This window comes from Afipia dichlorophenoxyacetatis, assembly GCF_055386385.1.
In genome coordinates, this window is sequence record NZ_AP029250.1 from 5,282,790 (window position 1) to 5,337,990 (window position 55,201).

A 55,201-nucleotide genomic window follows, 5' to 3' on the forward strand; every position below is an offset into this window, starting at 1 on the left:
GCAGCATCTGGCCCGGCAAACTGATCATCAAGGGCATTCTCGATGTCGCCGACGCCAAGGAAGCCGTGAAGACCGGCGCGCAGGCAATGGTGGTTTCAAATCACGGCGGCCGTCAGCTTGACGGCGCGCCATCGTCCATCTCGGTGCTGCCCGACATTGTTCAGGAGGTCGGAGGACAGACGGAAATCTTGTTCGATGGCGGCATTCGTTCCGGTCAGGACGTGATGCGTGCGCTGGCGCTCGGCGCGAAGTCCTGCATGATCGGCCGCGCTTATGTTCATGGCCTCGGCGCTGGCGGTCAGGACGGCGTGGCTACAGCCATCGACGTGATCAGCAAGGAGTTGAGCACGACGATGGGTCTGTGCGGTATCAACCGTATTGAAGACATCGACCGTCGCGTTCTGACTGATTACCTGAACACGAACGCCATCAGCAGCCCACGCAGCTGAGAGCGAGTTCAGTCTCGAGCAAAATCCCGCCGCGTTTATCCGCGGCGGGATTTTTCGTTTTTGTCCAGGAAATGACGCTGTGCGCTTACATGGGCGGCGCGACGCCATCGCGGCCAACGCTGAGGCGTGCAACTTCGAGCGATCCGTCAGGCTTTTTAGTTGCGATTGCAAACACCGGAGTCCCCGGCTTGATGTCAGCGCGTGTCGCCGGAACGTAAGTAACCACCTGCGTTTCCGGCGTGATCGTCACTTTCTTCTCGCCATCCTTGTATTTCACAGTGAGCGTATGCCCGTCATTGCCGGCCACTGTTCTGCTGTCGACAGCGCCGTTGGTCATGCTGCTATTGGGCTTCAGATCCCATGGCCGCGAACCTTCGCCCGTGCCGCGCATGTCCTCCGGAAACACGTGGACTTCGACGGCCTTCTGAGTGCCATCGGAGTCGGGCACCGTGGTGACACCGATATAAGAGCCGACCTTGACGTCGGAGAGAGCCATCTTGGCAACACCGGCGATACGCGCGCTTGCCGGCATTTGCACCGAGACCTCAGTGCCTTCACGCGATTTAATGTGAAGCGTTTCCCCATCCAAGCTCTCGATCGTGCCGCGAACCCGCGTCGTGGGCGCTTGCTGGGCAATTGCATAGACAGACGACGATAGAACGAGCGCAGAAACTGCAATGGCTCGGAACGAAACAAGACGGTTGAACGGCATGATTTGATCTCCAAGGAACCCCAACTCTATCTACGCTTTACGAGCGACATTATTTCGCCCTTCACGCATGTGTGACTGAATATGATTCTAGTGTCCCGAATCCAAAGTTCGCTACGAAGCGCGCCGCATGGTGAGGCGAACTTCGGAATCGGGACACCAGTCCGCGTGAAGAAAACGCGTCAAAACAAAGATCTATTGCCGAACTAGGTCAGCTTCGACAAGCGCACGCAATTCCGGCGTGACTTGTGGGCGCTTGCCGAACCAAAGCTCGAAGCCACGCACGGCCTGATGGAGCAGCATGCCAAGGCCATCTGCGGTCTTGAGGCCGCTCGCGCGTGCAGCGACCAGCAATTCGGTCTCAAGGGGAACGTAAACCAGATCCGCGACGGTCGCGCTCGCGGGAAGCAATGCGATGTCCACGTCGAGCGCCGGCTGTCCCTTCATGCCAAGAGAGGTCGTGTTCACCAGCAGCCCCGCGCGCGACAGTACACTATCAATCTGCTCCCAAGCCAACGGATGAACAGAGGAGCCAAATTGGCTTGCGAGAGCATCCGCACGTGACGCCGTGCGATTGGCAAGGTGCACGCGCTTGATGCCGCGCTCGATCAATCCAAAGATCACAGCACGTGCCGATCCGCCTGCACCAAGCACCAGCACATCCTCCGCCGTATCCCAGCCCGGTGCACTGGCATCGAGATTACCGATAAAACCTTCCACGTCGGTATTGGTCGACCGCAACATCCCGCCGTCAAAATAGAGCGTGTTTGCGGCTCCCACGGCCTGCGCACGAGCATCGGGAGAAGATAATGCCAGTGCCTGCTCCTTATGCGGAATGGTCACGTTGGCACCGCGGTATCCACGAGCAGCAAGGTTTTTGATGAAATCGGCAAAAGCCGCCGGCTCAACCGCCTCGATGCGGTAGTCGCCATCGATTCCAAATGTCTTCAACCAAAATTTATGAATAAGCGGGGAACGCGAATGTGCGGCCGGCCATCCAATCAAGCACGCGGCAGGGGCAAGACTCATCAGCATAGGCTCCGTGGATGTCTGCTCAAATCACGCAATTGCTGATGCTGTCAATGCAGAGCATGACTATGCGGAAAGCATTAGACAGAATCTACTTCCTTGCGTGCCATGAGAGCCACTCCGGCACTCAGCGCGAACGCCACCAAGGCGCCAAACCAGATGGCATGCAGGTTGTAGGAGCGATAAGCAACGGCGCCAAGTACCGAACCGCTCACGAGTGACGACCACTGCAGCAGATTTGGCAACCAACCAAAGGGATCACCGCCGCGCAACGCCAATGCGATGAGCTGACCAACTTTGACAAGCGCCCCCGTAATATACGTCAAGCCAATGCCGCCGGCGCCACTCGTGAAAAAGGCCGCGTTTTCCAGGCCCATGGCAAACACGATGAGAACAACGGTCACCTGGGAATAGCCGAAGCTGAACGCGCCCGCTGCCAGCGCCAGCAGCACGCCTTCCGTCAACAGCACGCAGGTTTGCCGATGCGCTTTCAAACCAAGTACAATGAGATTGCCGACACCCGCACCAATAACGAACAGCGAAATCAGTCCCGCCGTTTCTGCTGCCTCGTGCCAGCGGCCTTCTTCGATGAAAACTCCGAGCCGCGTCGAGTTACCGCTCATGAAGGACACGAACAGTCCCCCAAGATGAATGAAGCCGATCGCGTCGACGAAACCCGCCAGACAACTCAAGATACAAGCCAGCACAATATTCCGACGTGAATCCAGCATTCCTGATCCTTCGCCCATTGTGTGCCATTCTGAACAATTCGGGCGAGTCGGGAAATCCCGATATCCAAATAGTCAGGCAAGACCTCGCTCAGCGTGGCCTCGCGATTCACAAAGAAAAACCCGCTCGCGCGGGTTTCTCTGTATGCCTCGAAAGGCTTCTTATGCCGCAGCGCGATTAGCCGCGATGATCTGGTCGGCTGCGCGGCCTATCACCTCCGCCATATGATCGAACTGACGGGTAAAACTGCCCGCTCCTGCTGTCGCCGAGCGCAACTCGACAATAAGGTCACCTATTTCGGCTTCAGGCATCATGGCCCGAACCACATCCCACCCTGGCCAGTCTTCCCGGGAATCAAAACCAAGGATCTGCCCTCGCCGCCCCGACAGAATTGAATTGATCCTCGCCGTGGCATCGGACGGACAGACGACTTCAACGATATGGATCGGCTCCAGCAGCACCGGCGCACACTGCGGCAATGCTTCGCTGATTCCGACGCGCGCAGCGGTGCGAAACGCCTGATCGGAGGAATCGACGCTATGATAGGAGCCGTCCACCAGCGTCACGTCGATATCAATGACCGGGAATCCCAGCGGCCCACGCGTCAAGCCGTCACCGACCCCCTCCTCGACGGCCCCGATATAATTTTTCGGGACCGCCCCGCCGACGATCTTCTCGTGAAACGCCGTGCCGCTGCCGCGCGGCAGAGGCTTCACCTCCAGAACCACATCGCCAAACTGGCCATGACCGCCGGATTGTTTCTTGTGCCGTCCACGCTGCGTGATGGTCTTGCGGATCGACTCCTGATAGCCGACCGGAGGCGCATGCTGTTTGATGGTCACACCGAAACGATCCTGCAGACGTTCGACTGCCACCCGCAGATGCATCTCGCCCTGCCCCCACAGCACCATCTGATGATTCAGCGGATTGTGCACGATGCTGAGAGACGGATCTTCCTCGTTCAGTTTGGCTAGCGCCTGACCTAGTTTAACATCATCCTTGCGCTCTTCTGCCGCGACCGCCGTGGCCAGCACCGGAGGATTGGGAGCAACGCTTAACAGCACCTCCGGCGCAGTCTTTGCCGTTGTCAGGGTCTCCCCTGTCTTGACGGGATCGAGCTTGCCGAGGGCGACGGTGTCACCGGCTGCTGCTGACGACCGTTTGGCGTCACTGCCGCCATTCGGCGTCGATATTCCGGAGATGCGCGAAACACCACCTCCAGAGGCTTGGATCGTGTCGCCATCGGCGATATGTCCACGCAGAATGCGTGCCAGTGACAGCTTGCCACCATGCTGCAGGTGGTTGGTTTTCATCACATAGGCCAGCGCGGTCTTGTCATCGGATATGCCAAGACGTTTTGCCGTCGCGGCGATGCCGGGCGCCTCATGACGGAGTGCCTTCAACAGCCGCAGAACACCGTTCTCGCGTGTTGCACAGCCAAGCAGCACCGGACATATCTGCCCTTCGCGAAGTTCAGAAGCTAAATCGTCAAATACCGCATCACGCGGCGGAGGAATATCTTCGAGAAGTTGTTCGAGCAGCCGGTCATCGTGATCGGCAAGCTTTTCCAGCATCGTCAGCCGCGCTTCCTTCTCGCGGTCGAGATCGCCGCCTTCGAGCCCGATGACCTCGGACGGCATATGCTCGCGGTACACGAAGGCGCGCTCCAGCGCGAGATCAACGAAACCCGCAATGATGTCGCCCTTCCAGATCGGAATTTGGCGCAGCACAAGCGGCGTGCGGGATGCCGGCTGCAATATCGCCAGAGTTTCGCGGATGCGCTTGCTCGCCTTGTCGATCTTGTTCAGAAACAGGAAACGAGGAACGCGAAGCTCTTCAAGTTCGCGTAGCACGATCTGCAGCTGCGGCAATTTGCGCTCGTCGGCTTCACAAACGACGACTGCGGCATCAACGGCGGGAAGCCCCGCGCGCATGTCGTGCATAAATTCCACCGACCCGGGACAATCGATGAACGTGTAGCTATCGCCCATGAAGGTCGTGGTTGCGGCCGTCAGGCCGGTGCTCATGCGGTGGCGGCGAGCTTCAGCCGATGCGTCACCGACAGTGGTACCCTGTTCCACTGTGCCTGATTTTTGGATTGCCGCTGTGCGTGAGAGGATCGCTTCAAGAAGGGTCGTTTTGCCACTTTGGAATGGGCCCACCAGCGCGATGCACCGGGGACCGCGGGGACTTCTCAGGTCTTGTCCCATTGCCGTCTCCTGTTTGGAGCTCGGCCCGCCTCGAACTACTTCCGGCGAAGTGGATTCCGGTTCGCCGGAAATGCCTTAACTTCAACTGTTGCGCGCATTCCACTCATACCGGTTCCCACTTTTGCAGAATGCGCTCATGCGGGTCGGCAAATGGATCGTCTCAGGGCCATGCGACGAAGGCAAGCGAGAAACATTCCGCTCCGCAACATGAATGACTCGGCAAAAATTCCAGTTTCTGAAATGATCAAACAAAAGGCCCGCCGTTTCCGGCGGGCCTCGCAAAAATATATCGGATGACGACTTACCGCCCGATGCGGCCAGGGCGCAATTCCATGCTCTGGACACCTCCGGCGACGCTGAGACCGGTCTGCCCCTGCACGCTCAACGGCTGAAGCGCGAAGGAATTTTGCGAACCGCCGATCATCGCGTTGGCTCCGAGACCAACACCGACCGCAGCGCTGGCCGCGACGCCGGCGTAGTTGCCCGACAAGTCGCCCATGCCAAGCTGGACGGTGGGTGCAAAGACGGCCCAGGACAATACGGTTTGCTCTGTAATGCCGAGATCGAGACCAAGCTTAGTGATCTGCGCTGTATAGAGATCGTCCGGACGGCCCTGAGCCCTGAACACGCAACCAAGATTGGTGACTGAACCGACGACCATCCCGATATTTGGACCGCCGCGGCATTCAAGCACACCGACCTGTGTGCGGCCCGACTGCGCGAAAGAAGAACCGATCGAAGCTGCGAGCACAACTGTAGCAAGACCCAGAAAGGATGAAAGGCGGCGCATGAGATGACCTCCGGCTGAATGGCGCGAACTGAACTTGCAATTAAAAGAGTTGAATCCGTCGCAAAACGAAAGACGGGGCATCTAGTCATACCGCACGGGATTGTTCAATCAACACCGCTCGGCATGCTTGAGAATCCAATAAAAAAAGGCCCGCTCGCGCGGGCCTTTTTCAATCCATCACTGCACTTAGTGGTGATGATGATGGCGGCGATGATGCCGGACATGACGCTGAGGCGCAATGCTAACCGGCTCGAGGTTGAGGCCGACGACGCCGCCGGTGACGTTCACGCCGGTCTGGCCCTGCAGGCTGAGAGGCTGCAGCGCGAAGGAGTTCGCCGAGCCGCCGATCAGCAGGTTGCCGCCGCCACCGACGCCGAACGAAACGTTACCGCCGACGCCACCGTAGCTTCCGGCGAGGTCGCCATGGCCAACACGCTGGGTCGGTGCGTGCACGGCCCAGGCGAGGCTGGTTTCAGCGGTGATGCCGAGGTCCACACCGAAGCGGGTCACATGCGCAAGATAAGGCTCTGGACGACGGCCGTTAGCGTTGAAGACGCACTCAAGGGTCGTTGCGGAAGCGACAACCATACCGACGTTCTGACCGCCGTGGCACTCGAGAACGCCGATCTGAACGCGTCCCTCCTGAGCCTGAGCGGAAGCGAAAGACGCGATAAGCGCCGCAACGGCGGCGCCAACTACTTTAGAAAGACGCATGGGATTTAAACTCCGGGTAGTGTTTTGGGTCGTGTTTTCATTGGACGGGCCGGACAGAAGGGAAGCGCCGTGTCCAAAACATGGCGCTTTCCCTCAATTTCTCTCGACCTGAGACTTTTTTTAGTCAGTGTTGCGGCGAAGCCTATCGCAGGTTTCCGCAAAACCGCTGGATGCGCTTGCAGGCCTCTTCAAGGTCCGACGTCTTTGTGGCGTAAGAGATTCGGAAGGCTGGGCCAAGCCCGAACGCGGAGCCTTGCACCACCGCAACGCCCTCTGTTTCGAGAAGTTCAGTCACGAAATCTTCATCGGTCGTGAGCTTCTTCCCGGACGGTGCGGTCTTGCCGATGGTGCCCGCGCAGGACGGGTAAACATAGAACGCACCTTCCGGCCGGGGGCAATCAATGCCGGTGGCCTGGTTCAGCATGGCCACCACGAGATCGCGGCGCTCCTTAAACACGGCGTTGTTGGCAGGAATGAACTCTTGCGGCCCGTTCAGCGCCTCGACCGCCGCCCATTGCGCAATCGAAGACGGATTCGACGTCGACTGCGACTGAATGGTCGCCATCGCAGAGATAAGCTGCTGCGGACCGCCGGCATAGCCAATGCGCCAGCCGGTCATGCAATAGGCCTTGGAGACACCGTTCACGGTCAGCGTGCGATCGAACAGTTTGGGCTCAATCTGCGCCGGGGTGGTGAAATCGAAGTCGTCGTAAACGAGGTGCTCATACATGTCGTCGGTCATGATCCAGACATGCGGATGCTTGACCAGCACGTCCGTCAGGGCCTTCAACTCGGCGCGCGTGTAGGCCGCTCCGGTCGGGTTGGACGGCGAATTCAGAATGATCCACTTGGTCTTCGGCGTAATGGCACGTTCCAGTGCGTCCGGCTGCAGCTTGAAACCGAATTCGGCCGTGCAGACGACCGGCACCGACTCGCCACCGGCAAGCGCAACCATCTCCGGATAGCTGACCCAATATGGTGCCGGGATAATGACCTCATCGCCCGGATTAATGGTCGCCATCAGGGCGTTATAAAGCACCTGCTTGCCACCGGTGCCGACGGTGATCTGGTTCGGCTTGTAGACCAGCCCGTTCTCCCGCTGGAACTTGGCAATAATCGCTTCCTTCAGCTCAGGGATACCGTCCACCGCGGTGTACTTGGTCTTGCCGGCCTCGATAGCATGGATAGCAGCGAGCTTGATGTTGGCGGGGGTGTCGAAATCGGGCTCTCCGGCACCGAGGCCAATGACGTTGCGGCCCGCGGCTTTGAGCTGCCGTGCTTTATCCGTGACCGCGATGGTCGCGGACGGCTTCACACGGTCGAGCGCAGCGGACAGAAACGGCATGGTTGTCTCCTGTTGGGGGGCGAAATAGTGCAATTTTGCGAGTCGTTTCGCATTGCGGGGCGCACACTAAGGGGAGCGCCGCTGCATCGCAAGAACCTTGATTTACAGCTTGGAAATCGCTGTCCCTGCTAAAGGAAGCCTTAAAAGCGAGGTTTTAGATTGGAGCAGGCTCCAAAATAGAATTGCGAGAATGGCTCTGTCCTGGCCTCTGCTGAAAACACAGCTAAAAACCGGCGAATGGCTGACCATCGAGCGGTTACGCAGCTACAGCCTGATCATGCTGGCACTATGCACAATTGCGTGTGTGGCATGGATTGCGCTGTCCCATGGAGTGATAGATCCCTCCGGCAGGCCTATCGGAACAGATTTCTCGAGCTTTTACGCGGCCGGCTCGCTGGTGCTCGATGGCCGTGCGGCTGACGTCTATGACATGGCCATCCACCATGCCCGGGAACAGCAGATTTTCGGCGCCGAGACGTCCTATTATGCTTGGTTCTATCCGCCGATCTTTCTCCTTATCGCGGCGCCGCTGGCTGTGTTGCCATATTCCATAGCACTCGCCGTCTGGCAGGGCAGTACATTGCTGCTCTACCTGTTCGTTATCGGCACCATCGTGCGCGTTGAGCGCAACCGCCACATCATGAGTGGCTATGGCTGGATTTTGATCGCGCTCGCCTTCCCCGCCGTGTTCGTCAATCTCGGACATGGCCAGAATGGGTTTCTCACATCCGCTCTTCTGGGCGGGGCACTGATCGCGATGCCGAGACATCAAGTCCTGTCGGGCATCTTGTTTGGTCTGCTTGCCTACAAGCCGCAATTTGCGCTGGTTATACCCATTGCTCTGCTCGCGGCATCCCAATGGCGCGTCGTGCTGTCCGCGAGTCTCACTGTCGTTCTGCTTGTCGGCATGACAACATTTCTCTTTGGCGTCGACGCGTGGCTCGGTTTCCTCACGTCTACCGAAATGTCCCGCACGATGTTGCTGGAACAGGGCGATGTCGGATTCGAAAAGCTTCAAAGCGTCTTCGCGGCAATCCGGCTCGTGGGCGGTAGCGTTTCGCTTGCATATACCTTGCAAACGACGATCTCGGTCTTAGTCGTCTGTACCGTGGCTTGGACATGGCGCCTGAAAATCGACGATGCGCAAAAGGCTACAATCCTTGCGATCGCGACGTTGTTGGCTTCGCCGCACGTCCTTGACTACGATCTCGTGACGCTTGGAGTGGCAATTGCCTTTTTTGTCCGGCACGGATTCGACCGTGGTTTCAGGAACTATGAAATCACATTGCTCGCAGCCGTCTGGATTGTGCCGCTGATCGCGCGAGCCGTCGCTGGAATGACGAGCGTCCCAGTAGGACTTATCGCAATGAGCGCATTTTACTTGATCACGTTGCGGCGAGCATTGAGCGAGGCGTCTCTATCGGCAGAGCCGGTCGCACAGGCGTGATAGTCGCGCGCGGTGTTCAGCAGTAGATTTTACTGCAAAATTGGTGCGGTGCGGCCGAATTCAACTATTTCCAGATGGCGGGGGTTGCAGCGGATCGCCGCGCACATCATTGTCTGCTTGGGATTGTCAGACTTGACAGATTCAGACTTGGGCAAGCGAACTCACGATGTACAAACTCTATTCGATGCAGCGTTCCGGCAACAGCTACAAGGTCCGCCTTGCGCTGGCATTGCTGAATGCGCCCTACAAGGCCATCGAGGTCGACATCTTGCGCGGTGAAAGCCGCACGCCGGAATTCCTGGCGAAAAATCCCAGCGGTCAGGTCCCTTTGCTGGAGGTCGCCGATCGCCGCTATCTGGCCGAATCCAACGCAATCCTGTGGTACGTCGCCGTTGGAACATCGCTGGCACCAGAAGACCGCATCGACCGCGCTGAAGCGTTGCAATGGATGTTCTTCGAGCAGCATGCGCTGGAGCCGAGCGTCGGCGCTGCCTATTTCTGGCTGGTGCTGGTGCGCGGCGGGCGCGATCTGCAGACACACGCCTTGGAAGACTGGATGGAGCGCGGATACGCGGCGTTGCGGGTGATGGAAAATCACCTCAAGCTCCACGACTATTTCGCGGCGGGCCACCTCACCGTCGCGGACATCGCCCTGTATGGCTACACCCACGTCGCCAACCAGTGTGACTTCGATCTGAGCGGCTATCCGTCGGTGCGTGCCTGGCTGAAGCGTGTGGAAGCAGAGCCCCGGTTCGTTTCCATGAACTGGAAACCGGCGGAAATTCCGGCACCAGGTACCGTACCCGGGACCGAAACCGACCTGACCGCCGAAGCGTGATCCTCAATCTGTGGAGGGATAGCGGGGATTCCGGGCAAAATGCCTCGTCTCGCCACTATTCGTCACATTTTTGCCACATCCGAGTAACTTCCGCCCCAATCCTGACAGCGGCTTCTGACACATTCCGACCAGTGGTGATTCGCCACTTTGATTAGGGATTTACGACCATGGCCCGGTCGCAGATTGCAGGATTTGGTTTCGGACTTCGTTCCGTACGTGTTGCATCGTCAAAATTGTCGAATGCCGTCGCGGCATCACTCGCGGTGGCCTCGCTGTCATTGTGCCTGATCGTCGCTGCTACCCTCCTGACGATCAAGGTCGCAACGGCCATGCCGATTGCAGGCTGACGCGCCGCGCTATTTCCCTGCGCACGACGATATCCGCGACCGCCCGGGGTTTTGATCCGGCTATGGGATCAGCCTCGCCAGCGCGATTTCACTGGCTTCACCTGCCCGAGCCAGAACGGTTCGGGCGGCTACCCAGTTTTACGAAGCCTGATCGCGCATGCGCGGAGACGTTAGGATGAAGGCGCCGCTCGTCATTGTCTCAGTATCACTAACGCTCGCAATCCTCGTGGTCGCGTTATTCCTGATCATGACGCAGACGCGGCGCCAGCCCAGCCAGATCGTGCCTTCAACAAGCCGTCTTAAGATCGAGAAGACGATAGACGCTCCGCGCGTCTCGTCGCTCCCGTGAGCCTATTCGCTCACTCAGTCCCGTCACCGCGCAGGTAACCATGGGTCCGCGAGTCCGGCATGATCATCGCGGCCATGAATGAAATCGCGCACAGTCCGGTGACGTACCAATAGAAGTTGGCTTCCGCTCCGGCGCTCTTGAACCACAGCGCGACATACTCAGCAGAACCACCGAAGATCGCATTGGCGATCGCGTAGGACAGTCCGACGCCCAATGCGCGCACTTCCGGCGGAAACATCTCGGATTTCACCAGGCCGCTGATCGAGGTGTAGAACGAAACGATCGCCAGCGCCGCGATAATCAGGAAATAGGCTGCATAAGGATTTGTGACGCCACCGATCGCATACATCAGTGGCACGGTGCACAACGTGGCAAGACCGCCAAACAGCAGCATCGATGTCTTGCGGCCCCATCTGTCCGCCAACGCGCCGAAGGGCGGCTGCATGATCATGTAGGTGAACAGCACTGCCGTCATCACCACATTCGCCGTACGGTCGTTCATGTGCGCGGTGTTGACGAGATATTTCTGCATGTAAGTGGTGAACGTATAGAAGATCAGCGAACCGCCGGCCGTGTAACCCAGCACGGTGAGAAACGCGCGGGAATGCTTACTGAAGATCTCGCTGAGCGAACCAGCTTCTTTGCGAGCACGCGTGCTGGCGGAAGACGTCTCGGTCAGTGATACCCGCAGGTAGAGCGCAATCAACGCACAGGCAGCGCCGACGAAAAATGGAATGCGCCAGCCCCACGCCCGCAGATCGGCATCCGTGATGGTCATCTGGATGATGAGAACCACCAGCGAGGCCAGCAACTGACCGCCGATCAGCGTTACATACTGAAATGATCCGAAGAAGCCCCGCTGCCCGGGCAGCGCGACTTCGCTCATATACGTCGCACTGGTGCCGTACTCTCCGCCGACCGACAAGCCCTGCACCATGCGGGCAAGAAGCAGCAAAACAGGCGCTGCGGTCCCGATGGCCGCGTAGGTCGGCAGTAGCGCAATGGCGAGCGAGCCGGCGCACATCATCAATATCGAGATCAGCATCGATGTCTTGCGGCCGTATTTATCAGCGATGAAACCGAACAGATAGCCGCCGATCGGCCGCATCAGGAAGCCGATAGCGAATACAGCCGCGGTCTGCAGAAGCTGCGTGGTCTGATTGCCCTTCGGAAAAAACGACGGCGCGAAATACAGCGCCGTAAAAGCGTAGGCGTAGAAATCGTACCATTCGACGAGATTGCCTGAGGAACTGCCGAAGATGGCCCAGATTCTTCGCCGGCGGTCCGCGCTATCGCCGACTACAGAAGTATTGGTCACCGTCGTCATCGTCTCAGTTCTCCGTTGGTATCTCCAGACCGCTCTATGACCATTTATGGAAGATAAAGAAAGCCCCCAAGGCGATGAAAGCAAAGCCGAGAGCGTGGTTCCACCCGAGCGGTTCTTTCAGGTACAGCACTGAAAATCCGGCGAAGACGAGCAGCGTGATGACTTCCTGAATGGTCTTCAGTTGCGCGGCTGAATAAACCGAACTGCCCCACCGATTGGCCGGCACGGCGAGCCAGTATTCGAAGAACGCGATTCCCCAGCTCACCATGATCACGAGCGGCAGGGAGAACGACTTGAACTTGAGGTGTCCGTACCAGGCGAAAGTCATGAAGATGTTTGACGCCAGCAACATGAGGATCGGCAGCGCGAACGGCGAAACGGCTGTGGGCATGGATAACCTTTCAGGAAAGCAGACAGGCAAGAGTTCTGAACCGTGGTCCGGCAGGCAGCAAGAGTGAACGGGGTCCTTGGAAGCTGGGCCAACGCAACGCGCCGCCCCAGTAACATAATAAAGATGTCACAGGTCTGTAATGCCCCCGGGTTAGCGTTCGTGTGCGTTCGGTCCGCTTCCCCCGTCGCGGATCATACGCTCAAGCGGTCCCCGGTCGCACATCCCCTCTTTGTGCCGCAAAACCGGCCGGGGCCGCATTTTTTTCAAGTTCTCTCGTGCGTACGCTGAAAACGGCTGCTGAGAGCAGCGGGTTTCCACTTTCTCAGCCTGCGCTCCACTCGGTATAACTCTCATCATCGCGAGCTCCGCCGCGACTCTGTTTAATGATCCATCCATGATCCGCACTGTTCCCGTCGTATTTCTCCTGATCGTCCTGTTTCTCGTTCTGTTGCCGTTTCAGGTTGCGGGCATTCTGCTCGGCAATCGCCTGCAGCGTGATGTACCTAACCTGTTTCATCGCATCGGTTGTGCGCTGATCGGCGTGCGCATCACGCAGGTGGGTGAACGCGCACCGAATGGTCCGCTGCTGATCCTGTCCAACCATGCATCGTGGCTGGACATCACGGTCCTCAGCGCCATCGCGCCTGTCGTGTTCGTCTCAAAGTCCGAGGTCGCAGATTGGCCGGTGTTCGGCTTGCTCGCGAAGCTCCAGCGCACTGTCTTCATTGAGCGCGACCGCCGCCATAAGACCGGGGAAGCGACCCGCACCATGGCTGACCGCCTTGTGGGCGGTGATGCTGTTGTGCTGTTTCCAGAGGGCACGTCCAGCGACGGCATCCGCATTCTGCCGTTTCGTTCGGCATTAATCGGCGCGGTGCATCACACCATCGGCGATGCCTCCGATCACGATCGCGTCATCGTACAGCCCGTCTCCATCGCTTATGTCAATTTCGGCGGCATCCCGGTCGGACGGGCCCTGCGTGACAAAGTGGCTTGGTACGGCGACGCCGACCTGGTGCCGCATCTGCTGAACGTGCTCGCCGCAGGTGCGGTGGACGTCACTGTCAGCTGGGGAGAACCGGTTGCTTACGGCATGAGCGCCGATCGCAAGAAGATCGCCCGCGACGCGGAGACGGCCGTCCGCCGGATGACCGCTCGTGCCTTGCGCTCTGCGCCGCAGCCAGTATCAATTCCAGAGGCGGCGCCTGCGTCGCTCCCTGCCCTAGAACAAACCTGACTGGAAAGATCATGGAAATAAGAAACCTCGGGGGCTCCGGCCTCCGTGTCTCGGCTGTTGGCATTGGTTGCAACAATTTCGGCCAGCGCACCGATCTGGAAACGTCCCGCAAGATCATTCACAAGGCCATCGACCTCGGCATTACCCTGTTTGACACAGCCGATATTTACGCCGGCCGCGGCGGATCGGAAACCGTCCTCGGACAGGTGCTCGGTGACCGACGCAAGGACATTGTGCTGGCGACGAAATACTCGAAAGAAATGGCGGACGACGGCACCAAGCAGGGCGCCTCGCGCCGCTACATCATGAATGCAGTTGAAGACAGCTTGCGCCGGCTGAAGACCGACTACATCGATCTTTATCAGCAGCATGATTTCGATCCGCTGACACCGATTGAGGAAACACTGCGGGCGCTCGAGGACCTGATCCGTCAGGGCAAGGTGCGCTACATCGGCTGCTCGAACTTCCCCGCATGGCGGATCGCCGAAGCGCAGTTCACCGCGCGCGGCATCAACACGCACGCCTTCGTGTCGTGCCAGGACGAATACAGCCTGATCGTCCGCGACATCGAAAAAGATCTGTTGCCGGCTGCGCAGGCTTACAATCTCGGCCTGCTGCCATTCTTCCCGCTCGCCAGCAGCCTTCTTGTCGGAAAATACAAGCGCGGCGAAGCCCCCTCCGCTGATTCCCGGTTTGGAAAGGTCGGTTATCTGCGCGACCGTTACATGACCGAAAAGAACTTCGACATCGTACACAAGCTGCAGGACTTCGCGAACGCGCGCGGCAAAACGATGATCGAGCTTGCCTTCTCGTGGCTCGCGGCGCGCCCGCAAGTCTCCAGCGTGATTGCCGGTGCCTCGCAGCCGGAGCAGGTTGAGCAGAACGCCAAGGCCATCAGCTGGAAGCTGACCGCTGAAGACATGGCCGAGATCGACACGATCACTCAGGGCTGACGATTCATCGACCATCGTCCCCGCTTTGGTGGGGACGATGGTAAGTTAGACAATCAATCCCGACGCCCCCTTCACCGCTGCACTATCCGGGAACACCGTCTGCGCCAGCACGCGATCCCCAATCCCGAGGTGGTCGCGCAGCACGCCCTTGATGACACCGCGCAGATCGGTCGTCGGCTTGAGGTCGCGGTTCTCATAAAGATTTGCAGCCGTCAGCCCCGGCCAGTCGGCGATGATGCGGCCGCCATTCACCGCACCTCCCGCGAGCAAAGCGACTGTGCCGGTGCCATGATCGGTTCCTTCCGTACCGTTGATCCGCGCGGTGCGGCCAAACTCGGTGGCGACCACAATCACCGTGTCACGCCAGCGATCGCCGAGACCGCTTTCAAACTCAGCGAACGCACCATCGAGACCTGACAGCAGTTGCGCCAGCCTTCCGACAGGCCCGCCCTCCCTGGCGTGGGTATCCCAACCGTCGAACGCCAATGCCGCAATGCGTGGTCCATCGTCGGCGGCCATGAGTTTTGCGGCACCCTTGGCTGCTAATCGCATTGCGCCAACGCCGTTCATCCCGGGCTTCGGCTTCATGCCGCTGTCGCCCGTTGCAATCTTGTCGATCTGTAATCCCTGCGACAGCGCAGCAGCCAGTGCCGGATCGCGATGGCTGTAAAGGTTCATCAGCCGCATGGCCGTATCGTCTGCAGCCTGCGGCAGTGTCGGCGGCACCCACCCCACCGTTGGAGCAGCCCCACGGAGTACCAGTGGTGTGGTCGGACCTACTGCCAGACCGCTCATCACACGCTCACCACGCGGCAGTGCTTCAAGCGCGCGGTTCAGCCATCCGCTCTGCACTCTTCCCGGCCCAGCGAAGCCGCTTTCGAGCACATCCTGCCCATCGAAGTGCGACCGCTCGCGATAAGGCGTCGCCACCGCATGCACGACGGCGGCCTTCTTCTCCTTATACATCCGGGCGAATTCCGGCATCGCGGGATGGAGCGCGAAGAATGAATCGAGCATCGTGGCAGCATGCGGACCATCGCGCGTCAGCGCGATGGATCCATGCAGATCGGCGTAATCCGGATCGCCGATCGGCGCGACTGTGGCCAGTCCATCCAGAGCGCCGCGCAAAATCACGACCACAAGGCGCGGATCGCGGCCATCTTTGGCTCGCGCGAATTTCGGCAGGTAGGCCCAGGCCGAGAATGCAGCGGCACCGATTAACAACGAGCGCCGCGTGACGCCTCGCACCGTATGGCTTTCGCAGCAATCCATATCGATGTCCTGCATGGTCATCTCCTCTGGAATTCCGGCGACATCAGCAGCAGAGCGAAGGCCTGCTGGCGCGATTCCGCGCGTTCAATGGTCTGACGTGTCTCTGACGAGGCAGCTTCACCCGCAGTAACATCGAGTAACTCACGCGGATCAACGGACTCCGAAATACGCGAGGCCACCTGAGAGGCGATGTCCAGCCTGAGCTTGAGCCCTTCCGGCGCGGCCCACGCCGCATTAGTGTCGGCGAAACCGTTTGGTCCGGCTGGTGTCCACAACGGCTGGCCGAGCACATTGAGGCCACCGAGATAACGCTGCGGATCGTCGGGAATGCGGCCCATCAACCTGCCGGTGGCAACAAGGAATTCATAAGGCATCCGCATCTTGGTCATCGGCGCATGCCACGCAGCGTCGGCGTCGATCAATGTAAGGCTCATCGCCTTCAAATCTCCGTCGGATGTCCTGAAAACACCTTCGAGCTTGGCGACCAATGTCGACGGCGGATCATCCGCAACAAAATGCCGGGCGAACTTTGTGGCGATGAATCGCGCCGTCGATGGCTGACGCGCGATGTCGGCGAGCGCTGCTTCGCCCTGCGCCAGGCCAGCGTCCTCGTAAGTCTTGCCGAGTAGCTTTTGTGGTCCCGGCTCATGTGCATTCGCATTAAACGCGAATGTGCCCGGAGGACCAAGGCGCCCTTCGCGGCCGGCGAAAGTCCAGCCGGTGATAATCCTCGCGAGCGATGTCACATCGTCTTGCGTGTAGCCGCCATGCACACCAAGCGTATGCAATTCCATGATCTCGCGGGCGAGATTTTCATTGAGGCCGCGCTTGCGATTGAGTCCCGCACGAGATTGCGGACCGATCGATTGCTGATTATCGAGAAAGAACAGCATCGCCGGATGCTGCTCGACCGCTTTCAACATGTCGCTAAAACGACCCAGCACATGCGGGCGGATCGCCTCACGCTCGAAAGCGCCAGCCCATATCCGCGCCAATTCGCCTTTGTTGGCTGAAATGCAGAAATGATTCGACCAGAACGCCACCAGCCGCTCGACGAACCCGCATTCTGCCATGGTGGCGCGCTGAATACGGGCGAGCGCTTCGGCGCGGTAAGTTTTCTGGATGACGTTGAGCGGCTTCGGCTCCTTACGCTGAGGATTAGGCTGCATCGCATCGGGAGACATCGCCCCGGACATTGTACCTGGAGCAGGGTCTGGTTTCGGCTCCGGTTTGTCATCCGTGATGGCGGCAGCAGGTTGCGCGGCCTTTGCGGCCATCTCGCGCTGCTGTTTGACATCCTGCTGATAGTCAAAAACCTCTCGCGCCAGATCGGGCGTTGATTGCAGACCGGGAACATCGAGCAATGCCGCATTTGGGCGGTCCAGCTCCGACCTGACAAAACCACGTGGATCCGATGCAGCACTGGAAAAATCGCTGGCCGCACCGCCTCGCGCGCCGAAGCCGAAGCGATTCAGAGCAACGAGAGCTCCTTGTGAATCACGCGCCATCTAATTCTCGCGGTTGATCTGGCCGGCCTCCCGACCCAATATGCCGTAGCGTATCGTCAAAGACACCATCGTCGATGAATAGCGCGTGAAGGATACGATGCAATTCAGGCTTGTTAGATGACAAATCGGTCAGAAACCCAGATCCAGCTACGCACGCTCAGTTGCACGCGCTGCGGAACTGCGTTCACCTGCGATCTGTCAGGACACTGCTGGTGTGCCGATGAAACAGCGAAGCTGCCGATGCCGGTGAGCGGCGAGGATTGCCTGTGTCGGGATTGCCTGCGTGCGGAAGCTGCGCGGCACGATAGCGAGGTCTGATACCCCGCATTCCGCGAAATGTCAGCGTTCCGCCTTGGCGGAAACGCCGATTGAAAATCCGGAAGCCTGCTCGCTATGCTGCGTAGCTCGGAGATTTCCGCGCCATGCCGTCGAATGCATCGAGCAGCCGCTCGCGCCAAGCATAGACCGGATCATCTTCCTTCAGCAGCTGAAATGAGCTGACCACTCGCGCCCATTGGAACTGTCCGAACACAATGTAATCGCCGTAATTGGGCGTGGCTCCGCCTATGAACGATTGTTTGCGCAATGTAAGCCGCAGCGGATCGAGATACTTGCGAAACGCGTCGATCCGCGTATCACGGTCCGCCACAACATCCTCCAGCGACTTTCCGAAACGCGCCTCGCGACTGGATCGGAAATATGCCTGATCATCGGGCAGCAGGCGTTCGTGAACGTCGGCCACCATAAAGGACGCGAGATTTCCGACCATAACGTCGCCCCAGCTGTTGAGCATCCGCGCCATGGCGCGGCCGCCCTCGCCACCGAACAGCGACGGCCGGTCCGGATAGGTGTCTTCGAGATAGTTCGCGATCTCCCAGGAATCGGCGACGGTTGTCTCGCCATCGATGAACACCGGCACCTTGTCGGAACTATGCGGCTTGATCACGGCCTTCTCCGTGAAGCGCCACGGGATCGTTTCAGCCTTTAACCCCTTGTGAGCCAATGCCATGCGCGCGCGCCAACAATAGGGACTGAATACACGCTCGGGATCCGAGCCGACCAATTCGAAAAGCTTCCGTGCTACCATCGTGTCACCCAAGGCGGAGAAAGCCGAAGCCTCTTCCGGAATTAAAAGCGTCTGCATGAACTTTGCGGCTTCGCGCCTAGAAGTCAATGGCGCCAGCGCCGCTCAAGCAAAATTCATTCGGCGGATTCGACCAATGGTGGAAGAATCGCATTGCGTTTCGAGAAACAATGAACCGCACTTCTCCTGCACCACCGCTAGAGTTCCGCACCGCGTACCGGACCAGAGGAGGCCGCAATGACGGAGTTCGCACGACGGGATTTCCTGAAATTCTCCACAGCTCTTGCAGGCACCGCAGCCCTTGGCAGCTTTTCCTGTGTCGGGATCGCGAATGCCGCGCCGACTGACGTGCCGACCATCGACAAACTCACCATCCGCGTTCTTGTCGATCAGCAGCACGATCAGTTTCTGCGCGGAAGCACCGTCAACGGCGTGGTCCATGAAGGACCGGGACCAGCCCGTAGCGCCGACGCCCGCAACGTCCTTCACAACGAATGGGGGCTGTCGCTATTCCTGGAATCGCAGCGAGCGCAGGAACAGCGCAATTTTCTGCTGGATTTCGGCTACACATCGCCGGCGATCATCAACAATATCGGCCTGCTCAATGTCGATCCAGGAACGCTCAACGCATTGATCGTTAGCCACGGGCACATCGACCACTATGGCGGCCTGATCGGCTTTCTCGAAAAATATCGCGGCACACTTCCGGCTGACATCAGACTCTACGCCGGCGGCGAAGATAATTTCTGCCACCGAGTCAGCCGCACCGCCACGGGTCAATACGGCGAGGGCGGCACGCTTGATCGCCGCGACATCGCTGCACAAAAAGTGCAGACCGTGCTTTGCGAAACGCCGACCGTCATCGAAGGACACGCCTTCACCACGGGTAAGATCAAGCGCAATAGTATCGAGAAGATACTGCCCAATACATTCGTCGACTACACGCCGGGTAAGGACGGTCCTGCCTGCGATTACAGCCACTACACCGCGGCGGAGCTGCAGGGCAGAATCGTGCCAGATGAGCATGTGCACGAGCATGCCACCTGTTTCAATATCCGCGGCAAGGGGCTTGTCGTCATCAGTTCCTGCGGCCACGTCGGCATCGTCAACTCAGTCCGGCAGGCACAAGAAGTGTCCGGTGTTCAAAAAGTGCACGCCATCGTCGGCGGTTTCCATCTCGGCCCCGCACCGGCTGATTACCTCAAGCAGATCGTCGCAGAGGTCAAGAAACTCGAACCCGACGTGGTTATCCCGATGCACTGCAGCGGGTTGAACTTCCTGCTCGAGGCGCGGGCGCAAATGCCGGATAGCGTCATCAATACGTCGACCGGCAGCCGGCTGATCTTCAGCGCGTGACTATGCGAAAGGTCCTCGCAGCCGCGGCACTGCTTTGCTGTTGCCTCATCACGCCATCGTCGGCGCAGACCTCACCACGGTCTGCTGCCGAACTCATGGACGCGGTGATGTGGAACAGGGAGCCGATTGGGGGCCCGTTCGCGCTGACCGATCAGACTGGACAACCGCGCACAAATGCCGATTTCCGCGGCAAGCTTTTGCTGATCTATTTCGGCTTCACTTACTGTCCCGACGTCTGCCCGACGGATCTTCAAGCCATCGGCCTTGCAATGGATCAGCTGGGCGCAAAAGCCAGGAGCGTGCAGCCGCTGTTCATTACACTCGATCCCGAGCGGGACACAGTGGAGCATCTGGCGCAATACGTCCCACTGTTTCATCCGCGTCTGATCGGTTTGACGGGAAGCACCTCCGCTATCGCGCAGGCGGCTGAAGCGTATCGGGTGTATTACAACCGGGTCAATTTCGATCCGACCAAATCGGACTACACTGTCGACCACTCCGCGTTCATATATCTGGTCGATCGCGACGGAAAATATCTCGGCTTTTTCCCGCCCGGCACACCAGCGGAAAAAATCGCCCAGATGATCGAGCCGCATCTAAAGGAATAAAGACAAACGTTCGTGGTGACGCTCCAAATTCATGGGGCAAGAGTTATCTTGATCGTCTTGGATTTAACTTTGCTGGAAACCTTTCCGTCAGCACTCGCCGTGGTCATAACCATTTCTTCGACGTCGCGCGTCATGCCATTCTCCACGATAAAAAGGCCTTTACCATCGAGTGACATCGACGTCGCCTTTACCAGGCGCTCTATCCGGTCGGGAGTGACTTTGTCTTCCGATTTCGCCAGGACTGCCCTACTGTGTGCGTAAATGAAATCCTTCACCGATCCTTCATCGAAAGCTCGGACCTCGTGATAAGTCGCCGTCCGCTTCTCCACATCGATTTCGCTGAGTGAGAATGCGGTCTCTGACCGAAGTGTGGTTCCGAGCGGATTGTCAGCCGGATCCGTGCTGCGCCGCACTTCGCCTACCTTCATGCCTGTGTTCTGCGATTTGGCCAATGTCACCAATTCCGTCAGGAATGATGGCGCGGCACGCTCAGGGTCCATGGAGACCAGATCCGACATGATCATGCTGAGTGCAAGAAGCTGCCGCGGACTATTCTCACCAGACCTCTGCAAACGCTCCATCTCTTTGTGCATTTCGGTCTTTACCGCGTCGAAATTGTCAATCCGAACAGGCTTGCCCGTCGCATCGAGCGTTGCCCGGATCAAAATATTCTCGAGCATCTTGCAGTAAGCGCGCAGCACCGGGACATTCGGCGAATTCCCCTCGACCGAAATCTGCCGAGCAACGTAGGAGATGCGAAAGCCCTCAGTGGTCTTTTCATCGATGGTCATTTCGGCGCGTCCGTTGAATATCGTATTCAACGCGCCACCATCCGGCTTTGTCTCCGCCGCTCTATCAACCATTTCGATAGTCCAGCGGCTACCAACCGCAGGGTTATAAGATGACTCGATCCAATCCGCGGCGTGTGTAGGAACGATAGTCATGGCGACGAGAGCAGTTGCCGCCAAACCACGCCAAACGCCCCGACCAAACCGAACTGCGCAGCGCCAGACGTCCAGACTCTGCGTGACGCGCGACTGCCTGTCCATCAGACACGATCCATTCATGCTCATTCTTGCGACACAGTTGTTCATGGCACGCCCCTCCTGCGGCTTTGTCGCATGGCAGCTGGCCCGAGTTCAAAGAATTGCTATTCCACACTGGCCTTCTTCGGCTCGACAATCTCGAAATTCGGCGAGAACTCATCGAGCATGCCGAACAACTCGCGCAGCTTGAGTGGATTGCCCCCGACCGAAATGTCGCCTGTCAAAAGGCTGCCGGCGAACGTCCTTTGCTTCAGCGTGATGGCGTCGAGCGCGGCGCGGGTCAGCGTCACGCTGGCATCCGCCTTGTCCGACAGCTTGCCGGACGTATGCGTGAGCGCCGAATTTTCCAGGTTCATCACGTAGATCTGGTTCAGATCGGTAAAGGTCCAATTGATGACGATGCGCTTGCCTTCCGCCTTGGCGGCATTGAGACGAACGCCGAGATAGTCAAAGGCAAGGTCAATAGAGACGCCTTTCAGCAAATCCGCGCTCGTGACTGACGGTCTCAGATCTCCGACTCCATTGCGCAGCTCCTGGGCGCCGAGCAGATAAGCGTTGCGCCATGTCGCTGCTTCGCTCTGATAGCCGAGTTGCTCGAGCGCATCGGCGCCGAGCCCCCGCGCATCCTTGTTCGCCGGATCCGCAAACACCACGTCGCTCATCACCCGCGCCACCCAGCGATATTGTCCTGCATTGAAATCATCGCGCGCGCGTCGGATCACCGCATCCGCGCCGCCCATATACTCCACGCGCTTGCGTGCCTCTTCCGCCCTCGGCAATGGATTGAGGTCCGCGGGATTAGCATCGTACCAGCCGAGGTAGAATTGGTAGACCGCCTTGGCATTGTGACTCAGCGTCCCGTAATAGCCGCGCGCCGCCCATTCGCTTGCCAGCGACGGCGGCAGCTTCAGCTGCTCCGCGATCTCCGTCGGCGTCAGACCATGATTAAGCAGCCGCACTGTTTGATCGTGAATGAACTTATAGAGATCTCGCTGCTTTGTGAGGAACGGGACAATGCGCTCGCTGCCCCAAACCGGCCAGTGGTGCTGCGCGATGACGACGTCGGTCTTGTCGCCATAACGCTCAATCGCTTCGCCAAGATACTTCGACCACAGACGGCCATCGCGGATTTGCGCGCCGCGCAGCGTGTAGAGATTGTGCATATTGTGGGTGGCATCTTCCGCTGTATTCAGCAACTTGAACTGCGGGAAGTACATGATCATCTCGGCAGGCGCTTCCGACTCCGGCACAAGATGGAATTCGATATCGACGCCGTCGATGTTGCGGGTCTCGTAAGCTTGCTTGATCAGGTCGTTCGGCGGAATGAGCGACACCGTGCCGCTCGAGAGCGCTTTGCCGAGCCCGGTGTCGATCTGCGCCTTTTCGCCAACCGGCAGCGCATTGCCAAACTGATATTGCGCGCGGCGCGTCATCGCGGGACCGGCAATCACGTTTTCGGCGACCGCATGCTCCATGAAGCCATCCGGTGCAACGACCTTCACTTTGCCTTGCTTGGCATCGTCTTCGCTGATGACACCCTTGGCCCCGCCGAAATGATCGACATGGCTATGACTATAGATCACCGCAACCACGGGCTTGGCCGGGCGGTTCTTCAGATAAAGATCGAGCGCAGCCTTCGCGGTTTCGTTGGACAGCAGTGGATCAATGAGAATGAGACCACTGTCGCCCTCGATAATGGTCAAATTGGAGATATCCAATCCGCGCACCTGATAAACGCGATCCGTCACCTTGAAGAGACCGTTGATGGCATTCAGCTGGGCCTGCCGCCACAGGCTTGGATTCACCGTTGGTGGCACCTGATCGCTGTTCAGAAAATCATACTGTTTGCTGTTCCACGCCGGCCGCGGGCCAGGGCCAGGAATGACTCCATCCGGCAAGGTGGCGATGAAGCCGCGCTTCGCATCCTCAAAATCCGCGCGATCTCCGAACGGAAGAATTTTTGAAAACGTGTCATTCAGGGCGCGGGTGGCCGGTTCGGCCTCCTGAGGCTGGGCAGTCGCCCGCAACGAGAATACCGCAACCATCAGACCAGCAATCAACAGAGGGGTCGTGCGCATCGATGTCATGTGCTTGCTCCTAGAGCTTTAACCCGGACGATAGCTTGGCACGCGCTGCGTTCCATCCTATCGGCGCTGCGAATCGGTTTCATCGCAAACTTCGTTGCAAACGGCGAAGAAAATGCCCTTTTCTGGACGCGCTTCGCGCCCCATATTCCGGCCATGGCAAAAGCTCCCGGCACCCCGAAGAAGCCCCCGAAAACACCGAAATCCAAAGCCCATCGCCCCGATGTGCAGCCGATTGGCCCTGCACTGGCGGAGCTGTTGAATCCTGCGATCAATCGTGGCGAAAGCGGGCTTGGATCATCGACCGGCCTGCAGCCGCCGCCATCGAATTCGAAAGATCGCCGCTCCGGCGGTGAGGCCGCTATTCATCGCGCCCGTGCTTCGACACCTAAGAGTGTCGGCGACGACACCGGCCCACGTCCGACACCGCTGCAGCCCTATCCACAGCCGGCCGGCCATCAGTCAGGCTTCGACGAAGCGCCGCAGGCAAATTATGGCACCAGCGCCACCATTCCGACCCTTGATCCCGAACTGGCCAAGCAGCTCGGCTATGACGTCGAGGACGACGACTCTTTTCGCCCGGCGCGGAACAAAATGGAATCTCTCGGCGTCAAGGCGACCGCCGATGCGTTGGAGAACCTGATCCGCGACGGCCGTCCGGAATTCCGCAAGGATGACGGCAGTCTGAGGGTTTGGACGCCGCATCGCCCGCCGCGCCCGGAAAAATCCGAAGGCGGTGTACGTTTCGAAATCAAGTCGGACTATCAGCCGAGAGGCGATCAGCCAACTGCGATCAAGGAACTGGTCGAAGGCATTCAGCGCAATGATCGCACGCAGGTGCTGCTCGGCGTCACCGGTTCCGGCAAGACCTACACCATGGCCCAAGTGATCGAGGCGACGCAGCGCCCCGCGATCATTCTCGCGCCGAACAAGACGCTGGCCGCGCAGCTATACGGTGAGTTCAAGAACTTCTTCCCCGACAACGCGGTGGAGTATTTCGTCTCGTATTACGACTATTACCAGCCGGAAGCCTACGTCCCGCGTACCGACACGTATATCGAGAAGGACTCCTCGATCAACGAGCAGATCGACCGGATGCGCCACTCGGCCACGCGCGCGTTGCTGGAACGCGACGACGTCATTATCGTCGCATCGGTATCGTGCATCTATGGTATCGGCTCGGTCGAAACCTACACTGCGATGACGTTCGCGATGAAGCGCGGCGAGCGCATCGACCAGCGCCAGCTCATCGCCGACCTCGTTGCCCTGCAATACAAGAGAACTTCAGCGGATTTCACGCGCGGCACTTTCCGCGTGCGCGGCGATACCATCGACATCTTCCCGGCGCACTATGAAGACCGCTCCTGGCGCGTGAACATGTTCGGCGACACCATCGAGAGCATCGAGGAGTTCGATCCACTCACTGGCCACAAGCAGGACGAGCTGGAATTCATCAAGGTCTACGCCAATTCGCACTACGTGACGCCGCGTCCGACGCTGATCCAGGCCATCAAAGGCATCAAGAGCGAGCTGAAATGGCGGCTCGATCAACTCAACGCGCAGGGCCGTCTGCTGGAGGCCCAGCGCCTCGAACAGCGCACCACCTTCGATCTGGAAATGATGGAGGCGACAGGAAGCTGCGCCGGCATCGAGAACTATTCGCGCTACCTTACCGGCCGCAAACCGGGCGAGCCGCCTCCGACCCTGTTCGAATATGTGCCCGACAACGCGCTGGTTTTCGCCGACGAAAGCCACGTGACTGTGCCGCAAATCGGCGGCATGTTCCGCGGCGACTTCCGCCGCAAGGCGACGCTGGCCGAATACGGCTTTCGCCTGCCCTCCTGCATGGACAACCGTCCATTGCGGTTCGAGGAATGGGACATGATGCGTCCGCAATCGGTTGCCGTCTCGGCGACCCCCGGCGGATGGGAATTGAACGAGAGTGGCGGCGTGTTCGTCGAACAGGTCATTCGACCGACCGGCCTGATCGATCCGCCAGTCAATATCCGCCCCGCACGTACGCAGGTAGACGACCTCGTCGGCGAGGTGCGTGAAACCGCACGCAAAGGGTATCGCTCGCTGATCACCGTGCTGACCAAGCGCATGGCGGAAGATCTCACGGAATACCTGCATGAGCAGGGCATCCGCGTCCGCTACATGCACAGCGATATCGACACGATCGAGCGTATCGAGATCATCCGCGATCTGCGTCTCGGCGCTTTCGACGCATTGGTCGGCATCAACCTGCTACGCGAAGGTCTCGATATTCCGGAGTGCGCTCTGGTTGCGATTCTCGACGCCGACAAAGAAGGCTTTCTGCGCAGTGAAACATCTCTGATCCAGACCATCGGCCGCGCCGCGCGTAATGTCGACGGCAAGGTCATTCTCTATGCTGATCAGATGACCGGCTCGATGGAACGCGCCATCGCGGAAACAGATCGCCGCCGTGAAAAGCAGGTCGCCTACAATGAGGCCCATGGCATCACTCCGGAAAGCGTGAAGAAATCCATCGGCGATATTCTCAACAGCGTCTACGAGCGTGATCACGTGCTGGTGGAAGTTGGCGACGGCGGCATGGCCGACGATGTCATTTCCATTGGCCACAATTTCGAGGCGGTGCTCGCCGATCTTGAGACGCGCATGCGGGAGGCGGCTGCCGACCTCAACTTCGAAGAAGCCGCCCGGCTGCGCGATGAAGTCAAGCGCCTGCGCGCGACCGAAATGGCCGTGGTGGACGACCCAACCGCAAAGCAACGGGTCGTGGCCGGCAAGGCCGGCTCATACGCCGGCAAGAAGAAGTATGGCAACGCTGCCAACCTGCCACCTGAGCAAAGCAAGTCGCGCGTGCACAAACCCGATCTCGACGAGATGGGCATCGCAAGCTGGCACGAGGTGAAGCCGGAGCGCTCCGGCCGCGCCAAGCCGCGCAAACCGACGCTCGATGAAATGGGCCCAGGGACAGAGAGCCGTATCTTTCAACCGAAGTCGATGCGCGAAGGCGGTCAGGAACATTCGGGCCGCTCCACCGGCGGCGCGCCGGGCAAGCGGGGCGGCTGGAAGAAAAGATAATACTTCAGGCTATCGTCTTCCCTGCAGGGATGACGATAGCCACTGCTCCGGACGCGACATCGTCGCGCCCGGTATAAAGGTCTACTAACGAGCGCTGACCTTAATCGGGGTTCTTGCCGTTGCCTGCTGAACCCCCGAGAAATGCACCAATTTCTCGATTGAGGAAATCGACATCGGCCGGAATAGCGCCGCCCGCCGACGCATGGCCGGTCACCGTGCCGGGGCTGATCGTCCTCATTGTGACGTTCGGAATGTTCTTGCCCATTTCGATCGGCTCAAATTCCGGATTGAGCAGGTCTTTGGTACCGGTCAGGATGAGTGTTTTCGCCTTGATCGACGCGAGCGCCTTGGCGGTGTCACCATTGAAACCTGGCGTGGTACCGACATCGTGCCGTTCGTAAGCCCATGTCTGATAAATCCAGTCATCGGCATCGAATGCTTTCAGCAGTGAGGTTTCCTGCTGCTCCATCCATGGCAGCACATCCGTGCCGGTCTTGAATTGCGCGCTGTACATATCCGGCGTGCGCGCCGCTAGCAGTTGAAGGATATCGCGCCACAGGCGGACGCCGTTCTCCGGAGGTGCATCATAGTTGCCGTCCTTCCAGGCCGGATCGGTCATAATCGCCTTGCGGGTGGCCTCCAGCACCGCAACGGTCCAGGCCGGGGTCTTTGCCAGCGGCACCATCGCAACGAGCGAGTCCATGTAGTCGGGATGGCTCACACCCCACTGCAGCGTCTGCATGCCGCCCATCGAGGGACCGACAACAGCAACGACGTGATCAATCCCAAATTTCTCCTTCATCAGCCGATATTGCGATTCCACCATGTCGCGGATGGTGAACTTCGGAAACTGCATCCGCGGCTGTTGCTTCGAATTGCTCGGCGAAGTGGTGAATCCGTTCGCGATCGCGTCTGTACAGATAATGAAGTACTTATCCGTATCGAGTGCCTTCCCCGGACCGATCATGAAATCAAGCCGATGATGGTTGCCGGAAATCGCGGTGACCATCAGGATCGCATTGGTTTTCGCTGCGTTCAAAGTGCCATGTGTGACATAGGACATCGAAAAGTCCTTGATCGCCTCGCCGCTCTCCAGCTTGAGATCGCCTTCGTTGAACGATTGGTGTGCTGGCTGCGACGAAGTATGAGCAACTGCGGGCGCCAAAGACATCATAAAACCAGCCGCAGCGAGATGTGCAATACGTTTCACGTTTATCCTCCCAATGGAGGCGCGTTGATATCTGTCCTCCTTGTCCAGAACGATACGGGACACACCAGTGCCCTGTGAAGGACTGTCACCGTTGGTCACGGAAATTTTCATAAGGCTTGATTCGCGTCGATCCAATCCGCTCTCAGCTTGGCGAGCTCGCACATTTCTTCTAAAGAGAAATAACGGTGCTTTTGATTTAGGGATTTTTGCAATGCAACTGCGGATGTTGATCCTGACCGCGCTGTTTGCGCTGTCGTCATATGATGCGCACGCACAACTCTTCGGAAAGAAACAAGACGGCGCACAGGCGGTCGCGAAAAGCAAACCCGCGCAGGATACGTCGCTCAACAATCTCCGGGATGCGCCACCGGCTTCGGTGCTCGCCTGCGCCGGTCCGTTCGCCAAAGATACAAGCCACACAAGGCTGATCAGCGAATTCGGCGAGCGCAATGTCACCTTCAAGGACGTCGTTGAAGGCGCAGAAGGCATCAAACAAAAAGCGACCGTGATTTTTGATGACGACCCGACCAAGCGGGTTGTGATCTATTGGGACGACATCAAGACGCGCACGAAGCCGACCAAAATCGTGATCAGCACACCTTCGACGTGGCTTGGGCCAAGCCGCATTCGCAACGGTTTACCGGTCAAAGACCTCGAAAAGATCAATGGCGGTTCATTCAGCATCAAGGGCTTTGGCGGCATCGGCAGCGGCGGCGTTTCGGGCCTGAAGGGAAAGCTTGCTGATGTCCCCGGGGGCTGCAAGCTCGTGATTCACTTCGAGCCCGGCATCGCCAGTCCACTGCCTCCGAAATTTGCGGCGATCACCGGCAATCTCATCATCCTGTCATCGAATTCAGTGATGCGTCGCGCACGACCTCAGGTAACTGACTGGAGCATCGTCTATCCCTAACGTCGTGCCGCTATGTGAAACGATTTTCATATGCCAGGTCAAACAAGTGTTTGATCGCCGAAGGACTCCGGTAACCTTTGCACGACGTCCGGCTTGATCCACGCGGGGTTCCCCTTTAGGAACCGCCCCGCTGTGGAGACCCTGAATGACTGAACAACAGTCTAGGCAATGCGTACTCGATTTCCTCGATGCTTTTTATGCAGGCGATGCACCTCGCCTTGAAGCATGTTGCCACGATGGCTTCACATCCATCATCCACGCGCCCGTGGACATCTTCCCGCATCTTGGCCTCAAGGAAGGCAAAGCGTGGGTCGCGCAAGCGATACGCATTCAACAGGAGCGCTATTCAGTGCGGCGTTACTCTTTGCAATCCATCGTGGTGGATGGCGATCGGGCGGCGACACTTATTCAAGCGAAGCTCACAAAGAGCAGCGATCAACGTATTTTGCAATTCGCGATCGCGGACTTTTATACGCTGCAAGATGGGCTCGTTCTGAGTCACCAATCCCTTTTTGACTCGTTTGATTTTCTTCAGCAGGTTCTTGGCCGCGACCTCACGGGCGATTTCGCGAAAAGCGTGAAGACCTCGATAGACGGCAAGTAAGGACAAATTCGCCGCGCTAAGTCTGCCGCTGGCGACCAGCAGTCATCTACATCCGATAACCAAGTTTCCGTGCTGCGCGTCTAAATGATATGGCAGCTGTGAACGCGTTTCGTCGTCCCCGCAACTAAGATCAATTGAATGTGGACGGGATGAAAGGCAGCACCGGCATGCGGATTATATTCTTCGCTATTCTGGGAGGTATCGGAGGTCTCACCGTCGGCGGTGTGCTCGGCCTTCTTGCGGGCATCGCGTGGGCCAACATTTTCAACCCGAGTAATTTCGAAGGCTACGCTGCGACAATGATCTTTTTCGCGTTCGGCCCGATTGGAGCCGTGCTCGGAGGGCTTCTCGGCATGATATGGGCGGGCGCCGCGGCGGCACGCACACGACTTCGCTTGGAGCGTCATCGCTGATCGAGTGTCTACTCCACTAGTGTGGCTTTGGTTCTGAAGTCGCATTCTGGATTCGTCGCAAGAACGATGCGGACTTCAGAACCGCACACGAGTGTGACTCCTTTTTGCGCATGGTGAATGAATGGTTGCTGCGTAGGCAGCATCTACGCTTTTCAGCATTTGTGCGATGCAATAACTACAGTTGTGCAACGCCCGCAAAACACGTACGTGGATTGTCAACGGTGGGAATTCCAGCATTCCGGCACGGCGTCAGTGACGACGCCCTTTTTGCCATTTGCTGTTTGCTAAAAGATAATTCGGGGTCGACCAATGACAGAGCATAGTCTCTGGCGTTTCGCGCGCGCATTGCATCGCTCGCTCAGCGAACGCCAAACTGATCAGCTTGAAGCGGTTTTGGACGAGAACATCGATTGGGCCATTTACGGTCCGATCGACATGTTTGCATTTTTTGGCGCGCGGCGTGGCAAGCACGCTGTCATCGATACTATTCGCCAAATGGGCGACGCTGTTCGTCTTCACCGTTTCGATCGGGAAGCGATCATGCTGGCCGACGATTCCGCTGCCTCCTTGATGCGGTATTCGTTGACACCGGCCAACTCCAGCCGCCCCATCAGCGTCCGCGTGGCGCAATTCACGCATTTCAGAGCTGGACGCCTGACCAGCCTGCGCGCCGTTATCGACACATTCGACCTCGTCGAACAGTCGCTCGGGCGGCAGATTCACCTGCCGAAAATCGCGTAATCCTGCTCCAACTTCAGACGCCACGGCGTCGTCCGGCCAGAGCCCTGCCGGACGTTGAACGGCGCTCGCCACAATTGCGACAAACGCTATTGGAACAGGTCATGGGAACAAGTCTTGGGAACAGGTCTTGGCGCGTCACCGAAACTTGTGCCGGCGACGGTCAGACCTGTGTCCTAGGTGACATCGAAAGGTGATATTAACCGGTATCGTTCGAGATTTGACCTGACCGCGACCGTACCGATACGACGTGAAATGCCGCTGGGAATGACCGCTCCGCACATCCGATCGTTGTCGCTGCGCCTGCCGGCCATCGCTCTGGCGGCGTGGTGGTGTATCCCCGCATTTGCATTCGCGCAGACGGAAGATCCTTGGGCGGGCATTGCGCCCCCCCAGCAGGAAGAACAAGCATCCCCTGAGGAAAATACCTCTTCCGAGACCGCTGCGCCCGCCGATATCGATTGGGAAGCCCTCAACGCCGACTTTGCTGCAGTGACCAGCAAACAGGCAAAGCTTAAGCAGCAACAGAAGCCCGCTGCGGCGACAGCAGATCCCTGGTCCTGGACCCGATCGAATAATCCGGATGGATCCGCAGCGGTCGCAATCAAGCAGCCGGTTACACCGTTTTGGGATACTCGCGTCGGCGCAGATTTAAACGTCGCCACACAGATGCCGACGACGTCATGGCAGGCGCTGTATCAGAAAATCGAGAATCAATCGTCCCAGTCATCGGGCAGCGCCTGGGCTGCGATGACCGCTCCCGGTCTTGGCTTCATCTGGGACAAGACGGCCATCGAAGCGCGGACCGATCCGACCCAGGACCAGAGCAAATTCGGCACGACACTGAGCAAATCATTGCCGCTATGGAGCGACCAGTATTCGCTCACCCTACAGAACGGCTACAATGTTACCCAACAGGCTCTGGTCCCCGTTTTTGGGCTGGGCCATACCGTGCGAACTTACGAGCTCGACCAGAGCGCCAAGGTCAGTTTTGCCGGGACTGGCACCAGCCTCATTGCCGGGCAGACCCATTCCACCACCGATGACAAATGGCTGCGCAGGATCGGCGCCGAACAGCAGCTTTTCGGGGGCGTCAGCGTCACGGGGACCATTAGCCAGACCCCGGAAGGCCTCCCCAACAGCAGCCTGACCGCCGGCTTCAAACACAGCTGGTAGAGTTCATTTACCCTGTTCCCAATCTGGCCGGTGAATCAGCCTTTCATTGCCCCATATTGGCCGCGATGCGGTCATGATCGGCTGGACTGATGGGCAACGGTAATTTTCGTGCGGGGGACAACCGCTCGCTCACCAAGGCATGGTGCCGAAAATGCGCAGCAATTTTCGAGCATGCTCGTACTCATGATCCAGCGAAAGGGACAGCTGATGACCATTCAGGCAGAGAAGCCAGAATTGACGGATGAGGACAAGAACCTCGCCGCCGTTTCCGATGTTGAAGCGGGAATCCGAGACTTCGTCCGTAAGGACATCGCCTATCTCCGCAGGCCATCAACGCCCGCAAGCCCGCTGAGCAGCACAGAGCCGTTGGATTCCCTTGCTGAGGCAACGGTCACCAACGTCAACACGCTGATCCAGCGCGTTGCCGGCGCATCGCTGCAGGAGATCGAAACCCTGATTTCGGAGCTCGAAGGGCTCCGCAACCTCATGCACAATGAAGGCCAGCGCGTGCAGCGTGAACTCGCGGCTTACGCCCAGCTGAGCCAAACGGCGATGAAGTCGACCCGCATGATCGCCGACAATCTGCAGCAGTGGAAACGCGCTGCGCCGGAGCTGCCGCGCGAAGAGTAATTTCTCTCGCGTTCAGCCACACACATATCAAATCCGCCGCTTTCCGGGTCAGGTAAGCGGCGGATTTTTCATTTGGACGTGAACCTCAAGCAACCCGGATGCGACCAACGCTCAACCCGCTTCGCACCCAGCGGGGTGTGAGGGGACATGTCTGTGACCACTATCCGGCCCAACGAAACCGATCCGATCCTGGGCGGCAAACCACAGCCTCAATCGCTGGGAAAGCTGTTGCTGCGCTTCGTGCTGCTGCTCGTCGTGGCGATTGCGGTCCTTGCGATCGCCTGGAGTCGGTAGCGTGCGACAAACCGAAGTTCGTCTCACACATCACGTCGTCGGCCGCCTCGGGACAAAGACCGATGCCACGAACGAAAAAGCCAATTCGCCACGCTGATTGACGCCGGTGTTATGGAAATTGACGATGCCCCACTGCGGCCGTGACTCCAGTTCGCGGGTCTCCACCACTTCCGAGGCGTATGTCAGCGTATCTCCGGCGAGCACCGGCTTCGACCATTTCAGGTCACGAAACCCCGGTGAAGGCCCAGATGCAACCGGCTTTTCGCCGCGTGCAATTACCTCCGCGGCCTCGCGCTGAATCGCGGCAACAGTCAGCTTCATGTAGACCGCCGAGACATGCCACCCCGACGCAGCGAGACCTCCGAACACCGATTTGCGGCCTGCTTCTTCATCGAGATGAAACGGCTGCGGGTCAAACTGGACGGCGAATTTCTTGATCAGATCCGCGGTAAATGTGAACGATCCAAGCTCGCGGCGATGACCGATCTTTACATCTTCAAAGTATGGCATCGCGTCCCCTCAGTTCGCACCAAGCGCCGCGCGCTTGAACACCATGATCGGAATCGTCGCGATCATCAGTGTCTGCCCCGATGCATTGCGCATATCGTTCTTGATGGTCACAAACCCGAGTTCGGGGCGACTCTTGGACTCACGCTTCTCAAGAACCTCCACGGTCACGGTCAAATCATCCCCCGGCCGCAGCGGCGACACCCAGCGAACCTCGTCAACGCCCGGCGCTCCACTCGAGGCGATCCGTTGGATGAAGCCATCCCAGGATATCCGCATCAGCAACGCGCACATATGCCAGCCGGAGCCGGCGAGCCCCTTCAACAACGAGCGGTTGGCCGCCTCCTCGTCGAGATGCATCGGCTGCGGATCGAACTCGGTGGCGAACGCGATGATATCCTCACGCGACACATGGTGGGGACCGAAGGTGCCAAAGGGACCGGGTTGAAAATCTTCGAAAGTGAGCTTCATTGCACTGATCAAGTTGTGGAAAGAGCTGAGTTTGGCCGTTATTCGTCAATAGCTCAAGTCATGCAGCGTATCTACGCATCGATTCGACATTCTCAGATGCCGGTTTCGCTCATTTCTGCAGCGTGCAACAAATGGTTTTCGGCGATTGAGGTGCTCGTCACAGCTCGATGGCTCGCAGCTCATCCGCAATCGCTCGTCGCTTTAACTTTAGGGTCAACTGGAGAATAACCCATGTTTCATTTTCAGGATCTCTTTAAATGGGATCGATTCATCGCCCCCACCATCATCAAGTCATTTTACTGGCTGGTCGTCGCGCTGATCGCGCTGTTTGGAATTTCCAGCATCTTTTCCGCACTCACCCTGATGGCAGTTAGCCCGTTTGGGGGCTTCATCCTGCTGTTGTCTGCGCTGGCAAGCGTCGCGGTCGGTATCATTTTCACACGTATCGCAGCGGAATTGATCCTGATCATTTTCCGGATCAACGAACACCTCGGCGCGATCCGCGAGCAAGGCCAGGACCGGCAACAACATTATTGAGCGCCATCAAAAGAAAAGAGCGCGCAGGCCGGCCTGCGCGCTCTTCGAAAAAAAGAGTTTTCAAAACTTGGCAGCGACCGCGTCGGCTTAATTGTTGAATCGGAAGTGCATCACGTCGCCGTCGGCGACCACGTATTCCTTGCCTTCCAGCCGCAGCTTGCCAGTGTCGCGCGCACCAGCTTCGCCGTTATTCGTGACATAGTCGTCATAAGCGATCGTCTCAGCTCGGATGAAGCCCTTTTCGAAATCGGTATGAATGACGCCCGCAGCCGCCGGCGCTTTGGTGCCGTTGGTGATCGTCCAGGCCCGCGCTTCCTTCGGGCCGACCGTGAAATAGGTGATCAGGTGCAGGAGCTCGTAACCCGCGCGGATCAGACGATCGAGACCGGCCTCTTCCAACCCGAGCGTATCGAGGAAATCCACGCGCTCTTCGCGTGACAGCGTCGCGATCTCGGATTCGATCTTGGCCGAGATAACCACCGCGACCGCACCTTCCTTCTTCGCATGTTCCGCAACCTGCTGCGAAAACGAATTACCGGTAGCGGCGGAGCCTTCCTCGACGTTGCAGACATAAAGGACGGGCTTCGAGGTCAGCAGGCCGAGCATGCGGAAGTTACGCTCTTCTTCCGGCTTGCGTTCCATACCGCGCGTTGGCTTGCCATCCCGCAACAGCTTCAGTGCACGCTCGACCAGTTCGAGCTGCTCCTTGGCGTCCTTGTCGTTACCCTTGGCCTTCTTGGTCAGGTTGTCGACGCGTTTCTCGAGGCTGTCGAGATCCGCCAGCATCAACTCCGTCTCGATGGTCTCGATATCGGCGAGCGGCGCGATCTTGCCTTCGACGTGGGTGATGTCGGAGTCTTCAAAACAGCGCACCACATGGGCCACCGCATCGACTTCACGAATATTGGCCAGGAACTGATTGCCGAGGCCTTCGCCTTTCGACGCACCACGCACCAGACCGGCGATGTCCACGAAGGTCAATTGCGTCGGAATGATCTGCGCCGACTTGGCAATCGCCGAGAGCTTATCGAGACGCGGGTCAGGCACGGCGACCGCGCCGACATTCGGCTCGATGGTGCAGAATGGATAGTTCGCCGCCTGAGCTGCCGCCGTTTCAGTTAGCGCATTGAACAGAGTGGACTTGCCGACATTTGGCAGTCCGACGATACCGCATTTAAATCCCATGATCTGTCCTGACCTGAAAGGCGCTAGTGTCCCGGTTCTGACATTCGTATTTGTTTGCAGCTAGCTCGTTTACGAATGTCAGAACCTAAGGGACACTAGCAAAAATATAAACCTAGTGCGGTTTTGGATCTGACGTTCGTATGAGGTATCCGCAGTTAGCACTGATACGAACGTCAGATCCCACCGCACTACCTACTTGTCGCCGCCGTTGTCCTTGTCCGATGCAAAGCCCTTGGCCTGCATCGCGAGATGCACCTTGTTCTGAAACGACGAATCCTTGCTGGTGACCAGCAACGCCGCATTGTCCGTGACGGCGTCGCACAGCGCCTCGACCCATGGCCGCTCGGCTTTGGCGAAATCGTTCAGCACATGGGCATGCACGAGTTCTTTGACGCCTGGATGGCCAACACCGAGCCGTACACGACGATAGTCATTGCCGACATGCGCTGAAATCGAACGAAGCCCGTTGTGTCCGGCGATGCCGCCGCCAACCTTCACCCGCACCTTGGCAGGCGGCAGTTCGATCTCGTCATGAAACACGACGATGTCACCAACCCCAAGCTTGAAGAAATTCGCGGCTTCGCTCACGGCGCGACCGGACTCGTTCATATAGGTGGAAGGTTTGAGCAGGATCACGCGCTCGCCGTCGAGCGTGCCTTCGGAGGTCTCCCCCTGAAAGCGACGGCGCCACGGTGCAAAACCATGACGCCGCGCAATGTCGTCGACAACCATGAACCCGATATTGTGCCGGTTGCCCTGGTACTTCGTGCCGGGATTGCCCAGTCCGACGAACAGGCGCATGGCGCGGGTTCTCGCAGTCGCTTACTTCTTCTTGTCGGCAGGAGCCTTGGCTGCGGGAGCCTTGGCCGCAGCAGCCGCGGGCGCCTTCGCACCAGCAGCCGGAGCCGCTGCGCCAGCCGCAGGTGCAGCAGCCGCACCTTCCGCAGCGCCGGCCTTGGCCTCTTCGCCGTAACCTGACGGAGGCACAACGGTGACCAGCGTTTGGTCTTCACGCGAAACCGCCTTCACGCCCTTTGGCAGCGCGACATCGCTGAGGTGGATCGAGTTGTTGATTTCGAGCTTCGAGACGTCAACTTCGATGAACTGAGGGATGTGTTCGACATCCGCTTCCAGTTCGACGGTGTGGTTGACGATGTTGACCGTGCCGCCGCGCTTGACGCCCGGCGAAACTTCAGTGCCCGTCACGTGCAGCGGAACGCTGACGCGGATGGTTGCACCCTGGCCCAGGCGCAGGAAATCGACGTGAAGCGGGAAATCTTTTACCGGATCCAGCGAGTAATCGCGCGGAATCACGCGATGCTTCTTGCCATCGAGATCGATGTTGAAAAGCGTGGTGAGGAAGTGACCTGCGAAGATGTTCTGACGCAGCATCTTGTCATCCAGCGAGATAGTCAGCGGGGGCTGGTTGTCACCATAGATCACGGCTGGCACGCGGCCAGCACGGCGTTCTGCGCGGGCGGCCCCCTTGCCGGCCTTCGGACGCGCGGTCGCCTTCAATTCCTTGACGGTCGCCATTGTCGAGTTTCCTTAAATCTTGAAAAGTGAAGGGCCGCAAAGCGGCCCGGTTCTTCGCCGCAGCAAGCCTCCAGGGGTGCGGGGGCTGCGGACGGGCGGTTCTTAGCGTCAAAGGGCCGAAAACACAAGGAAATGGTCCGATTTTATCGGCCAATTTGGCCTGAAAAAGCGGCTTAGAAAGCCTGGAAGCCCGGCCGAAACGGCGTGACGAGCCAAAGACTCCTTAAATCCTTGCAGGAACCTTTAAGGAAAAACTTCCATTTGGCCCATACGCTTGCCCGGTATTTTGCAGGTTCGATGGCATGAGGCGGGGTTCATTCCGCCGGTTTTCAACGCGGAACTCTCACTTGTCTCGGAGTGCCGACAGAAGCGGTTTTGTTGGGTTTTACTAGGGTCGTTGCCGTGCAGAATGCCGAACCCTCCCTGCTTGAGGAGCTGGATACCACCCTTCGGAAGGGATCGCCGGAACGGCGCGTCACCATTCTCCAGCGCGTCACTGATCTCTTTTTATATGACGCCAACCGGCTGAACGAAGAGCACGTCGACGTTTTCGATCAGGTCCTCTGTCATCTCATCCGCAAAATAGAAACCAAAGCGCTGGTCGAAATAAGCTCCCGCCTCTCCTCTATCGACAATGCGCCTATCGACCTCACGCACCAGTTAGCTGGGCATCAGGACATCACCATTGCCGGTCCGATGCTGTCGGTTTCGAGCCGTATCGCAACGGATCACCTTATCGAAATCGCAAGGACCAAAAGCCAGGCGCACCTGTTTGCCATTTCCGAACGCACCCACATCGCCCCTGCCATCACGGATGTGCTTCTCGATCGTGGAAATCGCGCCGTGATCCACAACGTCGCCGTCAATTCAGGGGCTCGACTGTCCGATCGCGGTTTTGTGGCACTTCTGAAGGCCTCGGAGACCGACGACAGCCTTGCCGAAAAGACTGGATTGCGGCTCGATCTACCGTCGCCTGTCCTCAAGCAACTTCTGTTGCGCGCGACCGATGCGGTTCGATCACGGCTGCTTTCGCGAACCCCGTCCGAACTTCAGGAGGAAGTCCGGCGCGCGTTGCAAGTCGCGGCGAGCGAAGTCGATTGGGAAACCCGTACACCTCGGGACTTCGTCTCCGCAAAACGGTTTGTGGAGCTGTTGAAGGAACGGGGTGAACTGAACGAAGCAGTGTTGCTGAAATTCGCCCAGGGGCGGAAATACGAGGAGACCACAGCGGCGCTCGCATCGCTGTCCTCGGCACCGATCGAGATCATCAGGCCGCTCATGGAGAGCCCGCGCGACGATGGTCTCCTGATTCCCTCCAAGGCCGCTGGCTGCTCCTGGGAAACTCTGCGCGCCATTTTGGCGTGCAAGACCTCACCCGGCGCGGCGAACAAACATATCGACAGGCTCGAAGCTGATTTTGCGAGACTCTCGAAGTTGAGTGCCCAACGTTTGTTGCGATCCTGGCAGATTCGGCAGATCGGCCACTGAACGACTGCAGCTCGGGCTAACTCAACAAGCCTTCACGGTGATGCGTTTCCCGATTTAGCGCCCCCGCCCGTACTGCCCTCGCAAAGTTATCCCACCATTCTCGACAGAGAATCCCTCACGCCTTTGTGCCTTGCCTTGCCTGTCCATTTATAGTTACGTTATAACATAACATAAATGGAAATCTCCCGATGCCGCCCCGGCGCCTGTCTTTGAAAAGGCTGTTCGACTCTCATGAAAAAACTGCCCGTCACCGTCCTCTCCGGCTTCCTCGGAGCGGGGAAGACCACCCTCATGAATCATGTTCTCAACAACCGGCAGGGCCTGCGGGTGGCTGTGATCGTGAACGACATGAGCGAGGTGAACATCGACGCGGATCTCATCCGCGATGGTGGTGCGAACCTGTCGCGGACTGACGAAACACTGGTCGAGATGACCAACGGCTGCATCTGCTGCACATTGCGCGATGACCTCCTGAAAGAAGTACGCCGGCTCGCCCAGGATCAGCGCTTTGATTATCTGCTGATCGAATCCACCGGCATTTCGGAGCCACTGCCCGTCGCAGCAACCTTTGACTTCCGGGATGAAAACGACGAAAGCCTGGGCGACGTTGCCAAGCTCGACACCATGGTCACGGTGGTCGATACGGTGAACCTGCTTCGCGATTATGCTTCGCATGATTTTCTGCGGGATCGCGGTGAATCCCTCGGCGACCAGGACAAGCGCACCTTGGTCGATCTGCTCGTCGACCAAATTGAGTTCGCCGACACGATTGTGCTCAACAAGATCGATGACGCCTCGCCTGCGCAGCGCGAAGCCGCACGTAGCATTCTCAAGGCTCTCAATCCCGAAGCTGAAATCATCGAGACCAATTTCTCGGATGTGCCGCTGAACAGGATCTTGAATACAGGACGCTTTGATTTCGAAAAGGCGCAACAGCATCCGGTCTGGTTCAAGGAACTCTACGGCTTCGCCGACCACGTCCCCGAGACGGAAGAATACGGCGTCAGCAATTTCGTTTATCGCGCGCGTCGTCCCTTCGACCCGCAGAAGTTTCACGCCTTCATCACATCAAGCTGGCCAGGCGTGATCCGTGCCAAAGGTCATTTTTGGTTGGCAACACGGCCCCAATGGGTCGGCGAATTGAGCCAGGCCGGCGCCATCGTGCGCAATGAAGCAATGGGGTTCTGGTGGGCTGCGATTCCCAAAGAGCGCTGGCCGGATCATCCGGAATGGCGCGCGGCGATCGAAAAGAACTGGTCAGATGTATGGGGCGATCGTCGGCAGGAAATCGTCTTCATCGGTCGCGAAATGGATCGTGCTGAACTGACACGCCGCCTCGATGCATGCCTGGTCTCCTCAGGCAGAATTGGCGCGATGGACGTCGAGACGTGGGCGAAACTGCCCGATCCGTTCCCCGCGTGGCGGCGTGCAGATCAGGCTGCATAGCTGCTCAGAAGCCATCGGCCGAACATTGCGATTGGTCGCATCAATGCGCTTACGCTGCGGACGGCGCTGATGCTCCGACTCTGTTGCGAATTGCTGCGACGAATTGCTTCGACCATGTGAGGAGCGGAGTCTCAACAAAGCGGTAGACCAGCACACCCGCCGCAATACTTGCGATACAACCAGCGACAATGAATCCGCCCACCATGAGCGGCGGCAACGTACCTGCCACTATCAGTACCGCACTCTTGAGCGTCGACAGCACGACGCTGTGAGTGAGATAGATCGAATAGGACGCATCACCAAGCAGCGCCGGCAAACGCCATACCTTCAACGAGGACTCAAGACTGAGTACACCGACAACAACAAGAAATGCCGGCAAACCCCAGCGGACAAACCGCCCACCGCCGATACTGGAGGCTGAAAGCATCCCCGAATTCAGCAGCAGCACGCTTCCAACGATGAGCAAAGATACGGCAATCGCAGGCCGAGGCAACGCCCCGCGCTCATACACGATGCCGAGCAGACACCCGATAATGAACTCGATCAGCAATGGACTGGTATAGGTCATTGTCATCGGGCTCGATGGCACGACCAAATACCGTGACGCCACCAGTGAGCCCAGCACCGCACCGACGAACAACATACGATAGCGACGCGCGAGCAGGAATCCACAAGCGAACACCGTATAAAAGAACATCTCGTAGTTTAACGTCCATCCCGTGATCAGCAGCGGCTGAACATCCCCCGTACGCGCTGAAGCATACGGAATGAAAAGCAACGACTGCAGGAGATTGCTGACCGGAGGCAATTGGGTGGGGTCACGGAAAATCAGCCAACCACCGTAGAGCAGGAGCGTCATCAGCCAATACAGCGGAACGATGCGGACGATCCTGTTCACCATAAACGAGGACGGCGTTGTCCGCTCCGGCGCCGTCGTGATCCACATGATGAAGCCGCTGATGACAAAGAAAATATCGACACCAGCCGCACCGAATGAAGGCCAGCCGCCATTGAAGTATTCAGCCGCCATGCCTTCGGCATGAAAAAACACTACCATCAAGGCGGCAGCAGCGCGCAAATATTGAACTGAAACTATACGCGACATGGTTAACGGGTACGCACTCATTTACGCAACATTAAGCAGACGGCGAATTGGCCGCCTTCGATTCAAACTTCATTAAAAGTTGAGCGAGGGGAAACCACGGTTGCGTGAACGAAACCGTGTGTTTTCTTAACGATAATCGTTAAGGGTCGAGAACAGTTTTTTCGGTACCACTCTGGGCTGTACCTACGAACGCCCCGAAGAGGACGAAATGGCCCTGGCGGAAAGATCTCAAAAAAAGAGACGTCTGCTGCTTGCATCGGACATCGAGGATCAAAGCGAAGAACTCGCGGACATCCTGCGCAATGCTGGCAACGTCGAAACAATTTCGATCTTCGACCTTCCCGATCATCCGGCAAGCGACTTCTCCGGTGTGATCGTCGATATCGATTTGACATCCGTCGAAGCGGTTCAACGTGTTCGCACCAAACTCACGCGTAAGGCCTATCAAGCCTTGCCGCGCCTCTTCGTGCTGGCAGATTCGCTGCATCATGGGTCCGCCCAGGCATGGGCGCTGGGCGCGACCGACACGATCCAGCGGCCGTTCGATCCTGATAGCATTCTGCACCGTATTCGCCACGCCTTTCCCGAGACACCGGAAGACGAACACACCAGCGCGGCGAAAATTCTCGCCAAGGGCGTCGCCGCCGCGCAGGCTGTGTTGGTCAAAATGTTCCAGCGGCTCCCGGCCGGCACGCCGCTGACCTTTGACGACGTCATGAAAGCCGAGGTGCAGATCCTTGAAGCGCTCAAGCGAAGCTCGCTGAAGGACTGGCTCGCTGCGGTCAGCAAACATCACAAGCGAAGCTATCGGCATACGCTCGTGGTGACGGGCTATGCTGTCGCGTTCTCTCAGTATCTCGGCATGCGCGATGAAGACCAGCGCCGGGTTGCACGCGCGGCCCTCGTCCACGACGTCGGCAAGGCCTTCATTCCCGTGATCATTCTCGAAAAATCCGGAGATCTGACCGACGAAGAAAATGCCATCATGGCAGAGCATGTCCGTCTGGGTTTCGACGCCCTGAAGAAGCAGGGTGGATTCCCTGGAGAAATGCTCGACGTTGTCCTGCGTCATCACGAGATGCTCGACGGCACTGGATACCCTGACGGCCTTCTTGCCGATCGCATCAGCGATATCGTCCGCATCATTACGCTGGTCGACACCTACGCGATGCTGATGGAGCCGCACGACGATATGCCTGTTATGACTCCCGATCAGGCGTTTGGCGTCATGGAATTGATGGACGGAAAGCTGGACGCCGCACTGCTGCAAGCCTTCCGCCCGGTCGCGTTCGGGGTTTAAGGAGCCGCCCTACCCAGTTCATGAGCACGCTGATCAGATCTGCGTGCTCTACCGCGAAATATAGCGAAGCTACTTCGTCTTTCGAGGGTGGATCGTTTCGCCGCGGCTCAGCATCAGGACGAATGTTTCGATACGGCGTGCGCGCGTCTCCGCTTTCTTTGCAGTGTGAACGCGGTGCAGGATCGAATAGCGATTGACGCCGTCCAGTGTCGCAAAGAAGCTCTTGGCTTTCTTGTTTTGCGCAAGTGCGGCATCGAGATCCTCGGGAATCGTCACCGTGCTTTGCGACGCGTAGGCGGCATCCCACCTGCCATCCGCTTTTGCCTGCTCAATATGGTGGAGACCGGCGGCCGTCATGCGCCCTTCTTTCATGAGCGCGAGGGCACGATCGCGATTCTTTTCCGACCATTTTCCGTTGGGCTTGCGGGGCGTGAAGCGGATCAGCCACCAATCCTCGTCGAATTTGTCGAGCTGACCATCGATCCAGCCATGACAGAGCGCGCCGTCGATAGCCTCCTGACGTGACACGCTCGCCGCCTTCGCCGACTTTTTGGCGAGCTTGAGCCACAGGCCGCGAGAGGTCTTAGGCTGCGCTTTGAGCCAAGCCTCCCACGCCTGCAGCGACGCAAATGCTTTGACCGGAAGATCGCGAGACGACTTGGCCTCAGATGACTTAGTCTTGGAAGACTTGACCTTGCTCGCCGTCATGTTTCGGCGACGGGGCCGAGCTTCTTCTCGAGCGCCTCAATGCGTGCCTTCAGGGCGTCGTTTTCTTCACGCGCCAGGCGAGCCATATCCTTGACTGCCTCAAATTCCTCACGCTTGACGAGATCGAGATCGCGAAGGATGCGTTCCGCCTGGGTGCGGACCACTGTCTCCATTTCGCGCTTCACGCCCTGCGCGGCGCCTGCCGCATCGTTCATCAACCGCGCAACGTCGTCAAAAAACCGGTTGGTGGTCTGCGTCATAATCAAACTCCGAAAGACGATTTGCCGCGTGCGGCCCGTTCAGACAATGGTGATAGCGCAGCCGCGACGCAAGATGTAAGAAGCCCCAATCCGAGCCCCGTCATCCCTGCCGGAACCACCCCGTTCATGATGCTGACCATCCAATTTCCCGTCTTCGACCCCATCGCCATCGCCATCGGGCCGATCGCTATCCGGTGGTACGCGCTCGCCTATATCGGCGGCATTGTACTCGGCTGGATCTACGCGCGCAAAATCATTCGCAGCGAGCAACTGTGGGGCGGCAAGGCGCCGTTCACGATGATTGATTTCGATGATTTCATTTTGTGGGTGACACTCGGGATCATTCTGGGTGGCCGCACCGGCTACGTGCTGTTCTACAATCTTCCTTATTTTGTCCAGCATCCGGCGGAAATCTTCGAACTCTGGAAAGGCGGGATGTCTTTCCACGGTGGCTTTACGGGCTGCGTCATCGCTGTGCTGCTGTTCGGCTGGAAGCGTAACATTTCTGTCTTATCGCTGGGTGACGTCACCTGTGCAGTCGGCCCGATTGGCCTGCTGCTCGGACGCTTGGCTAATTTCATCAACAGTGAGCTGTGGGGCCGCCACGCCGACCCGAGCCTGCCCTGGGCGATGGTTTTCCCCAATGGCGGACCGCTGCCGCGCCACCCAAGTCAGCTCTACGAAGCCGGCCTTGAAGGCATCGTGCTGTTCATCATCCTTGCGCTGTTGATTCGCGCCGGTGCGCTGAAACGCCCTGGTTTCATCATCGGGGCGTTTGCGATGTTCTATGGCATCTTCCGTATTACCGGTGAATTCTTCCGCGAACCCGATCCGCAGCTCGGTTTTCTGTGGGGCGGATTGACGATGGGAATGCTACTGTCGATTCCAATGATTATCGCAGGCATCGCATTCATGGTCACCGCATGGAAGCGAGGCCCTCGAAATACCGGTGTTGAAGCAACCAAGGCGTGACACTGGGAGCGCGGGTTGCTTGAACAGAGACTGAAAGATCGCCGTGCCCGAGTATGGTCCCCTTGAAACCTTGATCCGCAACCAGATCGCGAAGACCGGCCCAATGCCGGTGTCGCGCTACATGCAGATGTGCCTGACGCATCCGCAACACGGCTACTACCTGAAGCGCGATCCACTTGGGCGCGACGGCGATTTCATCACCGCGCCTGAAGTCAGTCAGATGTTCGGTGAACTGGTGGGTCTGTGGGCGGCATCGGTGTGGAACGCCATGGGCATGCCCGAGCACGTCATGTTCATCGAGTTGGGACCCGGCCGCGGCACCATGATGGCAGATGCGCTCCGCGCGATCCGCATCCTTCCCGCGTTTCATCAGGCAATCAGCGTCCATCTGGTCGAGGCCAGTCCAACGTTGCGCGAGCGGCAGCGGATCAAGCTCAGCGAGGCGGCCCATGTCGAATGGTATGGAAACATCGAAGAGGTTCCGGAAGGACCTGCCATCATTCTCGCGAACGAGTATTTCGATGCGCTGCCGATCCATCAGGCCGTGAAGCGAGAGACCGGATGGCATGAGCGCGTCATTGAAGTGGATGATGAGATCTTCGCTTACGGCGTGGCGAAAGACCCGATGCCGCGCTTCGATGTTCTGCTGCCACCGCATGTGCGCGCGGCTCCCAATGGTGCGATCTTCGAATGGCGCCCCAATAATGAAATCATGACAATCTCCCGCCGCATCCGCGATCAGGGCGGCGCCGCACTGATCATTGACTACGGTCATACGCGCAGTGACGCGGGCGACACGTTCCAGGCCGTTGCCAAGCATGCGTTCGCCAACCCGCTGCAGCACCCCGGCGACGCCGACGTCACAGCACATGTGGATTTTCAGGCCCTGGCACGCGCCGCCGAAGACATCGGTGCGCGTTCGCATGGACCGGTCGAGCAAGGCGCATTTCTCAACCGGCTCGGCATCGAAACCCGGGCGCAGACCCTGATGAAGAATGCATCGTCGGAACAGTCGACGATCATTTCATCGGCCCTGAAGCGTCTTACTGGTTCTGGAAAGGAAGGAATGGGATCGCTCTTCAAGGTGCTCGGCATCTCCCATCCTGCGATTGAAGTGCTTGCCGCACTATCCGATCACGAACCCGCCATGGGCGCCCCCCTCAACGGAGGGCTCAAGCCGTGAAGTTCGGATCGTCCTTGCTGCTCGCGGTGCCCGGCCTGCGGCATGCATTCTTCACCCGTGAAGGCGGCGTTTCGAACGGCATCTACGCAAGCCTCAATGGCGGCGTTGGCTCCAAAGACGACCCGGCGCATGTGGCAGAAAACCGCCGGCGCATGGCCGAAGAACTCAAGATCGAGCCGACGCATTTCCTCACCGCATTCCAGGTTCATTCGCCCGACGTCGTGATCGCGACCGAACCATGGGATACGGCGTCACGCCCTCACGCCGACGCCATGGTGACCAAGACACCCGGCCTCGCACTCGGTGTTTCGGCCGCCGATTGCGGGCCTATCCTGTTCGTCGATCCCCAGGCACGTATCGTCGGAGCCGCGCATTCCGGCTGGAAGGGCGCGATCGGCGGCGTGCTTGAATCGACCATCAGCGCCATGGAAGGGCTCGGCGCAGCACGCGACAGCATCATCGCCGCCATCGGGCCGCTGATCCGGCAACAAAGTTACGAGGTGGGCGCGGAATTCGTTGCGCGATTTAGCGAAGCGGACGCAGACAACGGAGCATTCTTTGTCCCATCGTCGCGCGCAAACCATTCGATGTTCGACCTCGCCGGCTACATCAGGCGACGGCTGGAGCGCGCAGGCATTCTCATGATCGACGATGTCGATGTATGCACCTACGCCGACGAACGGATGTTCAGCTACCGCCGCTCGGTTCACCGCAAGGAGCCGGACTACGGGCGTAACATCCACGCCATTGTGCTGGAAGACTGACCAGGGCCTTCGGCCGAGCTCAAAAGCCTGTGAGGCAGTCTTCCGACTTGGGCTGCCATCTATGAAAAAAGATGGTTTACAACTCGTAAACCCGTTGTTTTTTCTAATCTTTTTTAGGCCAATTCATTAACGGCAAGGACGAGAGACACGCCTACGCCCTAGACGTTAATGCATTTTAACGATATCGCTCAGCCCGTCCTGCAGGACCCTGCAGACAAGTGATCCTCGGGCGACGACAGGCATGAATTCCGTAGCAAGTACGACGGTTTGGGGATTGCTGCGGTACCTTCGCCTCCCCGTCCTGTTCGCCGTGCTTTGCATTACATCGGGCTGCATGGCGACTGGACCAGAGTCCGCGCCAGCCAGTGCAGGCTTTGGCCCCACCGTCGCCTTCGAGTCCGTCGATGGCCCACCACCGCAGGTGTTTGATCGCCTGGTCCGCGCGCTGGAAACGGAATCCGCAGGTCGCAGCTTTAGCGTTGTCTCCCGCGAGACCGGTGCCGCGTACCGCGTCCGCAGCTATCTATCCGCCCAAGTTAGCAAGAGCGGCAAAACCACCATCGCCTGGGTCTGGGATGTGTATGATCGTGATCAGCAGCGCGCCCTGCGTCTGAGCGGCGAGGAGCCCGCCGGAAAGGCTGGGCGGGACGCTTGGAATGCCGCTGATGACCAAATGATGCGAAAAATCGCGCAGGCAGGCCTGAGCGGACTGAGCGCTGTGATGTCCGGAGCCGCCGCTCCGTCCCAAGATATCCCGGCTCCTGCAGCACCTGCCACCGGCCCGGCCGTCGCACAGGCGGATTCGGAGCCCACCGAGCCAGCTGCGGAGACCACGGCGCTGGCTTTCAGCGCCCATTAAGGATGCAGACCCCTGAAGCTGCGGTTTTTGCAGGAAAATCGCAGGCTTTGTATTGCCAGCCTTGTCATCTCCTTGTTATCACCTCGCCGCCCGGGACAGCGCGGGTAATCCAGTTCCATAGGTAGCTGATATGTTGAAGAGCGTTTCCCCCATGTCACGAGGAGAAGCTGCCATTTCAGCGAAAAACGGTTCCATCAAACTCGTCGCCGGCAATTCGAACCCCGAATTGGCGCAGGCCATTTCGTCATGGCTGAACGTGCCGATGACAAAGGCCAGCGTGCGTCGCTTCGCCGACATGGAAGTGTTTGTCGAGATTCAGGAAAACGTTCGCGGCTCTGACGTCTTTATCATCCAGTCGACGTCGTATCCTGCCAATGACCACCTGATGGAACTGCTGATCATCACAGACGCACTGCGCCGCGCCTCCGCGCGCCGCATCACCGCGGTGATCCCTTATTTCGGCTATGCCCGCCAGGACCGCAAAGCCGGTGGCCGCACGCCGATTTCAGCGAAGCTGGTCGCAAACCTGATCACCCACGCCGGTGCCGATCGCGTCATGACGCTTGATCTGCACGCCGCTCAGATCCAGGGCTTCTTCGATATTCCGACCGACAACCTTTTTGGTTCGCCGGTGATGGTGCGTGACATCAAGGAACGTTTTGATCTCACCAACCTGATGGTGGTGTCGCCGGACGTCGGCGGCGTGGTCCGCGCACGCGGCCTCGCTAAGCGCATCAACGCGCCGCTGGCTATTATCGACAAGCGCCGCGAACGCGCCGGTGAATCCGAAGTCATGAACGTGATCGGCGAAGTGGCCGGCTACACCTGCATCCTGATCGACGACATCGTGGACTCCGGCGGCACGCTGGTGAACGCGGCTGACGCCTTGCTCGCCAACGGTGCGAAGGACGTCTACGCCTACATTACCCACGGCGTTCTTTCCGGTGGCGCAGTCGCCCGTATCACCTCCTCCAAGCTGAAGGAATTGGTGATCACGGACTCGATCCAGCCGACAGAAGCCGTGCGCAAGGCCCCGAACATCAGGACGATCTCGATCGCCGCCCTGATCGGCGAAGCCATCGGCCGCACCGCGTCCGAAGAGTCGGTCTCCAGCCTGTTCGACTGACAAACTCCCCAAGCATCGATCTGTTGGCGCGGTTCGGCGGCAACGCAGACGTTTGCGCGCATGGGTTCACGCGCTCGGGGCATCCGCGTGTCGGCGCCACCGATGTTTTGTATCGCTCCTTTTGGTACGTCGCCGACCGTACAGAGCCTGCGACCAGACTCGCATCGCGCGAATTCAAGCCGGCCAGACTCCCGCCCCGGGAATCCGATTCCGTTTTGTTCTCATTAGAAGCGGCGTGGTGTGCTCAGCCTGTTGATGACAGACAAATTCTTGGTGATTGCCTGTGGACGGGATTCGGCGTGGCATTGTGCGGATTCCGCAAATCACTGATCAATCCTGACACAAGGTTGACGCGTCGGCGCACACGATTCAGACTTCGGTCAGTGCTTCGCTAAGCGGTTTCCTTGCGGCGACGGTGATCGCGCGTTTCTGGCGTTTCGTTTCGCGTTCCATCCCATCAAAACACAGGGTGAAAGCAGTATGTCCCTTCTGGACATCACAACGGATTCGCGGAACAGCCCGCTCACAGTTATCGAAGACATTGCGTCTTCGCATGACTGGACATTCGAGCGCTCGGGGCAGGACGAGGTCACCATCCTCTCCCGTGGACAATGGACTGACTATCAATTGTCGTTCACCTGGATGAGCGAGATCGATGCGCTGCATCTTGCTTGCACATTCGACATGAAGATCCCGGAGATGCGGCGAGCGGAAACGCAGCGCCTCATCGCAGCGATCAATGAGCAATTGTGGATCGGCCACTTCGATGTGTGGACCACCACCGGATCGGTCATGTACCGGCAGGCATTGCTCCTTCCGGGCGGCATGCTGGCTTCGACCGCTCAATGCGAGATGATGCTGGACGGCGCGTTGCACGCCTGCGAGCGTTACTATCCTGCCCTACAATTTGTGATGTGGGCCGGGAAGACGGCCTCCGAAGCCATGGCCGCGGCGCTGTTCGATACAGCCGGCGAAGCGTAGCGCTTTAGAGGACACGTGAGCATCCCAACGATCGTGGTCACGGATTCGCCGAGCAGCGCGGATCGCGATGCCATCACTCAGGCCTTGGTCGCGTTCAACGACAAAGCCGCCGGCCCCTCGGGCTTCCGGCCGCTGGCTGTTCTGGTTCAGGACGCTGACGGCAACACCATCGGCGGACTATGGGGCAAGACGAGCTATGACTGGCTCGTCGTCGAACTGTTCGTCGTACCGGAGCAGTTCAGAGGACAGGATCTCGGCACCAGCATTCTGTTCCGTGCAGAAGCCACTGCCCGCGAACGCGGCTGCATTGGCGCTTGGCTCGACACCTACGAATTCCAAGCGCTCGCATTCTATAAAAAGCAGGGCTACGAACTCTTCGGAACAGTTGAAGATCACCCGCGCGGATCGCGTCGCTTCTTCGTCAAGAAGCTCTTCTAGCAGGTCGCAAGACACCGCCGAAGTAGTGCATCGACGCAGAACAAGCGAATGCCGCCTTGTTGCAGTCGCCCTGACGGCCTACAAATCTCCGTACTGAAAACCAGCCCTCACCGGGCGCGACGTGAGCACGAGTCATGACGTCATCATCCGCCAATGAGTTGAGAAATTTTCACGGCACCGTCCTCCTCGCCGGTGCGGGAAAGATGGGCGGAGCGATGCTCTCCGGCTGGCTCACGCAGGGGCTCGATGCCAAGCAAGTCGCGATGGTCGAACCCAATCCATCGGACGAGACCCGCGGCTTCGCGGCACACGGCGTTCGCCTCAACCCCACCGCCAATGACATGGGCACCGTGGACGTGCTGGTTCTTGCGGTAAAGCCGCAGATGTTCGCTGAAGCCGGCCCGCAGCTGAAGTCATTCATTTCGCCGACGACGCTCGTGGTGTCGATCATGGCGGGAACGACGATCGCAACCATCCAAAGCGTTTGCGGAGGCAAGGTCATCCGCGCCATGCCGAACACACCGGCCGCCGTTGCTCGCGGCATCACGGTCGCCGTACCGTCAAAAGGCATCTCGCCGGACCAGCGGAAAACGACTGATGCCATGCTGAGTGCTATCGGCGCAGTCGAGTGGGTCGACGACGAGGCCCTGATGGATGCTGTAACGGCGGTGTCAGGCTCCGGTCCTGCTTATGTGTTTCTGCTCGCTGAAGAACTCGAACGGGCCGGGATTGCAGCGGGACTGCCACCGGCTCTCGCCACGAAGCTTGCGCGCGAAACAGTCGCAGGCTCGGGTGAGCTCCTGTATCGCTCCTCCTTGGACAGCGCCACACTGCGCAAGAACGTGACATCGCCCGGCGGCACCACCGCCGCTGCGCTCGAGGTGCTCATGGGGGCGGACGGTTTCGAGCCGTTGCTCAAGCGTGCGGTTGTGGCTGCGACCAAGCGATCGAAAGAACTCGCCAAGTAATTCGCTATTCTTATCTCGGCAGCACCGGGCCTAGACCGGCACACGTACGCTTGCGCGCAAGCCGCCCATTGGGCTGTCGCCAAGTGTGATATCACCGCCATGAGATCGGGCAATATCACGCGCGATCGCAAGGCCAAGCCCGGTGCCGCCCTCGTCCTGATTGCGCGCATCGTCGAGTCGCAGGAACGGTTTGAACACTTCCTCACGCATGTTCAGCGGAATGCCCGGACCATCGTCGTCGATCGTCACCGTCAAATAGCGATGATCGCGATGACCAGTGATGTTGATGGTGTCGGCATGGCGGGCCGCGTTCGACACCAGATTGGCAAGGCAACGCTTGAACGATGCCGGCTTCACCGTCACCACCGGCAGCCCGTGGAACGTTACTGTGGCGACGTGCCCTTGCCGCTCGGCATCGCTGCGCAATTCCTCCAGCGCCTGCTCCATGTCGGTCGGCCGTGCCTGTTCACCACCATCTCCGCGCGCGAAGGCCAAATAAGCCTCAAGCATGCCGCTCATTTCGTCGACATCCTTGCGCATGCCGTCGACTTCCGGACTGTTGCCGATCAACGCAAGCTCGAGCTTGAAGCGGGTCAGGATCGTGCGCAGGTCGTGCGAAACCCCAGCCAGCATCGCGGTACGCTGCTCGATGCTGCGTTCCACACGTGCCTTCATTTCCATAAAGGCTTGCGCCGCACGGCGAACTTCTCGCGCGCCGCGCGGACGGAAGTCCGGCGCCTCGCGGCCTTTGCCGAAATTCTCCGCAGCATCTGCCAAACGAAGAATTGGTTTGATCTGATTGCGGAGGAACAACACCGCGACGATCAGAAGGATCGACGATGTGCCCACCATCCAGAACAGGAAGATTTCCGAGTTCGACGCATAGGCCGCGCTGCGTTGCGCGAACACCCGCATCACGGAGTCGTCCAGCTTGATCCGGATCTCCACCAGCGATGAGCGCCCGACGGTATCGATCCAGAAGGGTCGGCCGATCTGACGGCCGAGCTGCACAGACAACGCCTGATCCAGCAGCGAGAAAAACGGCTTCGGTCCCGGTGGCGGCATATCGTTGACCGGCAGGAAATCCACCACCAATCCCAGCCGCTGCTGTGCGATCCGACGCAGCTGGGTACGATCCTTGTCCTGCGGATAGGTCTTGTAGATGTCGATCAGCGCAGCAACGTCCTGCGTGACGGCTTGGGACAAGCGCCGCGTCACCGTGTTCCAGTGCCGCTCCATGAACACGAACGCCACCACCGACTGCAGGATCACCATCGGAACGATGATGATGAGCAGTGCGCGGGCATAGAGCCCCTTCGGCATCATTTCCTTGAACCAACGCCCCATCCATCCGCTTGCGTGAGACACGCCGCGCGAAGCTGTGCGAATAAGGGTGAGGCCGGTATCGAGCGTGCTCATGGCAGTATATCCGGGCGGCTCAAGGCGAAGCGACGAGCCGATAGCCGATGCCACGCACGGCTTGCAGGAACAGCGGATTGGCTGGATCGCGCTCGATTTTGCGCCGCAGCCGATTGATCTGCACGTCCACCGCGCGCTCGTTAGTATTGCCGTCGCCGCCGGTCAGCGCACCACGCGGCACGGTCTCACCGGGCGCCGCTGCAAGAATACGCAGCATGTCTCGTTCGCGGTCGGTGAGATGGATCACGTTTTCGCCGTCGCGCAGTTCACCCCGATCGAGGTGATAAACGTACGGGCCAAACGCAACCGACTCCACGGCGGGCGTCGTCGCTGGAGCAGCGCGTTTGAGAATGTTGGCGATGCGCAGCACCAGTTCGCGGGGCTCAAACGGCTTCGCGACATAGTCGTCGGCACCGATCTGCAATCCCTCGATGCGGCTTTCCGCTTCGCTTCGCGCCGTGAGCATGATGATCGGCACCCCGGAATCCGAACGAAGTGAACGTGCGAGATCGAAGCCGCTCTCACCGGGCATCATCACATCAAGGATCAGAAGATCGAAATGCAGGCCGACCAACTTCGCGCGGGCATCGGCTGCACTCTTCGCCGTGGTGACGCGATACCCCTCTCCCGCGAGGAAACGCGACAACAGGTCGCGGATGCGGCGGTCGTCGTCGACCAGCAGCAGATGCGGCGCATCATCTGCGGGCTCGACACGCACGCGCTCCGTCGTCGCCGCATCGATCATTTTGCATCCCTCGCCGCTCGCCGGCTGCTCTTGAGGATCACGTCCAGCACCTTGTCAGGGTCGTCGTGGTCAATCATGGCAAGGAGGAACTGACGCGTTCCGTCTGCCGCCGCGGGACTGACGCCCTCAAGCGCCCGGTTGATACGGGCGGTCTGCAGGCCGGCCAGTTTTGCAACAAGGGCCTCGCCCTTGGCCGTGGCGAAAAGAAGACGTTGCCTGCGGTCGGCATCGCCAGCCTTTTGAACGATATAGCCTTCGTCCAGAAGCTGCTTGAGGACCCGGCCCAGCGACTGCTTGGTAATCCGAAGCACGTCCAGCAGATCGGCGACCTTCAGCCCCGGATAGCGGGTCACAAAGTGCACCACCCGGTGGTGAGCCCGGCCGAAGCCGAACTCCTCCAGGACGTGGTCGGCGTCCCCGACAAAGTCCCGATAGGCGAAAAATAGCAGCTCAATAATGTCCCAGCGCTGGTCGGCAGAGGCCGTAGCCCCCGAAGCTCCGCCTTCAGCGGGGGGCTGCCCTGTGCGTGGCGCGTTGAAATTTATGTCAGTCATGTTGACATATTTCGGTTTCAATGTTACAAAAAACTCAAGCTTCACGAAATATTCGGATATTTCGCCACCTGCGGCGCCTTGGAAGCCCGGAAACCCCAGTCCTGGCCAGCTTCAAAGTGGATTTTCTCGCCGTGCGATTGTCGATAGACATTCCACGAAACATACTGGACTTAACCGCCCACGTAAAACAACGGGCGCACCGCCGGCTCTGGGGACCGGCCGATCTGGAGACAAGATAATGGGAGTGTCGTTCGACAAAATCGATGGCGTCATCTGGTATGACGGCAAGCTGGTGCCGTGGGCCGACGCCAATGTCCACGTCCTGACCCATGGTCTGCACTACGGGAGCTCCGTGTTCGAGGGCGAGCGCGCCTATGGCGGCGAGATCTTCAAATGTACTGAACATTCTGAGCGCCTGAAGAAATCGGCCCAGTTGCTTGATTTCGAGATCCCCTATTCGGTCGCCGAGATCGACGCGGCCAAGAAGCTGGTGATTGAGAAGAACAATCTGCCGGATTCCTATGTTCGCGCAATTGCCTGGCGCGGCTCGGAAATGATGGGTGTGTCGGCTCAGAGCAACACCATTCATCTCGCGGTCGCCTGCTGGAGCTGGCCGAGCTATTTCAGCCCCGCCGAACGCCTCAAGGGTATCCGTATCGGTCTCGCCGACTATCGCCGGCCCGATCCAAAGACGATCCCGGCCATGGCCAAGGCTGCCGGTCTGTACATGATCTGCACCATCTCCAAGCACAAGGCGGAGCGCGACGGCTATGCCGACGCCCTGATGCTGGATTGGCAGGGCCGCGTTGCCGAATGCACCGGCGCCAATATCTTCTTCATCAAGGATGGCAAGATCCACACGCCGATCGCCGACTGCTTCCTGGCAGGCATCACCCGCGCAACAGTGATCGACCTCGCCAAGCGCCGCGGCATCGAAGTGATCGAACGCCGCATCATGCCGGAAGAAATGGACGGCTTCACGGAGTGCTTCGTGACCGGTACCGCTGCGGAAGTCACTCCGGTTTCGGAAATCGCGAACTGGAAGTTCACGCCCGGCACAATCAGCGAGCAGCTGATGAACGACTACACGGCCGAAGTGCAGCCGAAGGGCAAGCAGGCCGCGGCGTAAGCTCGACTATTCGACACAACGCAGCACGCTGAGCAGACCTCAGCGTGCTGTTACTAACCCAAGACGATCACGCCTGATCCAGCGCGCCATCATCACGCAGGCGACCACTGCGAGGCCGGTGGCAAGACCGATCCAGATGCCGAGCCCTTCAAAGCCCATTCTGAATGCGAAGAAGAGGCTCATCGGCATCCCCACGCCCCAATACCCGATAGCGGCATAGATCATCGGCACGTGCGTGTCCTGCAGGCCGCGCAGCATGCCGGCCCCAACCGCCTGCGCGCCGTCCACGATCTGAAACATGGCGGCGCAAAACAGGAATGTCACCGCGAGATTCACCACGGCCATATTGGCGGGATCCGCGATATCGATGAACGCGCTGATCAGCACGCGGGGGATCGCCAGCATCACCACGCTCATCGTTGCCATAAACACCATGGCCAATGCGAACGCAGTCCAGCCTGCGCGTGTGACCGCATCGGGGTCCCGCGCGCCGTGAGCCCGGCCAACCCGCACGGTTGCCGCCTGTCCAAGGCCCATGGGCACCATGAACGAGGCTGATGCGATCTGAATCGCAATGGAATGTGCTGCAATCGCTGTTGCACCGAATTGCCCCATCAGAAAGACAGCAGCGTTAAAGACCGTGACCTCGAATGC

General features: G+C 58.8%; 58 protein-coding genes (2 of these 58 only partly in view). 31 read left to right on the plus strand and 27 right to left on the minus strand.

Annotated features, from left to right (window positions below; all coding sequences use genetic code 11):
• Window positions 1-449: the 3' end of an alpha-hydroxy acid oxidase gene (locus ACZ5C3_RS24735; RefSeq protein ID WP_464033773.1), read on the plus strand. Its footprint begins 721 nt before the window's first position; only the last 449 of its 1,170 coding nucleotides appear in the window; its start codon lies off the left edge, out of view; its stop codon occupies window positions 447-449.
• Window positions 450-534: 85 nt separating this feature from the next.
• On the opposite strand, the gene ACZ5C3_RS24740 is transcribed toward ACZ5C3_RS24735, so the two are convergent.
• From ACZ5C3_RS24740 to ACZ5C3_RS24770, 7 genes are all read right to left on the minus strand, one after another.
• Window positions 535-1,161 carry a hypothetical protein gene (locus ACZ5C3_RS24740; protein ID WP_464033774.1) on the minus strand — a complete coding sequence of 209 codons (627 nt, stop codon included), beginning with the start codon at window positions 1,159-1,161 and terminating at the stop codon, window positions 535-537.
• A gap of 192 nt (window positions 1,162-1,353) precedes the next feature.
• The gene (locus tag ACZ5C3_RS24745) at window positions 1,354-2,187 is read right to left on the minus strand and encodes a shikimate dehydrogenase (RefSeq protein WP_464033775.1); all 834 of its coding nucleotides are present in this window, start codon (window positions 2,185-2,187) and stop codon (window positions 1,354-1,356) included.
• An 80-nt stretch (window positions 2,188-2,267) separates the two neighbouring features.
• A complete protein-coding gene (locus tag ACZ5C3_RS24750; RefSeq protein WP_464033776.1) occupies window positions 2,268-2,918 on the minus strand; it encodes a YoaK family protein in 651 nt (216 codons plus the stop codon).
• 159 nt (window positions 2,919-3,077) lie between these two features.
• The gene (locus ACZ5C3_RS24755; protein WP_464033777.1) at window positions 3,078-5,126 is read right to left on the minus strand and encodes an elongation factor G; all 2,049 of its coding nucleotides are present in this window, start codon (window positions 5,124-5,126) and stop codon (window positions 3,078-3,080) included.
• Window positions 5,127-5,427: 301 nt separating this feature from the next.
• Window positions 5,428-5,916 (minus strand): DUF992 domain-containing protein, encoded by a 489-nt coding sequence (locus ACZ5C3_RS24760; RefSeq protein ID WP_464033778.1) that lies wholly within the window; start codon window positions 5,914-5,916, stop codon window positions 5,428-5,430.
• A 186-nt stretch (window positions 5,917-6,102) separates the two neighbouring features.
• On the minus strand, window positions 6,103-6,630 hold the full coding sequence (locus ACZ5C3_RS24765; protein WP_464033779.1) for a DUF992 domain-containing protein: 528 nt from the start codon (window positions 6,628-6,630) through the stop codon (window positions 6,103-6,105).
• A gap of 142 nt (window positions 6,631-6,772) precedes the next feature.
• Window positions 6,773-7,975 carry a pyridoxal phosphate-dependent aminotransferase gene (locus tag ACZ5C3_RS24770; protein ID WP_464033780.1) on the minus strand — a complete coding sequence of 401 codons (1,203 nt, stop codon included), beginning with the start codon at window positions 7,973-7,975 and terminating at the stop codon, window positions 6,773-6,775.
• A 190-nt stretch (window positions 7,976-8,165) separates the two neighbouring features.
• On the opposite strand from ACZ5C3_RS24770, the gene ACZ5C3_RS24775 reads away from it, so the two are divergent.
• The 4 genes from ACZ5C3_RS24775 (at window position 8,166) to ACZ5C3_RS24790 (ending at window position 10,956) form a co-directional block, all read left to right on the plus strand.
• Window positions 8,166-9,422, plus strand: a complete 1,257-nt coding sequence (locus tag ACZ5C3_RS24775) for a glycosyltransferase family 87 protein (protein WP_464033781.1) — start codon at window positions 8,166-8,168, stop codon at window positions 9,420-9,422.
• A 166-nt stretch (window positions 9,423-9,588) separates the two neighbouring features.
• Window positions 9,589-10,260 (plus strand): glutathione S-transferase family protein, encoded by a 672-nt coding sequence (locus ACZ5C3_RS24780; protein WP_464033782.1) that lies wholly within the window; start codon window positions 9,589-9,591, stop codon window positions 10,258-10,260.
• A gap of 167 nt (window positions 10,261-10,427) precedes the next feature.
• On the plus strand, window positions 10,428-10,607 hold the full coding sequence (locus tag ACZ5C3_RS24785) for a hypothetical protein (RefSeq protein WP_464033783.1): 180 nt from the start codon (window positions 10,428-10,430) through the stop codon (window positions 10,605-10,607).
• Window positions 10,608-10,782: 175 nt separating this feature from the next.
• The gene (locus ACZ5C3_RS24790) at window positions 10,783-10,956 is read left to right on the plus strand and encodes a hypothetical protein (protein ID WP_464033784.1); all 174 of its coding nucleotides are present in this window, start codon (window positions 10,783-10,785) and stop codon (window positions 10,954-10,956) included.
• 10 nt (window positions 10,957-10,966) lie between these two features.
• On the opposite strand, the gene ACZ5C3_RS24795 is transcribed toward ACZ5C3_RS24790, so the two are convergent.
• On the minus strand, window positions 10,967-12,283 hold the full coding sequence (locus tag ACZ5C3_RS24795) for an MFS family transporter (protein ID WP_464033785.1): 1,317 nt from the start codon (window positions 12,281-12,283) through the stop codon (window positions 10,967-10,969).
• Between the two features lie 34 nt (window positions 12,284-12,317).
• Complete coding sequence (locus ACZ5C3_RS24800) at window positions 12,318-12,674, minus strand: DMT family protein (RefSeq protein ID WP_464033786.1); 357 nt, start codon at window positions 12,672-12,674, stop codon at window positions 12,318-12,320.
• Window positions 12,675-13,068: 394 nt separating this feature from the next.
• Between ACZ5C3_RS24800 and olsA the strand changes: the two genes are divergently transcribed.
• Together olsA and ACZ5C3_RS24810 are read left to right on the plus strand one after the other, a co-directional pair.
• Entirely contained in the window at window positions 13,069-13,911 is an 843-nt protein-coding gene (gene olsA / locus ACZ5C3_RS24805) for a lyso-ornithine lipid O-acyltransferase (RefSeq protein WP_464033787.1), read from the plus strand.
• Between the two features lie 11 nt (window positions 13,912-13,922).
• On the plus strand, window positions 13,923-14,864 hold the full coding sequence (locus ACZ5C3_RS24810) for an aldo/keto reductase (protein ID WP_464033788.1): 942 nt from the start codon (window positions 13,923-13,925) through the stop codon (window positions 14,862-14,864).
• 45 nt (window positions 14,865-14,909) lie between these two features.
• On the opposite strand, the gene ACZ5C3_RS24815 is transcribed toward ACZ5C3_RS24810, so the two are convergent.
• Together ACZ5C3_RS24815 and ACZ5C3_RS24820 are read right to left on the minus strand one after the other, a co-directional pair.
• Complete coding sequence (locus ACZ5C3_RS24815; RefSeq protein ID WP_464033789.1) at window positions 14,910-16,151, minus strand: DUF1501 domain-containing protein; 1,242 nt, start codon at window positions 16,149-16,151, stop codon at window positions 14,910-14,912.
• A gap of 2 nt (window positions 16,152-16,153) precedes the next feature.
• Entirely contained in the window at window positions 16,154-17,644 is a 1,491-nt protein-coding gene (locus tag ACZ5C3_RS24820; RefSeq protein ID WP_464033790.1) for a DUF1800 domain-containing protein, read from the minus strand.
• Window positions 17,645-17,761: 117 nt separating this feature from the next.
• Between ACZ5C3_RS24820 and ACZ5C3_RS24825 the strand changes: the two genes are divergently transcribed.
• Window positions 17,762-17,962 carry a cysteine-rich CWC family protein gene (locus ACZ5C3_RS24825; RefSeq protein WP_464033791.1) on the plus strand — a complete coding sequence of 67 codons (201 nt, stop codon included), beginning with the start codon at window positions 17,762-17,764 and terminating at the stop codon, window positions 17,960-17,962.
• A 73-nt stretch (window positions 17,963-18,035) separates the two neighbouring features.
• On the opposite strand, the gene ACZ5C3_RS24830 is transcribed toward ACZ5C3_RS24825, so the two are convergent.
• Window positions 18,036-18,731, minus strand: a complete 696-nt coding sequence (locus tag ACZ5C3_RS24830; RefSeq protein ID WP_464038425.1) for a glutathione S-transferase family protein — start codon at window positions 18,729-18,731, stop codon at window positions 18,036-18,038.
• Window positions 18,732-18,965: 234 nt separating this feature from the next.
• Between ACZ5C3_RS24830 and ACZ5C3_RS24835 the strand changes: the two genes are divergently transcribed.
• Complete coding sequence (locus ACZ5C3_RS24835) at window positions 18,966-20,084, plus strand: MBL fold metallo-hydrolase (protein ID WP_464033792.1); 1,119 nt, start codon at window positions 18,966-18,968, stop codon at window positions 20,082-20,084.
• Window positions 20,085-20,086: 2 nt separating this feature from the next.
• Window positions 20,087-20,692, plus strand: a complete 606-nt coding sequence (locus ACZ5C3_RS24840; RefSeq protein WP_464033793.1) for an SCO family protein — start codon at window positions 20,087-20,089, stop codon at window positions 20,690-20,692.
• A 29-nt stretch (window positions 20,693-20,721) separates the two neighbouring features.
• Here ACZ5C3_RS24840 and ACZ5C3_RS24845 read toward each other — a convergent pair whose 3' ends face one another.
• Both ACZ5C3_RS24845 and ACZ5C3_RS24850 read right to left on the minus strand, forming a co-directional pair.
• The gene (locus tag ACZ5C3_RS24845) at window positions 20,722-21,555 is read right to left on the minus strand and encodes a hypothetical protein (protein ID WP_464033794.1); all 834 of its coding nucleotides are present in this window, start codon (window positions 21,553-21,555) and stop codon (window positions 20,722-20,724) included.
• Between the two features lie 287 nt (window positions 21,556-21,842).
• Window positions 21,843-23,816 carry an alkyl/aryl-sulfatase gene (locus ACZ5C3_RS24850; RefSeq protein WP_464038426.1) on the minus strand — a complete coding sequence of 658 codons (1,974 nt, stop codon included), beginning with the start codon at window positions 23,814-23,816 and terminating at the stop codon, window positions 21,843-21,845.
• A 162-nt stretch (window positions 23,817-23,978) separates the two neighbouring features.
• Between ACZ5C3_RS24850 and uvrB the strand changes: the two genes are divergently transcribed.
• Window positions 23,979-26,891 (plus strand): excinuclease ABC subunit UvrB, encoded by a 2,913-nt coding sequence (uvrB, locus tag ACZ5C3_RS24855; protein WP_464033795.1) that lies wholly within the window; start codon window positions 23,979-23,981, stop codon window positions 26,889-26,891.
• Between the two features lie 100 nt (window positions 26,892-26,991).
• On the opposite strand, the gene ACZ5C3_RS24860 is transcribed toward uvrB, so the two are convergent.
• Window positions 26,992-28,101, minus strand: a complete 1,110-nt coding sequence (locus tag ACZ5C3_RS24860; RefSeq protein ID WP_464033796.1) for an alpha/beta fold hydrolase — start codon at window positions 28,099-28,101, stop codon at window positions 26,992-26,994.
• 211 nt (window positions 28,102-28,312) lie between these two features.
• Between ACZ5C3_RS24860 and ACZ5C3_RS24865 the strand changes: the two genes are divergently transcribed.
• From ACZ5C3_RS24865 to ACZ5C3_RS24895, 7 genes are all read left to right on the plus strand, one after another.
• On the plus strand, window positions 28,313-29,011 hold the full coding sequence (locus ACZ5C3_RS24865) for a hypothetical protein (RefSeq protein WP_464033797.1): 699 nt from the start codon (window positions 28,313-28,315) through the stop codon (window positions 29,009-29,011).
• Window positions 29,012-29,156: 145 nt separating this feature from the next.
• The gene (locus ACZ5C3_RS24870) at window positions 29,157-29,615 is read left to right on the plus strand and encodes a nuclear transport factor 2 family protein (RefSeq protein ID WP_464033798.1); all 459 of its coding nucleotides are present in this window, start codon (window positions 29,157-29,159) and stop codon (window positions 29,613-29,615) included.
• A gap of 167 nt (window positions 29,616-29,782) precedes the next feature.
• Window positions 29,783-30,028 carry a hypothetical protein gene (locus ACZ5C3_RS24875; protein WP_464033799.1) on the plus strand — a complete coding sequence of 82 codons (246 nt, stop codon included), beginning with the start codon at window positions 29,783-29,785 and terminating at the stop codon, window positions 30,026-30,028.
• Between the two features lie 309 nt (window positions 30,029-30,337).
• Window positions 30,338-30,769, plus strand: coding sequence for a nuclear transport factor 2 family protein (locus ACZ5C3_RS24880; protein ID WP_464033800.1), 432 nt, complete (start codon window positions 30,338-30,340; stop codon window positions 30,767-30,769).
• A gap of 264 nt (window positions 30,770-31,033) precedes the next feature.
• A complete protein-coding gene (locus ACZ5C3_RS24885) occupies window positions 31,034-31,942 on the plus strand; it encodes a hypothetical protein (protein ID WP_464033801.1) in 909 nt (302 codons plus the stop codon).
• Window positions 31,943-32,146: 204 nt separating this feature from the next.
• Window positions 32,147-32,572, plus strand: coding sequence for a hypothetical protein (locus ACZ5C3_RS24890; protein ID WP_464038427.1), 426 nt, complete (start codon window positions 32,147-32,149; stop codon window positions 32,570-32,572).
• Between the two features lie 147 nt (window positions 32,573-32,719).
• Complete coding sequence (locus tag ACZ5C3_RS24895; RefSeq protein WP_464033802.1) at window positions 32,720-32,866, plus strand: hypothetical protein; 147 nt, start codon at window positions 32,720-32,722, stop codon at window positions 32,864-32,866.
• Window positions 32,867-32,896: 30 nt separating this feature from the next.
• Here ACZ5C3_RS24895 and ACZ5C3_RS24900 read toward each other — a convergent pair whose 3' ends face one another.
• Window positions 32,897-33,376, minus strand: a complete 480-nt coding sequence (locus tag ACZ5C3_RS24900) for a MaoC family dehydratase (RefSeq protein ID WP_464033803.1) — start codon at window positions 33,374-33,376, stop codon at window positions 32,897-32,899.
• Between the two features lie 9 nt (window positions 33,377-33,385).
• Window positions 33,386-33,844, minus strand: a complete 459-nt coding sequence (locus tag ACZ5C3_RS24905) for a MaoC family dehydratase (RefSeq protein ID WP_464033804.1) — start codon at window positions 33,842-33,844, stop codon at window positions 33,386-33,388.
• Window positions 33,845-34,075: 231 nt separating this feature from the next.
• On the opposite strand from ACZ5C3_RS24905, the gene ACZ5C3_RS24910 reads away from it, so the two are divergent.
• Window positions 34,076-34,381, plus strand: a complete 306-nt coding sequence (locus ACZ5C3_RS24910) for a DUF4282 domain-containing protein (RefSeq protein ID WP_464033805.1) — start codon at window positions 34,076-34,078, stop codon at window positions 34,379-34,381.
• 87 nt (window positions 34,382-34,468) lie between these two features.
• On the opposite strand, the gene ychF is transcribed toward ACZ5C3_RS24910, so the two are convergent.
• From ychF to ACZ5C3_RS24925, 3 genes are all read right to left on the minus strand, one after another.
• Window positions 34,469-35,566, minus strand: coding sequence for a redox-regulated ATPase YchF (gene ychF / locus ACZ5C3_RS24915; RefSeq protein WP_464033806.1), 1,098 nt, complete (start codon window positions 35,564-35,566; stop codon window positions 34,469-34,471).
• A 192-nt stretch (window positions 35,567-35,758) separates the two neighbouring features.
• Window positions 35,759-36,367 (minus strand): aminoacyl-tRNA hydrolase, encoded by a 609-nt coding sequence (pth, locus tag ACZ5C3_RS24920; protein WP_464033807.1) that lies wholly within the window; start codon window positions 36,365-36,367, stop codon window positions 35,759-35,761.
• Window positions 36,368-36,388: 21 nt separating this feature from the next.
• Window positions 36,389-37,102, minus strand: coding sequence for a 50S ribosomal protein L25/general stress protein Ctc (locus ACZ5C3_RS24925; protein WP_464033808.1), 714 nt, complete (start codon window positions 37,100-37,102; stop codon window positions 36,389-36,391).
• A 378-nt stretch (window positions 37,103-37,480) separates the two neighbouring features.
• On the opposite strand from ACZ5C3_RS24925, the gene ACZ5C3_RS24930 reads away from it, so the two are divergent.
• Together ACZ5C3_RS24930 and zigA are read left to right on the plus strand one after the other, a co-directional pair.
• The gene (locus ACZ5C3_RS24930) at window positions 37,481-38,590 is read left to right on the plus strand and encodes a DUF2336 domain-containing protein (protein WP_464033809.1); all 1,110 of its coding nucleotides are present in this window, start codon (window positions 37,481-37,483) and stop codon (window positions 38,588-38,590) included.
• Window positions 38,591-38,821: 231 nt separating this feature from the next.
• Window positions 38,822-40,036, plus strand: a complete 1,215-nt coding sequence (gene zigA, locus ACZ5C3_RS24935) for a zinc metallochaperone GTPase ZigA (protein WP_464033810.1) — start codon at window positions 38,822-38,824, stop codon at window positions 40,034-40,036.
• Between the two features lie 49 nt (window positions 40,037-40,085).
• Here zigA and ACZ5C3_RS24940 read toward each other — a convergent pair whose 3' ends face one another.
• The gene (locus tag ACZ5C3_RS24940) at window positions 40,086-41,162 is read right to left on the minus strand and encodes an acyltransferase family protein (protein WP_464033811.1); all 1,077 of its coding nucleotides are present in this window, start codon (window positions 41,160-41,162) and stop codon (window positions 40,086-40,088) included.
• 187 nt (window positions 41,163-41,349) lie between these two features.
• Here ACZ5C3_RS24940 and ACZ5C3_RS24945 point away from each other — a divergent pair, with 187 nt between their 5' ends.
• Window positions 41,350-42,441, plus strand: a complete 1,092-nt coding sequence (locus ACZ5C3_RS24945) for an HD domain-containing protein (protein ID WP_464033812.1) — start codon at window positions 41,350-41,352, stop codon at window positions 42,439-42,441.
• A gap of 69 nt (window positions 42,442-42,510) precedes the next feature.
• Here the strand turns inward: ACZ5C3_RS24945 and ACZ5C3_RS24950 are convergent, their stop codons facing one another.
• Together ACZ5C3_RS24950 and ACZ5C3_RS24955 are read right to left on the minus strand one after the other, a co-directional pair.
• A complete protein-coding gene (locus tag ACZ5C3_RS24950; protein WP_464033813.1) occupies window positions 42,511-43,149 on the minus strand; it encodes a YdeI/OmpD-associated family protein in 639 nt (212 codons plus the stop codon).
• Window positions 43,146-43,409, minus strand: a complete 264-nt coding sequence (locus tag ACZ5C3_RS24955; RefSeq protein ID WP_464033814.1) for an accessory factor UbiK family protein — start codon at window positions 43,407-43,409, stop codon at window positions 43,146-43,148. The genes ACZ5C3_RS24950 and ACZ5C3_RS24955 overlap by 4 nt, the downstream gene beginning before the upstream one ends.
• 126 nt (window positions 43,410-43,535) lie before the next feature.
• On the opposite strand from ACZ5C3_RS24955, the gene lgt reads away from it, so the two are divergent.
• The 8 genes from lgt to proC all read left to right on the plus strand — a co-directional run bounded on the left by lgt (window position 43,536) and on the right by proC (window position 50,700).
• On the plus strand, window positions 43,536-44,381 hold the full coding sequence (gene lgt, locus ACZ5C3_RS24960) for a prolipoprotein diacylglyceryl transferase (protein ID WP_464033815.1): 846 nt from the start codon (window positions 43,536-43,538) through the stop codon (window positions 44,379-44,381).
• A 43-nt stretch (window positions 44,382-44,424) separates the two neighbouring features.
• The gene (locus ACZ5C3_RS24965) at window positions 44,425-45,564 is read left to right on the plus strand and encodes a class I SAM-dependent methyltransferase (RefSeq protein WP_464033816.1); all 1,140 of its coding nucleotides are present in this window, start codon (window positions 44,425-44,427) and stop codon (window positions 45,562-45,564) included.
• On the plus strand, window positions 45,561-46,328 hold the full coding sequence (pgeF, locus tag ACZ5C3_RS24970; protein WP_464033817.1) for a peptidoglycan editing factor PgeF: 768 nt from the start codon (window positions 45,561-45,563) through the stop codon (window positions 46,326-46,328). The genes ACZ5C3_RS24965 and pgeF overlap by 4 nt, the downstream gene beginning before the upstream one ends.
• 241 nt (window positions 46,329-46,569) lie before the next feature.
• Window positions 46,570-47,187: a hypothetical protein gene (locus tag ACZ5C3_RS24975; protein ID WP_464044344.1), complete on the plus strand. Its 618-nt coding sequence runs from the start codon at window positions 46,570-46,572 to the stop codon at window positions 47,185-47,187.
• Between the two features lie 172 nt (window positions 47,188-47,359).
• Window positions 47,360-48,313 (plus strand): ribose-phosphate pyrophosphokinase, encoded by a 954-nt coding sequence (locus ACZ5C3_RS24980; RefSeq protein WP_464038428.1) that lies wholly within the window; start codon window positions 47,360-47,362, stop codon window positions 48,311-48,313.
• A gap of 480 nt (window positions 48,314-48,793) precedes the next feature.
• Complete coding sequence (locus ACZ5C3_RS24985; RefSeq protein ID WP_464033819.1) at window positions 48,794-49,294, plus strand: type III secretion system chaperone family protein; 501 nt, start codon at window positions 48,794-48,796, stop codon at window positions 49,292-49,294.
• A 15-nt stretch (window positions 49,295-49,309) separates the two neighbouring features.
• Window positions 49,310-49,732: a GNAT family N-acetyltransferase gene (locus ACZ5C3_RS24990; RefSeq protein ID WP_464033820.1), complete on the plus strand. Its 423-nt coding sequence runs from the start codon at window positions 49,310-49,312 to the stop codon at window positions 49,730-49,732.
• A 134-nt stretch (window positions 49,733-49,866) separates the two neighbouring features.
• On the plus strand, window positions 49,867-50,700 hold the full coding sequence (gene proC, locus ACZ5C3_RS24995; protein WP_464033821.1) for a pyrroline-5-carboxylate reductase: 834 nt from the start codon (window positions 49,867-49,869) through the stop codon (window positions 50,698-50,700).
• 30 nt (window positions 50,701-50,730) lie between these two features.
• Here proC and ACZ5C3_RS25000 read toward each other — a convergent pair whose 3' ends face one another.
• Genes ACZ5C3_RS25000 through ACZ5C3_RS25010 form a run of 3 tightly spaced genes read right to left on the minus strand, consistent with a single transcriptional unit; the run spans window position 50,731 to window position 53,418 of the window.
• Window positions 50,731-52,119, minus strand: coding sequence for an ATP-binding protein (locus ACZ5C3_RS25000; RefSeq protein WP_464044345.1), 1,389 nt, complete (start codon window positions 52,117-52,119; stop codon window positions 50,731-50,733).
• Window positions 52,120-52,138: 19 nt separating this feature from the next.
• The gene (locus tag ACZ5C3_RS25005) at window positions 52,139-52,864 is read right to left on the minus strand and encodes a response regulator (RefSeq protein WP_464033822.1); all 726 of its coding nucleotides are present in this window, start codon (window positions 52,862-52,864) and stop codon (window positions 52,139-52,141) included.
• Complete coding sequence (locus tag ACZ5C3_RS25010; protein WP_464038429.1) at window positions 52,861-53,418, minus strand: MarR family winged helix-turn-helix transcriptional regulator; 558 nt, start codon at window positions 53,416-53,418, stop codon at window positions 52,861-52,863. The genes ACZ5C3_RS25005 and ACZ5C3_RS25010 overlap by 4 nt, the downstream gene beginning before the upstream one ends.
• 238 nt (window positions 53,419-53,656) lie before the next feature.
• Here ACZ5C3_RS25010 and ACZ5C3_RS25015 point away from each other — a divergent pair, with 238 nt between their 5' ends.
• The gene (locus ACZ5C3_RS25015; protein ID WP_464033823.1) at window positions 53,657-54,547 is read left to right on the plus strand and encodes a branched-chain amino acid aminotransferase; all 891 of its coding nucleotides are present in this window, start codon (window positions 53,657-53,659) and stop codon (window positions 54,545-54,547) included.
• Window positions 54,548-54,586: 39 nt separating this feature from the next.
• Here the strand turns inward: ACZ5C3_RS25015 and ACZ5C3_RS25020 are convergent, their stop codons facing one another.
• Window positions 54,587-55,201, minus strand: partial view of an MATE family efflux transporter gene (locus ACZ5C3_RS25020; protein WP_464033824.1) — the end only. The gene runs 783 nt beyond the window's last position; only the last 615 of its 1,398 coding nucleotides appear in the window; its start codon lies off the right edge, out of view; it ends in the stop codon at window positions 54,587-54,589.

What these genes read in the sequence shown, in the direction of transcription:
- ACZ5C3_RS24825 (WP_464033791.1), top strand. Translation starts at nt 17,762, where the DNA reads ATGACAAATCGGTCAGAAACCCAGATCCAGCTACGCACGCTCAGTTGC.
- ACZ5C3_RS24770 (WP_464033780.1), bottom strand. Translation starts at nt 7,975, where the DNA reads ATGCCGTTTCTGTCCGCTGCGCTCGACCGTGTGAAGCCGTCCGCGACC.
- ACZ5C3_RS24830 (WP_464038425.1), bottom strand. Translation starts at nt 18,731, where the DNA reads ATGGTAGCACGGAAGCTTTTCGAATTGGTCGGCTCGGATCCCGAGCGT.
- ACZ5C3_RS24745 (WP_464033775.1), bottom strand. Translation starts at nt 2,187, where the DNA reads ATGAGTCTTGCCCCTGCCGCGTGCTTGATTGGATGGCCGGCCGCACAT.
- ACZ5C3_RS24955 (WP_464033814.1), bottom strand. Translation starts at nt 43,409, where the DNA reads ATGACGCAGACCACCAACCGGTTTTTTGACGACGTTGCGCGGTTGATG.
- ACZ5C3_RS24900 (WP_464033803.1), bottom strand. Translation starts at nt 33,376, where the DNA reads ATGCCATACTTTGAAGATGTAAAGATCGGTCATCGCCGCGAGCTTGGA.
- ychF (WP_464033806.1), bottom strand. Translation starts at nt 35,566, where the DNA reads ATGGGATTTAAATGCGGTATCGTCGGACTGCCAAATGTCGGCAAGTCC.
- ACZ5C3_RS25015 (WP_464033823.1), top strand. Translation starts at nt 53,657, where the DNA reads ATGGGAGTGTCGTTCGACAAAATCGATGGCGTCATCTGGTATGACGGC.
- lgt (WP_464033815.1), top strand. Translation starts at nt 43,536, where the DNA reads ATGATGCTGACCATCCAATTTCCCGTCTTCGACCCCATCGCCATCGCC.
- ACZ5C3_RS24755 (WP_464033777.1), bottom strand. Translation starts at nt 5,126, where the DNA reads ATGGGACAAGACCTGAGAAGTCCCCGCGGTCCCCGGTGCATCGCGCTG.
- ACZ5C3_RS24895 (WP_464033802.1), top strand. Translation starts at nt 32,720, where the DNA reads ATGTCTGTGACCACTATCCGGCCCAACGAAACCGATCCGATCCTGGGC.
- ACZ5C3_RS24945 (WP_464033812.1), top strand. Translation starts at nt 41,350, where the DNA reads ATGGCCCTGGCGGAAAGATCTCAAAAAAAGAGACGTCTGCTGCTTGCA.
- ACZ5C3_RS24885 (WP_464033801.1), top strand. Translation starts at nt 31,034, where the DNA reads ATGACCGCTCCGCACATCCGATCGTTGTCGCTGCGCCTGCCGGCCATC.
- ACZ5C3_RS24740 (WP_464033774.1), bottom strand. Translation starts at nt 1,161, where the DNA reads ATGCCGTTCAACCGTCTTGTTTCGTTCCGAGCCATTGCAGTTTCTGCG.
- ACZ5C3_RS24835 (WP_464033792.1), top strand. Translation starts at nt 18,966, where the DNA reads ATGACGGAGTTCGCACGACGGGATTTCCTGAAATTCTCCACAGCTCTT.
- ACZ5C3_RS24875 (WP_464033799.1), top strand. Translation starts at nt 29,783, where the DNA reads ATGCGGATTATATTCTTCGCTATTCTGGGAGGTATCGGAGGTCTCACC.
- pth (WP_464033807.1), bottom strand. Translation starts at nt 36,367, where the DNA reads ATGCGCCTGTTCGTCGGACTGGGCAATCCCGGCACGAAGTACCAGGGC.
- ACZ5C3_RS24845 (WP_464033794.1), bottom strand. Translation starts at nt 21,555, where the DNA reads ATGGTTGATAGAGCGGCGGAGACAAAGCCGGATGGTGGCGCGTTGAAT.
- ACZ5C3_RS24940 (WP_464033811.1), bottom strand. Translation starts at nt 41,162, where the DNA reads ATGAGTGCGTACCCGTTAACCATGTCGCGTATAGTTTCAGTTCAATAT.
- ACZ5C3_RS25010 (WP_464038429.1), bottom strand. Translation starts at nt 53,418, where the DNA reads ATGACTGACATAAATTTCAACGCGCCACGCACAGGGCAGCCCCCCGCT.
- ACZ5C3_RS24840 (WP_464033793.1), top strand. Translation starts at nt 20,087, where the DNA reads ATGCGAAAGGTCCTCGCAGCCGCGGCACTGCTTTGCTGTTGCCTCATC.
- ACZ5C3_RS24815 (WP_464033789.1), bottom strand. Translation starts at nt 16,151, where the DNA reads ATGCAGGACATCGATATGGATTGCTGCGAAAGCCATACGGTGCGAGGC.
- ACZ5C3_RS25005 (WP_464033822.1), bottom strand. Translation starts at nt 52,864, where the DNA reads ATGATCGATGCGGCGACGACGGAGCGCGTGCGTGTCGAGCCCGCAGAT.
- ACZ5C3_RS24760 (WP_464033778.1), bottom strand. Translation starts at nt 5,916, where the DNA reads ATGCGCCGCCTTTCATCCTTTCTGGGTCTTGCTACAGTTGTGCTCGCA.
- ACZ5C3_RS24800 (WP_464033786.1), bottom strand. Translation starts at nt 12,674, where the DNA reads ATGCCCACAGCCGTTTCGCCGTTCGCGCTGCCGATCCTCATGTTGCTG.
- ACZ5C3_RS24790 (WP_464033784.1), top strand. Translation starts at nt 10,783, where the DNA reads ATGAAGGCGCCGCTCGTCATTGTCTCAGTATCACTAACGCTCGCAATC.
- ACZ5C3_RS24880 (WP_464033800.1), top strand. Translation starts at nt 30,338, where the DNA reads ATGACAGAGCATAGTCTCTGGCGTTTCGCGCGCGCATTGCATCGCTCG.
- ACZ5C3_RS24910 (WP_464033805.1), top strand. Translation starts at nt 34,076, where the DNA reads ATGTTTCATTTTCAGGATCTCTTTAAATGGGATCGATTCATCGCCCCC.
- ACZ5C3_RS24765 (WP_464033779.1), bottom strand. Translation starts at nt 6,630, where the DNA reads ATGCGTCTTTCTAAAGTAGTTGGCGCCGCCGTTGCGGCGCTTATCGCG.
- ACZ5C3_RS24810 (WP_464033788.1), top strand. Translation starts at nt 13,923, where the DNA reads ATGGAAATAAGAAACCTCGGGGGCTCCGGCCTCCGTGTCTCGGCTGTT.
- ACZ5C3_RS24950 (WP_464033813.1), bottom strand. Translation starts at nt 43,149, where the DNA reads ATGACGGCGAGCAAGGTCAAGTCTTCCAAGACTAAGTCATCTGAGGCC.
- ACZ5C3_RS24870 (WP_464033798.1), top strand. Translation starts at nt 29,157, where the DNA reads ATGACTGAACAACAGTCTAGGCAATGCGTACTCGATTTCCTCGATGCT.
- ACZ5C3_RS24780 (WP_464033782.1), top strand. Translation starts at nt 9,589, where the DNA reads ATGTACAAACTCTATTCGATGCAGCGTTCCGGCAACAGCTACAAGGTC.
- olsA (WP_464033787.1), top strand. Translation starts at nt 13,069, where the DNA reads ATGATCCGCACTGTTCCCGTCGTATTTCTCCTGATCGTCCTGTTTCTC.
- ACZ5C3_RS24925 (WP_464033808.1), bottom strand. Translation starts at nt 37,102, where the DNA reads ATGGCGACCGTCAAGGAATTGAAGGCGACCGCGCGTCCGAAGGCCGGC.
- ACZ5C3_RS24820 (WP_464033790.1), bottom strand. Translation starts at nt 17,644, where the DNA reads ATGGCGCGTGATTCACAAGGAGCTCTCGTTGCTCTGAATCGCTTCGGC.
- ACZ5C3_RS24750 (WP_464033776.1), bottom strand. Translation starts at nt 2,918, where the DNA reads ATGCTGGATTCACGTCGGAATATTGTGCTGGCTTGTATCTTGAGTTGT.
- ACZ5C3_RS24985 (WP_464033819.1), top strand. Translation starts at nt 48,794, where the DNA reads ATGTCCCTTCTGGACATCACAACGGATTCGCGGAACAGCCCGCTCACA.
- ACZ5C3_RS24975 (WP_464044344.1), top strand. Translation starts at nt 46,570, where the DNA reads ATGAATTCCGTAGCAAGTACGACGGTTTGGGGATTGCTGCGGTACCTT.
- ACZ5C3_RS25000 (WP_464044345.1), bottom strand. Translation starts at nt 52,119, where the DNA reads ATGAGCACGCTCGATACCGGCCTCACCCTTATTCGCACAGCTTCGCGC.
- zigA (WP_464033810.1), top strand. Translation starts at nt 38,822, where the DNA reads ATGAAAAAACTGCCCGTCACCGTCCTCTCCGGCTTCCTCGGAGCGGGG.
- ACZ5C3_RS24795 (WP_464033785.1), bottom strand. Translation starts at nt 12,283, where the DNA reads ATGACGACGGTGACCAATACTTCTGTAGTCGGCGATAGCGCGGACCGC.
- ACZ5C3_RS24850 (WP_464038426.1), bottom strand. Translation starts at nt 23,816, where the DNA reads ATGCGCACGACCCCTCTGTTGATTGCTGGTCTGATGGTTGCGGTATTC.
- ACZ5C3_RS24785 (WP_464033783.1), top strand. Translation starts at nt 10,428, where the DNA reads ATGGCCCGGTCGCAGATTGCAGGATTTGGTTTCGGACTTCGTTCCGTA.
- ACZ5C3_RS24775 (WP_464033781.1), top strand. Translation starts at nt 8,166, where the DNA reads ATGGCTCTGTCCTGGCCTCTGCTGAAAACACAGCTAAAAACCGGCGAA.
- proC (WP_464033821.1), top strand. Translation starts at nt 49,867, where the DNA reads ATGACGTCATCATCCGCCAATGAGTTGAGAAATTTTCACGGCACCGTC.
- uvrB (WP_464033795.1), top strand. Translation starts at nt 23,979, where the DNA reads ATGGCAAAAGCTCCCGGCACCCCGAAGAAGCCCCCGAAAACACCGAAA.
- ACZ5C3_RS24905 (WP_464033804.1), bottom strand. Translation starts at nt 33,844, where the DNA reads ATGAAGCTCACTTTCGAAGATTTTCAACCCGGTCCCTTTGGCACCTTC.
- ACZ5C3_RS24865 (WP_464033797.1), top strand. Translation starts at nt 28,313, where the DNA reads ATGCAACTGCGGATGTTGATCCTGACCGCGCTGTTTGCGCTGTCGTCA.